Source organism: Xanthomonas sp. PPL134 (assembly GCF_040595915.1).
Classification (GTDB): Bacteria; Pseudomonadota; Gammaproteobacteria; order Xanthomonadales; family Xanthomonadaceae; genus Xanthomonas_A; species Xanthomonas_A indica.
The window spans coordinates 56,038-112,352 of record NZ_JAMDLL010000002.1; the positions used below are offsets into that span (position 1 = coordinate 56,038).

The following is a 56,315-nucleotide window of genomic DNA, read 5'->3' on the forward strand; positions in this document are numbered from 1 at the left end:
CGGCGGCCGCCGCGTGGTCCTCGGCCATCGCCCCGTCGTCGATCGCATCGTCGCTGTGGTGGCGGATCGCCTTGAGCCCGCAGCGGTAGGCGATGCCCATGATCCAGGTCGAGACCTGCGAGTCGCCGCGGAAGTCGCCGGCCTTCTGCCAGACGATCCAGAAGCAGTCGTTGATCGCCTCCTCGATGATGTCCGGGCGACGGGTCAGCCGCGACAGGAACCGGCACAGGCGGCCGTGGTAGGCGCGGTACAGGCGGGCCAGGGCCTCGCGGTCGCTGGCCGCCATGCGCCGGAGCAGCATGCGGTCGGTGGCATCGCCGAGCAGGTCGGTGTCGTTCATGGGGGCAGGTGTGGCAACGGGCACCGGTATGTGCCGGGGCGGCACGGAAAGGTTGCGCTCGACTCAGAAGCTGCGGGAGAGGCTGGCCACCCAGGGCCACAGGCCGCGGTCGGCATAGCCGGTGCGGGCGTTGCTGAACACGCGGTCCACCTCCAGGCTCCAGCGCCCGGCGTTCCAGATCAGCCCGGCGTGGCCGTAGTGATAGTGCGCGGTGTACTCCAGTCCGTACAGGGCCGGCGGCGCCTGGCTGACGCCGGCCCCCACCGACAACGACAGCGGGCCGGCCAGCGGCTGGTGCGCGGTCAGGTCGAGCGCGCCGTACCAGCGCTGCTGCAGGCCGCTGTCGGGCATGCGGAAGGCGGCCAGCGACAGGCTCAGGCGGTCGCGATAGCTCCAGCCCAGGCTGACCTCGTCGCGGTTGAACATGCGGTTGGCGCGCGACCCAGGGTAGCGGTACAGCAGCGCCTCGGCCTGCAGTTGCCAGCTGTCGGACAGGGTCCAGCTGCGCGACAGGCCGACGCTGCCCATCAGCACCTTGCCCGGCGCATCCAGCGCCACGCTGGCCGCGCCGCTCAGCGACCAGCCCGGCGCCGGCAGCCAGAACAGTGCGCCCTGCAGGGTCGGGGTGCTGCGGGTCACGGCGATGCCGCGGTCGACCAGTTGCGAGCTGATCCCGGCGGCGCCGCCGACATCGCCGGCTGTGGCGACCGGCGCGTGCAGCGCAGCGAGCGCCAGGGCCACCGCCAGTGCCGCGTCGGCGCCTGCGCGCCATGACCGCCGGCCCGCGCCGACAGCCCCGCCGATGCGGGCGCTCAGCATGCGCGGCCCGCTCCGCGGCGCAGAGAGGCGGCGGGAGGCAGGAGCGACGCGCCGAGGGCGGCAGGGGGCAAACGCACGGTGGCTCGAGGCTCGCAGGTCAGGAATCGGGGACGGGCGCGGCGCGATGGCCGGCCCGTCGGGCGCCGAATATGACCGGATCGAGCAGCCAGTTCAATGCAGGCTGTGCAGGTAGGCGATCAGGTCCTGCAACTGCTTGGCATCGTCCAGACCGTCGTACTTCATCTTGCCGCCGGGCAGGGCCTTGGACGCCGGCTGCGACAGATAGCTGCGCAACTTGTCGTCGCTCCAGGTCCACTGGCTCTGCTTCATCGCGTCGGAATAGGCGTAGTCGGGCACGCTGCCGGCGCGGCGTCCGACCACGCCGAACAGGGTCGGGCCTTTCTTGTTCTTGGCCGGTGCGGCGCTGTGGCATTCGGCGCACTCGCTGGCGAACACGCCGGCGCCGGGCGCGCCGCCGGCGGCATGCGCGGACGGCGCCACCGCGGCGGCCAGCGGCAGCAGGCCGGCGAGCAGGGTGCACAGGGGGAAGGCAGTGGCGGGTTTCATGGGGGAAGCTCCGTGTGGGGACATCAGAAAGCGAGGCTCAGGCTCAGCGCGAACTGGTTGAGATCGCGCGGGCGGGTGACCGGGGTGGCGCCGAACACGTTGCCGGTGCTGCCGTTGAACTTGCTGAAACGGAACCAGGTCGCGGACAGGCGCAGGTTGGAGATCGACGAAACGCTGTCGTCCTTGCCGAACGGTGCCCACGAGGCGCTGATCAGGTTGCTGGTGGTGTCCGGCGCGCCGTACGGGCGGTAGCGGAACGGATCGTCCGAACCGGTGTTGATGAAGTGCGCCAACAGCAGGCTGTAGCTCTGCCTGTAGGTGTAGTTGAGGCTGATCGACTGGTCGCGCACGCTGGCCCGGCGCGGGCCGGCCAGGGCCGGGTCGGTGGGGTCGATCAGCGTGCTGCCGTAGCGGCGGCGCTCGTAGATGTTGAGGTAGCCGAGCTTGAGGATGTGCTCGCGGGTGCCCAGGAACTGATAGTTGAGGTCGTAGCCGAGATCGGTGAAGTCGTCGCGCGGGCCGGTGCTGCGCGGCAGCTGCCGGCGCGTGGTCAGCGCGACCACGCCGGCGGAGAAGAACTGCCGCTTGAGGTCCTTCATGTAGCTCAGGCGCAGGTAGCCGGTGTCGCTGAGCTTGCCCGGATCGCCGCCGACGGCGTAGCCCAGATCGTCCTGGGTCGAGAGCGGCAGGGCGGTGTAGGTGCCGAGCTCGCCGTACCAATTGCGGTCGTACAGGCCGTAGACGCTGGTGCCGATCACCCGATTGGACAGCGCCGACTGGTTCAGCAGGGTGGTCGAACTGGCATAGGCCGAGGCCGGACCCAGGCCGGAGGCGTTGGGCAGCATGCCGATCGGATCCTGGCTGCCGGGATTGTTGTTGACGCTGACGCCGAGCAGGGTGTCCTTGCCTCCGACCTGGAAACTCTTGACGACCGCGCGCAGGTCCACGTTGTCCAGGCGCGTGGTGTAGTCGTTCTTGCCGTTGTTGCTGGTGGCGACCTTGACGTAGCCGCCGACGTTGTCGGTGATGCGCCCGGCCAGGTACAGGTCGGCCTCGCTGAAGCGGGTGCGGCTCTCGCCGCGCGCCGGCACGCTGCGGTTGGCGGTGAGCTGGGCGGAGGCCGGGATCTTGGTGCCGTTGCCGTCGCTGTCGGTATAGCCGCCGAGCTTGAAGCGCATGCCGTACGGGGTCAGCGCCGGGCCGTAGGCGCCGATGTGGCAGTCGGCGCAGGACGAGCCGGTCTGCCGTGCGAACGCCGGCACCGCCGCGGCGCGCGGGCTCAGCACCAGCAGCAGCGAGCCCAGCGCCGACCACAGCAGCGCCTGCTCGGCGCCGCGCGTCCTGTCGCTGCGGGAGTAGGTGGAGGGGGACGACGGGGCGCTGTGCATGCGGAGAGTCCTTTGGCGGGTGGGTGCGGCGACGGACGGAAGCGGGGAAGGGCGAATCGACTCAGCGGCGGCGCAGGAACGGCAACATCCGTTGCAGCACGGCGTCGCGGCGCACGAGGTGGTGCCACAGCGCCGCGCCGATGTGCAGCAGGATCAGGGCCAGCAGCAACCAGGCCGCGTCCACGTGCCAGGCGCCCAAGGTGTCGGCGAGATCGGGATCGGGCGCGACCAGTTCCGGCAGGGTCGCGCCGAACAGATGCACCGGCTTGCCCATCGACTGGCTCAGCGCCCAGCCCAGCACTGGCAGGGTCAGCAGCAGTGCGTACATCACCACGTGGGTGGCGCCGGCCAGCAAGCGCAGCAGCGCCGAGCCGGCATCCGGGTCGTGGCGCTTGCCCAGGCGCATCCGCAGCGCGACGCGCAGGCAGAACAGGCCGAGCACGAACAGACCGAAGTGGCGGTGGCCTTCCAGCAGCCATTGCCGCCACATGCGGCCTTCGACTTCCTCGCGCAGCAGGATCAATCCCGCCGCCAGCACCAGGCACAGCACGGTGAGCCAGTGCAGCCAGACCATCGGCCGCGGCAACGCCGCCGACGCGGCAGCGGGGGGAACGGGCGGTGTCGGCGCGGCCGGCGTGGGCGAGGTCATGGCGGTACGCGGTGTCCTTGGAGGCGACGAGGGGGCCCGCGGCGCGATGCGGCTCGGCATCGCGGCAGCGGTGGTCGTCGATGGGTGCCGGTGCTGCGGTGAAAGGTTGCGTCGCGCTGCGCGTCGCCATTGCGCAACCTTTCCGCGGACGCGCGGCACTCAGCCTGGACGCTCCGATGCGGAGCCCGGGTCGGGCACTCTGATGGCAATCGAACGAATCCAGTTGCGAACGCACGGCGACGCGCGCGGCCAGCTCGTGGCGCTGGAACAACAGCGCGACGTGCCCTTCGATATCCGCCGCGTGTACTACCTGTTCGCCACCCGCAACGGCGTGCACCGCGGCCAGCATGCGCACCGCCATCTCAACCAACTGGCGGTGGCGTTGCACGGGTCGGTGTCGTTCCTGCTCGACGACGGCAGCGGCCCGGTGCAGGTGGTGCTGGACGATCCGCGGCAGGGCCTGCTACTGGGCAGCATGGTCTGGCGCGATCTGTACGACTTCAGCGAGGACTGCGTGCTGATGGTGCTCGCCGACCAGGCCTACGACCCGACCGACTACATCTTCGACTACGACGAGTTCTTGCGCGAAGCCGCGGGCGTGCGCCGGCAGGAGGCCTAGGCCATGGCGCGTCCCCTGGTCATCGTTGGCGCCGGCGAACTGGCGCAGATCGCCTGCGAATACTTCACCCACGACAGCGACTACGAAGTGCTGGCCTTCAGTGTGGAGCGCGACTACCTGTCCACGCCGACGCTGGCCGGTTTGCCGGTGGTGGCCTATGAAGAGCTCGAGCAGCGCTATCCGCCGTCGCAGGTGGACGTGTTCGTGGCGATCCCCGCCAGCGGACTCAACCGGCTGCGCACGCGCTTCTACCTGGATGCCAAGCGTCGCGGCTACCGCATGGCCAGCTACGTCAGCTCGCAGGCGTTCGTGTGGCGCAACGTGGAGCTGGGCGAGCACTGCTTCGTGTTCGAGCACAACGTGCTGCAGCCGTTCACCCGCATCGGCGCCAACTGCATCCTGTGGAGCGGCAACCACGTCGGCCACCGCACGGTGCTCCACGACCACGTGTTCCTGGCTTCGCATGCGGTGATCTCGGGCTATTGCGAGATCGGCGCGAGCAGCTTCATCGGGGTCAATGCCACGCTCAGCGACCGGGTCAAGGTCGCCGCCGACAACGTGATCGGTGCCGGTGCGCTGCTGACTCGCGACACCGAGCCCGGACGCCTCTACGTCGGTGCGCCGGCGCGGGCAGTGGCCGGCAAGTCCAGCTTCGACGTGGAGCTGTGAGACGCATGTTCGCCTGGCACAAACGCGGCCTGGTGTTCGACACCGCACGCGACGGCGTCGGCGGCTGGATGCGGCACTCGGCGCTGACGCCGACGCCGCTGCGCCTGGATGCCGAGCGCCTGCGCATCTACGCTGGCTTCCGCGACGATGCCGGGATCAGCCGCATCGGCTATGTCGACGTGTGCGCCGACGATCCGACCCGGGTGCTCGGCGTCAGCGCCGCACCGGTGCTGGACATCGGCCGCGCCGGCTGTTTCGACGACAACGGCATGATCCTCGGCGATGTGGTGCACGGGCCGGACGGCCTGTTCATGTTCTATGTCGGCTTCCAGCAGGTGGCGCGGGCCAAGTTCCTGGCCTTCACCGGCCTGGCGGTGTCCAGCGACGGCGGCGACACCTTCCAGCGTCGCCAGGACACGCCGCTGCTGGACCGCGCACCCGGCCGCAGCACCATCGCCGCGGTACATTCGGCGCGTTATCGCGATGGCCGTTGGCAGCTGTGGTACGCGGTGGGCGACGACTGGGAATGGATCGGCGGCACGCCGTATCCGCGCTACCACATCCGCTGCGTGGAGACCGACGACCTGCAGGCGATCCCGCGGCAGGACACGGTCTGCCTGCAGCCGCAGGGCGAGGAGTACCGCATTGGCCGCCCGCGGGTGTACCGGCACGATGGCCGCCACGTGATGCTCTTCACCCACGGCAGCCGCGCCGGCGCCTATCTGCCGGGCATGGCACTCAGCGACGACGGCCGCCACTGGCAGCGCTGCGACGCCGCCGCGCTGGGCCTGCCACTCTCGGCCGAGGGTTGGGACGCGCGCACGCTGTGCTACCCGGCGCTGATCCGCCATGGCGGGCGCCTGCTGCTGTTCTACAACGGCAACGACATGGGCCGCGATGGCTTCGGCGTGGCCGAAGCGGTGCTGCCCGCCGGCATGGTCTGGGAGGACGCCGATGCTGTCGGTTAGGCCCTACACCGCGGCCGATGCGTCGACGTGGGATGCCGTGGTGGCGGCGTCGCGCAATGGCAATCTGCTGCACCGACGCGGCTACATGGAGTATCACGCGGCGCGCTTCGTCGACGCCTCCTTGCTGGTCGAGCACGCCGGCACGCCGGTGGCGGTATTCCCGGCCAACCGCGAGGGCGACGCGGTGGCCAGCCACGCCGGCCTCAGCTATGCCGGCTTGGTTTCGACCCACGTGCTGCGCGCGACGGCGACGCTGGAGGCGTTCGAGCGCATCGCGGCGCATTATCGCGGCGCCGGCGTGCGCATGCTGCTGTACAAGGCGGTGCCGCATCTGTTCCATCGCAGCCCGGCGGAGGAGGACCTGTACGCGCTGCACCGGCTCGGCGCGCGCCTGCAGCGCCGCGACCTGTCTTCGGCGGTGCCGCTACGCCAACCGCCGCGCATGGCCGCCGCGCGCAAGCGGTCGGTGGCCAAGGCGCGCCGCGCCGGGCTACGCGTGCAGCGCGTGGACGACCCGGCGCCGCTGCACGCGCTGCTGCGCGAGGTCCTGCAACGCCACGACGCACGTCCGACCCACAGCCTGGAGGAACTGCGCCTGCTGTGCGCGCGCTTCCCGGCGCAGATCGTGCCCTACGAAGTCCGCGACGGCGCGGAGCTGCTGGCCGGCACGCTGGTGTACGACTTCGGCCACGTCGTCCACACCCAGTACCTGGCCTGTTCGGAACAGGGCCGCCGTGCCGATGCGCTGAGCCTGCTGCTGGCCGAGCTGATCGAGCAGGTCTACGCGCAGCGCGAGTTCCTCAGCCTGGGCATTTCCACCGAGCAGCAGGGCCAGGTGCTCAATGCCGGCCTGGTCGAGCAGAAGGAGCGCTTCGGCGCGCGCGCCGTGGTCCACGATTTCTACCGTTGGGAGTTGCAATGAGCCTGCCGTCGGCCAGCGTGCCGTTCCTCGACCTGCGCGCCAGCAATGCGCGCTACGCCGACGAGCTGAAGGCCGCGGCGGCGCGGGTGATCGATTCCGGCTGGTACGTGCTGGGCGAGGAACTGGACGCCTTCGAGCGCGAGTTCGCCGCCTACTGCGGCACCACCCACGCCATCGGCGTCGGCAACGGCATGGACGCGCTGACCCTGATCCTGCGCGGCTACCGTGCGCTTGGCCGGTTGCACGAGGGCGACGAGGTGCTGGTGCCGGGCAATACCTTCATCGCCAGCTTCCTGGCGATCAGCGAGAGCCGGCTGCGGCCGGTGCCGCTGGAACCGGAGGCGGCCAGCTTCAATCTGGATCCGGCGCAGGTGGAGCGGGCGATCGGCCCGCGCACCAGGGCGATCCTGGCGGTGCACCTGTACGGGCAGCTGGCCGACATGGCCGCGCTGCGCGCTATCGCCGAGCAGCATGGCCTGCTGCTGCTCGAGGACGCGGCGCAGGCGCATGGTGCGCGCCGCGATGGCCGCCATGCCGGCAGCTTCGGCGATGCCGCCGGCTTCAGCTTCTTTCCCGGCAAGAACCTGGGCGCGCTCGGCGACGGCGGCGCGGTGACCACCGACGACGACGCGCTCGCGGCGCAGATCCGGGTGCTGCGCAACTATGGCTCGGACATCAAGTACCGGCATCTGCTGCAGGGTGTGAACTCGCGCCTGGACGAGCTGCAGGCGGCGCTGTTGCGGGTCAAGCTGCGGCATCTGGACGCCGACATCGCTGCGCGCCATGCGATCGCCCAGCGCTACCTCGACGGCATCGCGCATCCGCAGATCGCGTTGCCGCAGGTGGCCGACCCGCCCGCGCATGCCTGGCACCTGTTCGTGGTGCGCTGTGCGCAGCGCGATGCGCTGCAACAGCACCTGCAGGCGCAAGGCGTGCACTGCCTGGTGCATTATCCGACGCCGCCGCACCGGCAGCCGGCCTATCCGGAACTGGCCACGCTGCAGCTGCCGCTGTGCGAGCAGTTGGCGGCCGAAGTGCTCAGCCTGCCGATCGGTCCCACCCTGGACGATGCGGCGGTGGCGCAGGTGATCGACGCCTGCCAGTGTTTCGGCGGCGTGGCGGCATGAACGTGCTGCGCAGCGGCGCGTACAGCGGCATGGCCACCGCGGCCAAGCTGCTGGCCGCCTTGCTGGTGCTCAAGCTGGTGGCGGTGTACGCAGGCCCGGCCGGGGTCGCCCGGCTCGGCCAGTTCACCAGCCTGATGTCGCTGCTGGCGGTGCTGGCCGGCGGCGGCATCGGCGCCGGCGTGGTCAAGTACGTGGCCGAGTACCGCGACGATGCGCCGGCGCTGGCCCGGCTGCTCGGCAGCGCGCTGGGCTATGCCTGCGTCGCGGCCTGCGCGATGGGCGTGGCCGCGCTGCTGTGCAGCCGCCTGATCGCCGAGCGCCTGCTTGGCGACGCGCAGTACCAGCCGCTGATCTGCGTGCTGGCGGTGGCGCAGCTCGGCATCGCCCTGGCCAACTACATCCTGGCGGTGGTCAACGGCTTCATGGACGTGCGCCGGCTGGCCTTCATCCAGGTGGCGGGCGCGGTGCTGAGCGTGCTGCTGGTGGCCGCGCTGGCGTACGGCATGGGCCTGTCTGGGGCGTTGCTCGGTCTGGTGCTGGGGCAGGTGGCCTGGCTGTGCACCGGGTTGCCCGCACTGCGGCGCAGCCCGTACTTCCGCCGCGAGATGCTGCGCATCCGCTTCGACCCGGCCATGGTGCGGCGGCTGGCCGCCTTTTCGGCCATGACCCTGGCCTCGGCGCTGCTGCCGCTGCTGGTCAACATCGGCGTGCGCGACCACCTGGCCGGCCAGTTCGGCTGGCAGCAGGTCGGCTATTGGCAGGCGGTGAGTCGTGTCTCCGATGCCTATCTGTTGTTCTTCACCACCGCCATCAACGTCTACTACCTGCCCAAGCTGGCGGCGCTGCAGACGCGTGGCGCGCTGCTGCAGGAACTGCGCGGTGCCTACCGCTACGTGCTGCCGGCGGTGATCGTGGCTGCGGCGGCGGTGTACCTGTGCCGCGGCTGGATCACCCGGTTGCTGTTCTCGCCCGATTTCGCCGCCGCGCTGCCGCTGTACGCGCCGCAACTGCTCGGCGACGTGCTCAAGATCGCCTCCTTCGTGCTGTCCTACCTGATGCTGGCCAAGGCGATGACCCGGCTGTTCGTGCTCTCCGAATGCCTGTTCGCGGCCAGCTACCTGGGCCTGGTGGTGCTGTTCACCGCGCACATGGGCCTGATCGGCGCGGCCTACGCGTTCGCCTGCAACTACGCGCTGTACCTGGCGTTCAACGTGCTGGTGGTGCGCCGCTACCTGCGAGGACTGGGCTGATGCACGTACCGCACACGCCGCCGGCGCTCCCGCTGGTCTCGATCCTGATCCCGGCCTACAACCATGCGCCGTTCGTACAGCGCTGCCTGGACAGCGTGCTGGAGGATCCGTACCCGAACAAGGAGTTGGTGATTGTCGACGACGGCTCCCGGGACGGCACCGCCGACTGCATCGCCGCGTGGATCGCACAGAACGGCGACACGCTGCACGTGCGCTTCTGGCCGCGCGAGAACCTCGGCATCGCCGCCACCCTCAACCACCTGGTGGCGATGGCCCGCGGCGAGTTCCTGCGCCTGGGCGCCAGCGACGACTATCTGCTGCCGGGCGGATTGGGTGTGCAGGTGGCGTACCTGGGCGCGCATCCGCACAAGGCCGCGGTGATCGGCGATGCCATCGTGGTCGACGCGCAGGATCGCACCGTGCACCAGAGCAGCATGCGCGACCTACATGGCGTGGACAAACGCCTGTACCTGAGCGAGGCCGGCATCCGCCGCGCGGTGATCCGCCACTGGGCGGTGAGCGGGGCCGTGGCGCTGGTCCGGCGCAGCGCGCTGCAGCCGGGCGCGGCCTGGGACGAAGGCCTGCGCATCGAGGACTGGGATTTCTTCCTGCGCCTGGTCGCGCGCGACGCGCTGGGCTTCCTGGACGTGGCGGTGTGCGCCTACCGCGTGCACGACCGCAACGCCAGCCGCACCCGGCACCTGCCCAGTCGCCTGGCCAACCTGGCCGAGTCGCGGCAGGTGGCGCTGCGCCGCGCGCGCTTGTTCGATCCGGCCTGCCGTACCTTGCTGCACGCGCAGGCGCACTACATCGCCGCCAAGATCGCGTTCCTGCGGCGCAGCCCGCTGGCGCTGGGCGGGCACCTGCTGGCGCATGCGTGGCTGTCGCTGTTGGCGCGGGTGCGCCAGGGCGGCCAGCCGGCGCTGGCCGAACGCGCATGAAGCGGCTGCTGCGCCTGCCGTCGGCGTATTTCGGCCTGCCGCTGCTGCTGAGCTGCGCGCTGACCCTGCTCACCTTCGACCTGCCGCCGGGCTATCTCGCCGGCATCGCGCTGCTGGCCGCCGTGGCGCTGGCGACGCTGGGCCTGGATGCAGTGCTCGGCATCCGCCTGCCGCCGCTGGCGGCGTTCCGAGCGCACGAGTATGCCGGCACCCGCGAGGCCTTCGTCGCGCTCGGCCTGGCTGCCGCAGTCGGGCTGTTCTGCCTGATGGACCTGTTGCTGTTCCCGATCCCGTTGCTGCACGACCCCTCGGCGTACGCCGACCTGAGCCCGCTGCAGGCCCACGTGCGGCATGTGTCGAACATGTGCTGGATCCTGCCGCCGATCGGCATGCTGTGCGTGCGCGCGCGCAGCGTGCGCAACGCGCTGCTGCTGGCCGGCTTCGCCTTCCCGGTGCTGGTGATCGACCGCAACCGGCTGTTCGCGGCGGTGTTCAGTGTCGGCCTGTTGCTGTTGCTGCGCCGCGACCCGACGCGGCCGCTGCCGTGGAAGCGGGTGCTGGCGCTGCTGTGTGCCGGCGCTGCGGCGTTCTCGCTGCTGGGCACGCTGCGCTCCGGCTCGCTGGATTCGGTGGCGCTGCCGTTCGGCGCGCTGTACCGGTCCGCGCCGCAGGGCATCAAGTGGTTGCTGCTGTACATCGGCGCCGGCCCGTACAACTTCGGCGCGCTGCTCGGCAAGGGCTACGCCAACGCCAGTTTCCTGGTCAATCAGCTGGTGCCGCTGAGCGGTTCCATCGCCACCGCCGGCACCGGCATCCCGCTGGATGCGCCGAACATCAATGTCGGCACCGAGTTCCTGCCGTTCCTGCTGGCCGGCGGTCCGGGCGCCGCGCTGGCGGCGATGCTGGCGCTGTACGCGGCGCTGCTGTGGAGCGTGCGCCTGCTCGGCCGCGGCGTGGCGCTGTTCAACCTGCTGGTGTTCCTGCGCATCGCCTACGCCTGCGTGATGTCGCCGTTCGCGCCGCAGGCCTTCACCTGGACCAATGCCGGCTTCGTCGCGCTGTGCCTGCTGCTGCATGCCTGCAGCGCCTTGCTGCCGAACCGCCGCTGCGCGGTACCGGCCGCGGGCCTGCCTTCCGTTTCCCCGAGATCCCCGCTGCCATGACCGATACCGCCATGCCCCAAGACGAAATCTACCTGATCGACCTGTGGCGGATCCTGCGGCGCGAATGGCGCTGGTGCCTGCTGCCACTGCTGCTGGCATTGGCGCTGGCGGCACTGTTCCTGCACGGCACAACCCGCCAGTGGCAGGCCACCGCCTGGGTGCAGGTCGGCGAGTTCGGCCCGACCCCGGCCGGACGCGACCCCAAGCTGGAACCGTTCCAGCGGGTGATCGACCGGATCAAGACGCGGCTGTTCCAGGACCAGGTGCTGCACAGCGCCGGCGTCGCGCCGGACAGCCGCCAGGCCGCGCTGTACCGCGACAGCCTCAAGCTGGACCCGGACCCGTACGCCAATTTGATCCAGTTGACCCTGCGCGCCGAATCGCCGCAGCAGGCGCGGCAACTCGCCGCGGCCACCATCGCACAGCTGCAGGCGTTGCACCGGCGCATCCAGGCCGGGCCGCTGCAGCAGGCCACTGCGCGGTTGCAGGAACTGGCCGCGGACATTGCCGCCACCCAGGCCGAGCGCGAGCGCCTGCTGCAGCAGCAGCGCGACGGCCGCGGCAGCGTCGAGCAGCAATTGCTCGGCAACATGCTGCTGTCGGAGAAGACCACCACGCTGCGCGGCCTCAAGGCCGAACGCGAGGATCTGCTCGGCCGGCTCGGCGCCCGCTACACCTACGACACCTCGGCGCCCTGGCAGACCTACGTGCCGCCGCGCGCGGCGTTCCCCAATCCGGTGTTGGTGCTGGCGGCGGCCCTGTTGGCCGGGCTCGGCAGTGGCGTGCTGGCCGCGGTGGCGCGCAACGCACTGCGCCGGCGCCAGGCGCGGACGGTACGGGCGCACGCCATCGCCTGACGGCACCTCGCCGATTCAACCAAACGGCGCTGCCGCCGCACCTACCTGCAGTACCGCGCGATCGATGCGCGTGGATTTCGACAAGGGCAGGGCAGTGGAGAGGTGCAGGTGACAGCGAACGGCAAGGCGGGCGCGACGGCGCACACGACCACTCTGGACCCGGTGCGGTTGCTGGACACGCAGCGCGCCTTCGACAGCGTGGCTGCCGACTACGATGGCCCGCGCGGCAACAACGCGCTGATCCAGCGCATGCGCAAGACCCTGTGGGACACGGTGGGCACGCAGTTGCCGGTTGGCTCGCGCCTGGTCGACCTGGGTTGCGGCACCGGTCTGGACGCGCATGCCTTCGCCCAGCGCGGCTACCGCGTGCTGGCCACCGACTGGTCGCCGCAGATGGTGGAACGCACCCGTGGCCGCGCCCAGGATCCGAGCCTGCATGGGCGGCTCAGCGTGGCCCATGTCGGCATCCAGCAGCTGGATCTGCTCGACGGCGAGTTCGACGGCATGTACTCCAACTTCGGCCCGCTCAACTGCGCGCCGGATCTGCCCGAGGTCGCCGGCCACTGCGCTCGGCTGCTGCGCCGCGACGGCCGCCTGGTGTTTTCGGTGATCGGCCGGCTGTGTCCGTGGGAGCTGGGCCACTATCTGCTGCGCGGGCGGCTGCGCCGTGCCGCCGTCCGCGCGGCGCGCGGCGCCACCGCGGTGGGCATGAACGGGCACACGATCTGGACCTGGTACTACCTGCCACGCGAGTTCTACCGCGTGTTCGCACCGCATTTCGCGCTGGAGTCGTACCGCGCGCTCAGCCTGTGCCTGCCGCCGCCGTACCTGGTCGACCACTACCAGCGCCACCCGCGCCTGGGCGAGGCGCTGGGCCGCCTCGACGACCGTATCGGCGGCTGGCCGTTGCTGCGCGACATGGGCGATCACTTCCTGATCGTGATGCGCAAGCGCTGAGCATGGCCGTGCCTGCCGCCCCCGTCGACGTCTGCCTGGACGGTGTGCGCGTCGCGCATGCCGCCGCCGGCGCGGTGCACGCGCCGCTGGCGCTGCGCGCCGGCCGCATCGCCGCGGCGGCCACGCCGACCGCGCTGCGCATCGCCTTGCCTGGGCACCTGGTGCTGCCCGGCCTGATCAACGCGCACGACCATCTGCACGTCAATGCAGTGCCGCCGCTGCCGCAGACCGCGCCATTCGCCAACAGCTACGCCTGGATCGACGCCTTCGCCGCGCATTTCCGCACCCCGGCGGTCGCCGCCGCGCTGGCGCTGCCCAAGCCGCTGCGGCTGCGCCATGGCGGGTTGAAGAACCTGCTGGCGGGGGTGACCTGCGTCGCCCACCACGATCCCTGGCATGCGGCGCTGGACGCGGCCGACTTCCCGGTGGCGCTGCTGCGCGAGTTCGGCTGGAGCTATACCTTGCGGGGCCCCGATTACGGCCCGCCGCTGGCGCAGAGCTTCGCCGCGGCGTCCGAATGCAGCTGGCCGTGGATGATCCACCTGGCCGAAGGCACCGACACGGCGGCCGCCGGCGAACTCGCCGAGCTGGAGCGGCGCGGCTACCTGGCCGGCAACACGGTGCTGATCCACGGCGTCGGCCTGAGCGCGGACGACGTCACGCGCGTGCTCGCCCGCCGCGCTGCCGTGGTGTGGTGCCCGAGCAGCAACCTGACCCTGCTCGGACGTACCCTGGACCCGCAGCGCCTGAACGCCGCCGGGCGCCTGGCGCTGGGCAGCGATGCGCGCGTCAGCAGCGGCCGCGACCTGCTCGACGACCTGGGCCTGGCCGTCACGCACGGCCTGGACGCGACCCAGGCCCTGCGCCTGGCCACCACCGCCGCGGCCGACATCCTGCGCTTGCCGGATCGCGGCCATCTGGGGCCGGGCGCGCATGCCGATCTGGTGATCGTCGCCGACCGTGGCGGCGCGCCGGCCCGGAGCCTGGTCGGGCTGCCGCGCAGCGCACTGCGTGCAGTGGTGCGCGACGGGCGGCCGCGGATCGCCGATCCCGATTTCGCCGCGTGGTTCGCCGCGTCCGGCGTGGCCACGGTGCCGGTGACGCTGGACGGCGTGCCGAAGTTGCTCGCCGCAGAACTTGCCGACCCGGCGCTGCTGGCGCTGGAGCCGGGCCTGGAAGTCCGGGTTGCACCGCCGCGCTCACGCCTGACCCAGTTGTCGCAGAAATGCCTGGCATGAGCGCGATCCCGACCCTTGATCCGCTGGCTGCCTATGCGCTGTGGGCGGACAGCTACCCGGCGCAGGCGCACAACCCGGTGATGCAGGCCGAGCAGCGCGCCATGCTGGCCTTGCTGCCGCCGTCGTTGCGCGGGCAGCACGTGCTCGATGCCGGCTGCGGCAGCGGCCGCTATCTGCTGCATGCGCTGCAGCGCGGCGCCGACCACGTCACCGGCGTGGACCTGTCGCCGCAGATGCTGGCGCGCGCCGCGCAGGAGCTGGCCGACGTCGATGGCGGCCGCTGCACCTTGCGCGAGGGCAGCCTGGAGGCCCTGCCGCTGGCCGACGCCAGCGTCGACCTGAGTCTCTGCGCGCTGGCGTTGGGGCATCTGCCGCAGTTGCCGCCGGCCCTGGCGGAACTGCGCCGCGTCACCCGGCCGGGCGGCTGGGTGCTGTGCAGCGACGTGCACCCGATCGGCCCGGCGCTGGGATGGCGCCGCGACTTCAAGGCCGGCGGCCAGCGCTACGCCATGCGTCATACCCAGCATCTGTACAGCCACTGGCATGCCGCCTGCGCCGCGCTCGGGCTGGCCATCGACGCCGTCAGCGAACCGATGCTCGACCCGGCGGACATTCCCGCCGGCGCCCATTTCGATCCCGCTGCATTGCAGGTGCCGGTGGCCCTGGTGCTGCGCCTGCGGCGCCTGCCGTGACCCCTCCTGCGTTCGCCCGCCATGTCCTCCACACCCAACACGCTGCTGGTCAATCCCACCATCACCAAGCCGTCCAGCGCCCGCTTCCCGCTGTCGCTGCTGAACCTGGCGGCGGCGCTGGATCGCCACGGCGACAGCCGCATCATCGACGGCAACGTCGACCGCGATTTCATCGACCGCAGCCTGCAGGCGCTGCAGGAGCAGCACTATGACGCGGTCGGCATCAGCGTGATGGGCGGGCCGCAACTGGCGCCGTCGATCGCGCTGTCGCAGGCCATCCGCGCGCGCTTCCCGGCGCTGCCGATCGTCTGGGGCGGCTACTTCCCCACGCTGTACCCGGACACCGCGCTGGCCGCGCCGTACGTGGATTACGCGATCCGCGCGCAGGGCGAGGACACCTTGCCGGAACTGCTGGCCGCCTTGCGCGGCGAGGGGCCGACGCTGGCGCAGGTCGATGGGCTGTCCTGGAAGCAGGATGGCGCCGTGGTGCACAACCGCAACCGCGCCTTCCAGCGCGGCGACGCGCTGCCGTCGCTGCCGTACGAGAAGCTCGGCGAGCCGCGCCGCTATCTCGGCCGCACCTTCCTCGGCCGCCGCACCGCCTCGCACCAGGCCGTGCTGGGCTGTCGCTTCCGCTGCACCTTCTGCGGGGTGGCGGCGATGTTCGGCGGCGCCACCGCCTTGCCGACCGCGGCGCGCCTGGACCGCGAGCTTGGGTATCTGAAGTACGGCCTGGGCGCCGACTCGATCCAGTTCTTCGACCACAACTTCTTCGACCGCGAAGCCGACATGATCGCGCTGCTGGAGGTGATGGCGAAGCTGGAACTGCCGTGGTGGTGCTATGCACGCGCCGACGCGCTGCTCAACCTGTCCGAGAGCACCTGGAAGCTGGTGCGCAAGAGCCGCCTGCGCATGGCCTACATCGGCGCCGAGTCGCCGAGCGGGGCGATGCTCAAGGAGATCCGCAAGGGCACCCGGCCGGACCAGACCCTGGCAGTGGCCGAGCTGTGCCGGCGCAACGGGGTGATCCCCGAACTGTCGTTCATGGTCGCGCCACCGCAGGACAGCGAGCGCGAGACCGAGCAGACCTTCGAGTTCATCCGCGAGCTGAAGCGGATCAACCCGCGGTCGGAAATCATCGTCTACGTCTACACCCCGCTGCCCGAGAGCAGTCGCCACGAGAAGGACCGCGGCCGGCGCGCCGGCATGCCCTTGCTCGACCGCGACGGCGTGCCGGTGCAGTTCCCACGCACGCCGGAGGAATGGGCGCAGCCGCAATGGGTGGACTACGCCTGCCACGCCGATGCGCCCTGGCTCACCGATGCGCTGCGCCAGCGCATCCGCGATTTCGTCACCGTGCTCGGCTGCCGCTATCCCACTGCGCAGGACCAGCGCTCGCCGGGCTGGGCCAAGCGCGGGCTCAGCGCCCTGGCCGCCTGGCGCTACCGCTACCGGCGCTACGACCGGCCGTGGGAGCTGAACCTGGCCAACCGGCTGGTGCGCCTGCACCGGCCGCAGGTGTCCGGGATCTGAGCATGGCCGCCAACGCCGCAAATGTCGCCCGCGCCGTGCACGCGGTGCAACTCAACTTCGTGCCGCTGCCGGATGGGGTAACGCCGGAGCAGGCGTTCGCGCTGTGGCCGTCGCTGGCCGACATCGCCGACGCGGTGGCCAGCGCCGGCACCCGCGTGTCGGTGATCCAGACCGCCGCGGTCGATGCGCAGTTGTGGCGCAACGGCGTCGACTATCACTTCCTGCGCCGTGCCGATGCCGGGCGCCGGCGCCATCTGCAGCGCATCGCCGCATTGCTGGCCGAACTCGACGCCGACGTGGTGCACGTGCACGGCCTGCAGTTCGCGCGCGAGGCGGCGACGCTGGCGCGCTGGCAGCCATCGCGGCCGATCCTGCTGCAGGACCACGCCAATCGCCCGCCGCGCTGGTGGCGGCGACCGCAGTGGCGGCGCTGGTACGCGGCGGCGGCCGGCATCGCCTTCACCTCGCTGGACCTGGCGCGCGGCTTCGTCGGTGCCGGGTTGTTCACCGGCTCCACGCGCCTGTTCGCCATTCCCGAATCCAGTTGTCGTTTCACTCCCGGCGAGCGCGACCAGGCACGCCGCGACAGCGGACTGCACGGCGCGCCCTGCGTGCTGTGGGTCGGCCATCTGAGCGAGGGCAAGGATCCGCTCACCGTGCTCGAAGGGGTGGCCCGGGCCAGCGAGCAATTGCCCGGACTGCAGTTGTTCTGCGCGTTCGGCACTGCGCCGCTGCTGCCGATGGTGCAACAGCGCATCCAGGCCGATCCGCGGCTGACCGGCCGCGTGCACCTGCTGGGCAGGGTGGCGCATGCGCAGATCCAGACCCTGATGCGTGCGGCCGACCTTTTCGTATCCGCCAGCCTGGCCGAGAGCTGCGGCTACGCCGCGCTGGAGGCCTATGCCTGCGGCGCGGTGCCGGTGCTGACCGACATCCCGGCGTTCCGTGCGCTCAGCGATGGCGGCCGGATCGGAGCGCTGTGGCCCTGCGGCGATGCCGAACGCCTGGCCACCGCGCTGCTGCAGGCATCGCGCGACGGCCCGTCGCGGGCATTGGTGCGGGCGCATTTCGACGCGCAACTGTCGTTCGCGGCGGTGGGGCGGCGCTGGGCGCGCGCCTATGCGCAGCTGCTCGGCGCCGCGCCGCGGAGCGTGCCATGAAGCTGGCGCTGGTGGTGCCGGGCGGCGTCGACCGCAGCGGCGAATACCGGGTGATTCCGGCCTTCCTGAGCCTGATCGAACGCCTGGCGCGCGTGCACGACCTGCACGTATTCGTGCTGCACCAGGAACCGCTGCCGGCGCAGTGGGAGCTGCTGGGCGCACGCATCCACAACATCGGCGCGGTGCGCACCCGCTGGCGCGCGATCGCGGCGATCCGCGCCGAGCACCGCCGCGCACCGTTCGACCTGGTGCAGTCGCTGTTTTCCGGCCACTGCAGCCTGATCGCAGTGGCGGCGGCGGGCTGGCTGCGACGGCCGAGCCTGGTGCACATCGCCGGCGGCGAGCTGGTCGCGCTGCACGCGATCGGCTACGGCGGCCGGCGCAAATGGCAGGGGCGGCTGCGCGAGGCGCTGGTGTTGCGCCTGGCGAGTGCCGTGACCGCGGCCAGCGCGCCCATCCTCGACAGCCTGCGGGCGCTGGGCATCGCCGCCGAACGCGTGCCGCTGGGCGTGGACCTGCGCGCCTGGCCGCCACGCGCGCCGCGTGCGCGCGGGGACGGGCCGGCGCGGCTGCTGCACGTGGCCAGCCTCAATCCAGTCAAGGACCAGCCGACCTTGCTGCAAGCACTCGCCGCGCTGGCGCGTTCCGGCGTGGACTTCCGCATCGACCTGGTCGGCGTGGACACGCTCGACGGCGCGATGCAGCGCCTGGCCGACAGCTTGGGCCTGAGCGAGCGCGTGCGTTTCCTCGGCTTCAAGACCCAGCGCGACCTGCGGCCGCTGGTGGAGGCGGCGGATCTGCTGGTGCTGTCGTCGCGGCACGAGGCCGGGCCGCTGGTGCTGCTGGAAGCGGCGGTGGCCGGGGTGCCGACGGTGGGGACTTCGGTCGGGCATCTGCAGGAGTGGGCGCCATCGGCGGCGCTGGCGGTGCCGGTGGGGGACTGGGCCGGGCTGGCCGATGCGCTGCGGCAGGTGCTCGGCGACGACGAACTGCGCCTGCGGCTGGCCTGGGCGGCGCAATGCCGGGCCGTGCGGGAAGACGCCGACTGCAGCATGCGTGGCTTCACCGCGTTGTACCAGCGTCTATGTGCACCGCGCAGCGCCGACGGCCGGCGCGTGGCGCAGGATGGCTGATGCGCAGCGCGGCGTTGGGACAACGCGCTTTCGCGACAATCGTGTTGTATCGGCTCGTCTTGTAGGAGCGGCTTCAGCCGCGACAGCCACCAGCGGTGACGCCTGTCGCGGCTGAAGCCGCTCCCACAACGGCAATTCACCGCGCTCTCCAGTGACAGCGAGCGTCAATCCGGCGATGGCACATAGTCCTGCAGCGCGGTCCGCACTGCATACAGCGTGTCCATCCGCGGCACCGGATGCAGCAGCCGCTGCAGCACGCGGCGCCGCTGCGGCAGGCGCACCCAGTCCTGGCCCTGCAGCCACAGTTGGGTGCGGATCATCTCGGCACGTTCCTGCCGGCTTTCCGTCGAGGGCTGCAGGCGCTGACGCAGATAGCCCAGCACTTCGTGGCCAGAGCGTGCCCATTCGATGCCCGGCAGTGCCGGCAGCCACAGTTGCGAACAGGACGCCGCGGTCAGGTCCAGCCCGCGCGCACGCAGCCGCAGCAGCGGCGGACATTGCGCACGCAGTTGCTTCAGGACCGCCGGCGGAATCGCCGCACGGTAGTAACGCAACATCAGCCGCAGCGGCGGCCACGCCCACCAGGCATCGGCTCCGGCCACGAGTTGCCAGTCGCTGGCGCGCATGTGCGGGGCGAGCAGGGCCAGGTCGTGCAGGTGCATCAGCCGCAGGCTGCGGCTGCACAGCCCGCCGGCCGCGTGCAGCAGCAGATGGCGCATCAGCGCGCCGTTGCTCGGGTAGGGATGCAAGCCGGGCTTGCCGTCGCGCGGCAGGAGTTGCGTGCCGAGGTCGACGGTGCGCAGCGGCAGGCGCTCCTGGATGCGTACATGCAGTTCGATGTTGATCGGCGTATCGCGGTGCTCGCCCAGCGCGGCCACGGCCTGCGCCTGTGCCGGGCGGAAGGTCTGGTGCTTCCATTGCGTGAACTCGGCCACGTAGCCCAGTGCGCCGAGCAGCGTCGCTGCGCGCTCGGCGTCCTGCGGACGCACCAGCAGGTCGATGTCGGCCATCGGCCGGTCGCCCGGCCGATACAGACCTTGCGCATGCAGCGCCGCGCCCTTCAGCGGCACGATCGCCAGACCGGCGGTCTGCGCCAGGGCGTCGATCCGCTGCAGCAGTGCGGCGATGCGCTGGTAGCGATGCGCCACATGTTCGCGCTGCCCGTCCAGGAACGCGCGCCACGGCCGGTCCGGCCATTGCGAGCGCCGGCTCAGCAGCGGCGCCACGCCATGCGCCACCGCCGCCGCCGCGGCCAGTTGCCAGTGCAGGCCGTTCCAGGTCAGCATCGGCCCGCCGGGGCGCGCCAGTTCGTGCGCCAGGGTCTCGGTGGCCAGGCGCAGGCCGCGGCCGATGCGCCGCAGCGGCAGTGACGCGGGCGCCGCCGCCGGTGCGGCTGTCGGCAGCTCGGCCGCCACGGCCGGATTCGATGGCGTCGCCACGTCGGTCATGCGCGCTGCACCAGCGGGATGCGGCGGCGGCCGCCCACGGCGAGCGCCTTTTCCGCCTGGGCGGGTGGCGCCTCGGTCCGATGCTGCGCCTCGCGCGCGATCAGCGCCGCCCAGTCGGCCTCCAGCAGTGCCCAGTCCTGCGCGTGCGCCGGGGCCGCGTCTTCGCGGCATTGCAGGTCCACCTGCCGGTGCAGCAGGTCGCGCACCTGGCGGTAGAACGCCGAGTCGTAGGCGCCGCGAAACATCATCGCCAGGTCGTCGCTATCCTGCCAATGCGTCTTGCGCCCGAGCTGATCCTTGACCTGCTGGTAGAACACGGTGCCGGGCAGGGGATAGGACACGCTGACGCCGATGTCGTCCGGGCGCGCCTGCGCCACCAGCCGGCGCGTGGCGAGGATGTCCTCCAGCTGTTCGTCCAGGTAGCCCAGCTGCAGGAAGAAGCCGACGCGAATCCCTTGCGCCCCCAAGCGCTGGCGTGCGGCGATCACACCCTCCACGTCGGTGCCCTTGGTCATCTTGTCGAGGATGCGCTGGCTGCCACTCTCGGCGCCGATCCAGGCCTCGCGGCAACCGGCCCGCGCCAGGGCCGCGGTCATGCGCTCGCTGCACAGATCGGCGCGGGTCTGGATGGTGAACGGCACCGCGCCATCGGCGGCGGCCAGCGCGTCGGCGAAGTCCTCCACCCAGTCGACGTGGAAGCCGAAGATGTCGTCGGCCATCCACACATGATCGGGCGCGACGTTGCGCTTCAGCTGGGTCATCTCCGCGGCCACGTCCTGCGCCTCGCGGCGCTTGTAGTGATTGCCCCAGATCGGCTTGGCGCACCAGTTGCAGCGGAACGGGCAGCCACGCGAGGCGGCCATGTTCAGGCTGAAATGGCCGTGCCGCTGCTGCCAGAACGCACGGTACCGTGCGATGTCCAGCAAGTCCCACGCCGCGGTCACCGACAGCCGCGGATCCGGTGGCCGCGCGCCGATCTGCGCGCGCTTGAGCTTCGGCAGCACCGCACTGGCCACCTCGGCCAGGCCGGCCACCCAGCGCGCCGGGGCGATGTCCGGTTCCGCCTGCAGGCGTGCCACCAGTTCCAGCAAGGCCGCGATGCCTTCGCCGATCAGCACCGCGTCGGCACCGGCGGCAAGGAATGCCTCCGGATGGTCCGATGCGTCGGAGCCGGCGACGATCACCCGGCTGCCGCCGCCGCGCGCCTCGGCGATCATCCGGCACGCGGCCTCGCGCATCCGGCTCAGGCACATCTTGGTGAGGAAGTTGAAGTTGTCCTCGTAGACCACCACCAGGTCCGGCCGCTGCGTGCGGACGGCGTCGTCGTAGTCCTCCACGCCCTCGGCCAGCATCGCGTCGAACAGCGTCACCGCGTGCCCGTGCTGGCGCAGCAGCGCCGCCACCTGCAGCGTGGCCAGCGGCGGGTACGGTTTTCCGCGTTCCCATTGCTTGGGGTCGTAGCGCAGGAAGTAGGAGTGGCTGACCTGGATCTTGAGCATCGGCGGAAGGTCTCGTTCGGCGCCGCGGGGGAAGGGCGCATGCAGCGATGGCCGCGCGCAGGTGGCCGTGGCGGTAGGTGCCGGGGCTGCGTCGTTTGGTTGCGCGCCGCGTGGTTGCCGCCGGCGCAACCTTTGGCTGCGGCAAGCGCACCCACGCTGCATCCCCCCAGGCGACTCTTCTCCGATGCCGCGATCGACCCTGCGTGTTCTGGACGTGGCGGCCAGCGACCACGCCACGCCCGTCGTCGCTGCCGGCGGCGCCTGCGACCCGTTCCACACCCGACTGCGGCGCCCGCACACGCTCAGCAAGCAACTGCTCGGCGGCCGCTTCCACTTCGAAAGCAACAGTCCGGCGCTGCTGGCCTTGGTGGAAGCGGCCTTCGGCGCGGTACCGGCGCATCGCCTGCCGGAGAGCGCTTCGTTCCGCATCGAGCTGACCCTGGTGGACCGCGGCGACGCACCCTACGCGCTGGCGGTGGAGCCGCCGCCGGTGCAGACCCATTCCGGCGCCGGCGTGCTGAGCGGGGTGATCGATGCGCACAACTACGTGGTGCTGGTGCCCGAGCAGGGCAGGGCGCTGGTGGTGGTGTCCGAGGACATGCTCGCCCACGCCTACCATGTGCGTTACGAACTGATCGAATTCGCGGTGTTCGTCCTGGCCGCGCGCGGCATGCACCTGGTGCCGCTGCACGGCGCCTGCGTCGGCCGCGATGGCCGCGGCGTGCTGCTGCTCGGCGGCAGCGGCGCCGGCAAGTCCACGCTGGCCCTGCACAGTCTGCTGCGCGGACTGGAGTTCCTCGCCGAGGACGCCCTGTTCGTCGCACCGCAGTACCTGCTCGCCACCGGCATCGGCAACTTCCTGCACCTGCGGCCGGAGCTGTTGCGTCTGCTCGATCCGCAGACCCGCGCCTGGATCGCCGCGGCGCCGCTGATCCGCCGCCGCAGCGGTGCGCTCAAGCATGAGGTGGACATCCGCCAGGGCGACGGACGCCTGGCCCAGGCACCGTTGCGGCTGGTCGCGGCGGTGTTCGTCTCAGCCACTTTGGCGGCAGATCCGCAGCGTCTGCTGCAGCCTGTGCCTGACGCGGATGTGGCCGCGCGTCTGGCCGCGGACCAGCCCTATGCCGCCGGCCAGCCGCATTGGCCATTGTTCGCGCGCCAGTTGCAGCGGCTGGGCGTGTACGAGCTGCAGCGCGGCACGCATCCGGAGGCTTCGGTCGATGCACTGCAGACGCTGTTGGCTTGAGCCCCCGCGCGCCACGAGGAAACCGGCAATGCATGATGCCGGCGCGCATGCTTGCCGACTGGGCGCGGCGTCGATCGCCAATCACGCAGACACCAGCCGATGAGCGCGCACCCGGACCCCGCATCGCACTTGCTGCGTGCCTTCGTCGCCGTGCTCGGCCGCGGCGAACGCCTGCGCATCGCCGGGTACGTGCTGCTGTCGCTGCTCGGCGCGCTGGCCGGCGCATTGGCCGCGGTCGCATTGGTGCCGCTGGTGCAACCCGGCCATGTGCTGACGCTGGCCGGCCACGCCTTGCCGCTGCCGACCGGCTTCTTCGCGCAGACCCTGCTGTTCGTCGCCGCCAGCAGCGGCTTCGCGCTGCTGCGCTGGTGGGGGACGCGACTGGCCGCGGATCTGGCCAGCCGCCACGCGCTGGGTCTGCGCAGGCACGTGCACGCGCGCTTGCTGCAGGCGCCATTGCCGGCACTGGCCGATGCCAGTTCGGCGGAAATCGCCAACCTGCTCACCTACAACGTCGAGATCGTGGTGCAGGGCTTCAGCGCGCTGCTGCAACTGCTGGTGGCAGCGATCACCGCGGCAGTAAGCCTGGCCGCCGCGTTCCTGGTCTCGCCCATCCTGGTGCTGGCGCTGCCGCCGCTGCTGGCGCTGGGCCTGCTTGCCTTCCGCACCGCCGGCCACGAACAGGCCCAGGTCAGCCGCCAGTACGTCGCCGACATGACCCGGCTGTTCTGGCTCAGCGAGGATTTCCCGCGGCGCCTGCGCCACGTGCGCTCGTTCGCCCGCGAGGCGCGCGAGCAGGAAGCCTACGACGCGATCGCCGGCCGGCTCGCCGATGGCTACGCACGGCAGCAGGCGCTGGTCGCCTCCGGCCGCCTGCTGCTGGAACTGGCGGCGGTAGCGGCCATCGCCGCGATCATGCTGTTGGCCGGGGTGTGGCATGGCATCGACCGCGGCGCGCTGATCACCGTCGGCCTGCTGCTGGGGCGGCTGCTGCCGTACCTGGTCTCGACCCGGCAGAGCGTGCAGCAACTGCGCTCGGCCGCACCGGCATTGGACCTGTGGCAGCGCTACGTCGCACTTGGCACGCCGGGGCCGGCATTGCAGGCTCCGGCGGCGGCACAGCCCGCTGCAGCGGCCGCGCTAGCACCATCGCCACCGATCCAGATCGAACGCATCGGCCTGGCACCGCCGCTGGCCGCGGTCACCTTGAACGATCTGGTTCTGGCACCAGGCACCCTGACCCTGATCAGCGGCCCGTCCGGGGTCGGCAAAAGCAGTCTGATGGACGTCCTGGCCGGCATGGTCGCGCCCCCGCAGTTCGCCGCCCACTGCGACGGCCGCACGCTCGACTTCGCCGGCTATCGCGCGGCACTGCAGCCCCTGGCCTACGTTGCCCAGGGCGTGCGGCCCTGGCAGCACACGGTGCGGCAGTGCCTGGCCTGGGCGGCGCCGACCGTGAGCGAGGCAGCGATGTGGGACGCGCTGCGCGATGTGGGCCTCGCCGCGCACCTGCAGTGCGGCGGCGGTCTGGACACCGCCGCACACGGCGTCGGTGCACGCCTTTCCGGCGGCGAGCTGCAGCGGCTGCTGCTCGCCCAGGTGCTGTTGCGCCGACCACGCGTGGCCTTGCTCGACGAAGCCACCAGCGCCCTCGACGCCGCCGCCGAGCAGCAAGTCTTGGGCGCGCTGCGGCGCCGCTTGCCGCACACCGCGCTGGTGGCGGTCTCGCACCGCCTGGGCCTGTCCGCCATCGCCGACCAGTGCGTGATGGTGCAACGCGCGACTGCCGCGCCACTGCTGTTGGCCGATCGCGCGTCCTGAGCGAGCGCGGCTGTGCCTTGCGGGCCCAGGTGCCGTTGTCTCCGCACCTGCGCGCCCGATGCGCTGGGCGTCGACGGGTGCTACGCGCGGTTTTGTCTAAGCGCCATGGAGTGGACCTCGCTAAGCTCTCCGCACAGAAGGGGAGATCATGGACGTCATGCAACGGGCGGCCGCAGGGCTGCTGCTCATCGCCGTCTCGGCGAGCACATTCGCGCAAACGCGCGCCGCGAGCGGGCGGGGCATCGAGCGTGTGAATCCGCAGCGTAACGTCGCGCCGATTCCACGCCTGGATTGCCGCAAGCTGCTGGCAAACGATCCGCGTCCCTGGACCCATGCTTATTGCGAACACGTGGACTTCTCCATGCAGGACAGCCTGGCCCATACCTTCGGCCGGCCACGGCCGTCGCAGATCCAGCTCGACATTCCCGCGCTGGGCACTGCCGAAGCGCGGGCCGCTGGTGTTTCCTGTTCGGAGGGACGCGTGATCCGCAAAGTCGGCAACGGCTGGGAACAGGCGCTGGACCGCGATCGCAATTATTTGCGGTGCAGACCGTCGGTGGAGCTGCCGTCGGGATTCATCGGCAGGTGACGGAGCAGATGTGCGCGGCGCATCCGGAGAAGCAGGGCCCCGCAAGCAGGGCCTTGTTCGTATTCAGGCGCATGTGCGGGCTGAATCCACCTGACATCCAGCTCAGCCCTGCGGGATGTCGCACTTCATCTTCCCATCCACGTAGTATGGCTTGGGCACGTCCGGATTCTGGCTGGTCTTCTCGAACACCACCTCGAACGAGTTGGGGTCCGGCTTGCCCTTGCGTTCGGTGCAGGCGTCCTGCAACTTCTTCTTGACCGCGGCAATACCGGCGTCGCGGTTGGCGCCGTCGGCGCTGTTGGTCAGATTGGCGAGCTCGGCGAAGGCCGGCGAGGCGAGTCCCAGCAAGCTCCCTGCGAACACGAATGCGTGCAACTTCTTCATGACGTCTCCTTGTTTGGATGTCCGTACGCAGTTGGAGGCGCACGTCGCAGCGCATGCGGCAAGGCCTGGTGCAGCGTCGCCCTCCAGCGCGGGGCCAGGATAGGGAGCGTGGGTTAAGGCCTCGTGGGGACGGCTGTTGCACGCCGTCGCAGCGCCCCCGGCGCATCGACGATGCATATCCATCTCGGCTGCGTTCTCTGTCCGATGACGCGACAAAGCGCGCATCGGCCCAGGAGTGCTCAACCCCGAATGCCGCATGCCGCCAGCACGAACGCTGAGCCTATTCGGTACGCGGCGCTTCGTAGTTCTGGCCAGGCTGCAGCGCGGTCACGTAGGGCCCGTTCCAGTCGCGGTCGAAGATGCGCGTCAGCGTCTCGGCCGGCCCCTTGCCCTTGACGAACACCGAGGCGTCCACCGCGGTGTTGAAGTAGCTCCATTCCCAATTGCCGGTGCCGATGACGCTGCTGCGGTCGTCGGCCACCGCGTACTTGGCGTGCTCCACCCGCGCATACGCAATGAAGCCTTGCGGCGCCGGCGGCAGGCGGCTGAACTTCACCGCGATGTTCGGCAGCGCGGCAAGGCTTTTCAGATACGCCTGCATCGGTTCGCGCAGCGCCCAGTCGGCGACGATGATGTGCACTTGCACGCCGCGTGCGGCGGCATCGCGGATGGCGCTGTCGACCGGCGCCCACCAGCCCTTGGGTCCGAAGCTGCGAATCGCCGAGAGCGTCATCACCTGGATGCGCAGCGCATGCTGGCTGGCGCGGATCATGTCGACCAACGCCGGCTCCTCGGCGGTGACCCAGGCCGGCTGCAGCGCTGGCGGGCTGAACGCGGGGAAGGCGATCAGTGGCGCGTCGCTGCCGGCATCGAGCAGCACCGGATCGGTGGCGGTGACCGGCGCGAAGTCCGGCGGCTGCACGCCGCGCACGTGCGCCTTGGCCAGATCGCCTTCGTCGGCCAGGCGCCAGCTGTAATCGAAACTGGCCGCGAAGGTCTTGGCGAACCGCGCATCGTCGATGCGCGCGCCGATCTCGTGGATCTGCTCCAGCGCCCGCCAGTCCCAGTTCTGGCTGCCGACGAACACGCTGGCGTCGTCGACGATCATGTACTTGGCGTGCAGCACGCCGCCGGTCAGGGTGTCGACCGGCAGCACCCGCACCGTGATGCCCGGTACCTTGCGCAACCAGGCGACGCTGTCGGGATTCTTGGCCAGGAAGGTGTGGTCGACCAGCAGATGCACCGCCACGCCGGCGCGGGCGCGGGCGGCCAGCGCGTCCAGCACCGGGGTCAGGCCGGTGCCGGGCTTCTCGGAAATGTAGAACGCGGCGATGTCGATGCGCTGCTTGGCGCCATTGATCATGGCCAGCCAGGTCTGCTGGGTGCGCGGCACCCCAGGCTCGCCGTAGACGCTGGCCTCGGGCACGCTTTCGACGATCTGGAACTGCGACGCCTGCGGCCGGGCCTCAAGCCCAGTCGCTGCCGAAAGCAGCAGGCAAGCCAGCGTGGCGGACAGGAGGCGACGCGCGCGATGCGCACTGGCGAGGGAAGAAAGACGCACGTTGAGGGTCCTTGCGGAAGCTGGGAAAGTGGATGCCGGACGGCTGTGCGCGTGCATGCTACCGGCAGCAGCCGTGGCTGGGCAGCCCGCGGCGGTCGCGTACCTGTCATAGAGAGGCGCGTGTAGCGAACGAGATCCGGAAGGGGAGGCCAGCGCTGTGCGCGCCGACAGCGCGCCAGGGTTCGGTATGCCGCCGGTGCGCGTCAGTTGCAGCGGCCGCCACTGGCCTGATGACCTTGGGCGAGCAGGGGATCAGGACATCGCCTCCCATCCGTACGAGCACGCCGCGGCCAGCGGCACTTGCGATGCGGCCTTCGGCAGCAGACAGCCGCCGACGTTGCACCCCACATCCCACCACCGCGGCAGCCGAGGACGACGGCTCAGCCGCGACCGTCGGCGAATGCCGCCTGTGCCTGCGCAAACCACTGCAGCACCTGCTGGCGATGCGGCTCGCCCCAGCAGCGCACGAACTGCTGGGTGTGATGGTCGGCGAGGTCGTTCAGCGCGGCAATGCGTTGCGCGATGTAGGCAGGCTCCAGGCGCAAGCCGCAGTCGACCTCGATGCAGTGGCGCCAGGCGGTGTAGCTGTCGGGAACGATGGAAGACGACATGGAGGTTCCTTGAAGTTCGGCGCCGTGCATCGCAGGCCCGGCCTGCGAAGCGAGGCGGCGATGGCCGGATGCGAACCGCGGCTGACTGACTGCAGCGCCAGGCTTGCGCCCACGTTCGATTGTTCAATAATGTTATAGTATAACTCAACCGATGCGCTGCATATGCGACCTGGCATTCCCCTGATCCTGTTGTGTCTCTTCGCCAGTTCGCCGGCCGCCGCAGCGGTTCGCCACCATGGCCCGCACGTGCACGGCCAGGCCAACCTGGAGGTCGCGGTCGATGGCACTGCCGTGGACGTGCAACTCAGTGCGCCCGGCATCGGCATCCTCGACTTCGAACATCCGGCACGCGATGCGGGCGAACGCCAGCGCCTGGCGGCCGCGGTCGCCACCCTGCGCAGTGCCGGCTGGTTGCAGTTCCCGGTCGCCGCGACCTGTTCGCTGCGCAGCGCGCAGGTCACCACCGAGGGCTACGACGTGGCGATGGCCGATCCGGACGAACCCGGCCACACCCACGCCGAGTTTCACGCCCACTACGCGTTCGACTGCGCGCAGCCGGCGCGACTCGACCACCTGCAGGTGTTGCTGCCGCAGCGTTTCCCGGGGCTGCACACGGTGCTGGTGGACGTCGCCACCCCGGCCGGCCAGGGCCGCACCGAGGTGGTGGCCGGGCAGACCCGGGTGAAGTTGCCGGAATGAACCAGCCGCATGTCGTCGAACTGAACGAGGTGCGCTTCGGCTATCCCGGCGCCACCGCGCCGGTGCTGGACATCGCATCGTTTGAACTGCCGCGTGGGCAACAGGTGTTGCTGCGCGGCGCCAGCGGCTCGGGCAAGAGCACCTTGCTGGCGTTGATCGCCGGCGTACTGCAGCCCACGGCCGGCCGCGTGCGCGTGGCCGGCCAGGACCTGGCGGCCTTGCGCAAGGCCGCACGCGACCGCTTCCGCGCCGACCACTGCGGCGTGGTGTTCCAGCAGTTCAACCTGCTGCCGTTCCTCAGCACCCGCGACAACATCGCGCTGGGCCTGCAGTTCTCGGCGCGCCGCAGTCGATTGGCGGCGGGCACGCAGGCGCTGGACACTGAGATCGAGCGGCTGATGGTCGCGCTGGGCCTGGACGTGGCGGCGCTGTGGTCGCGCCCGGCCGCGCGCCTCAGCGTCGGCCAGCAGCAACGCGTGGCCGCGGCGCGTGCGTTGATCGCGCGGCCGCCGCTGCTGCTCGCCGACGAACCCACCTCCGCGCTCGACCCGGTCGCGGCGCAGGCCTTCCTGCAGTTGCTGTTCGCCGAGTGCCGGCAGGGCGGCACCAGTTCGATCGTGGTCAGCCATGATCCGTCGATCGCACCGCTGTTCGACGCCCAGGCCGACCTGGCCACGCTCAACCGCGCCGGCGCCGGAGGTGCACGATGAGCCTGTTGAAGCTGGCCCTGGCCAGCCTGCGCAGCCGGCGCCTGGGCGTGGCCTTGACCGTGCTGGTGATTACGTTGAGCGTGACCCTGCTGCTGGGCGTGGAGCGGATCCGCACCCAGGCGCATGAAGGCTTCGCCAGCACCGTCTCGGGCACCGACCTGATCGTCGGCGCGCGCTCGGGCCCGGTGAACCTGCTGCTGTATTCGGTGTTCCACATCGGCGACGCCACCAACAACGTCTCCTGGAAGAGCTACCAGGACCTGAGCGCGATGCCCGAGGTGAAGTGGGCGGTGCCGCTGTCGCTGGGCGATTCCTACCGCGGCTACCGGGTGGTCGGCACCAGCACCGGATTCTTCGAACACTACCACTACGGCGCCAAGCACCCGCTGGCGTTCGCGCAGGGCAGGGCGTTCGACGACCTCTACGATGCGGTGATCGGCGCCGACGTCGCCGCCGCGCTCGGCCGCCACCTCGGCGACGAGATCGTGCTGACCCATGGCACCGGCCGGATCAGCCTGGCCACCCATGCCGACAAGCCATTCCGGATCGTCGGGATCCTGCGCCGCACCGGCACGCCGGTGGATTCCAGCGTGCTGGTGTCGCTGCAGGCGATCGAGGCCATCCATATCGACTGGCATTCCGGCGTGCGCCTGCCTGGCCAGCACATCAGCGCCGCGCAGGCGCGGGCGATGGACCTGACCCCGGACACCATCACCGCCTTCATGCTCGGCCTGAAGACCCGTATCGCCACCTTCTCGGTGCAGCGGCGGATCAACGAGTACCCGGAGGAAGCGATGCTGGCGATCATGCCGGGCGTCACCTTGCAGCAGCTCTGGGGCACGCTGGGCACCGCGGAAGGCGCGCTGCGCATGATCGCCTCGCTGGTGGTACTGCTCGGCCTGGTGTCGATGGTGGCGCTGCTGGTGGCCACGCTGCAGGAGCGCCGGCGCGAGATGGCGATCCTGCGCGCGGTCGGCGCACGGCCGCGCGACATTGCCTGGTTGCTGCTGTTCGAAGCCGGCCTGGTCACGGTGGTGTCGTGCGCGCTTGCGTTGTCGATGGTGACGGCGGCCAGCTGGCTGGCGCGCGGTTGGGTGCTCGATCATTTCGGCCTGGCGATCAACCGCATTGCGCCCAGCGCCGCGGAGTGGGGCTGGCTTGGCTGCGTGCTGCTGGCCGGCGTGCTTGCCGGTATCGTGCCGGCGCTGCTGGCCTATCGCCGCACCCTGGCCGATGGCCTGTCGCCGGAGTTGTGAGCATGGCGCGCTGGATCGCTTTCTTGCTGCCGCTCGCACTGCTATGCGGTTGCGACCGGCAGCAACCCGCCGCCCCAACAAAAGCGTCACAGACGGCGGCCGCGCAACCGGCGCCGGCCAACGATGCGGCGATCAACCCGCCGCTGGGCGAGCCCGATGCCGACGGCTATCGCGAACTGGACTGGAGCGCGATGCTGCCGCCGGCCGAATTGAAGGCGCTGGAAAACAGCGACGAAGCGCCAGTCAACCACACGGGCAAGCAGGCGATGCCGCAGACCGGCACCTACAACACCGTGCCGGCAGTACTGGCGCGCAAGGTACGCCTGCCGGGCTACGTGGTGCCGCTGGACAGCGACGACGCCGGCCGCGTGCGCGAGTTCCTGTTCGTGCCGTACTACGGCGCCTGCATCCACGTGCCGCCCCCGCCGCCGAACCAGATCGTGCATGTGCGCCTGGACACTCCGATCGACCCGCCCGACATGTACAGTCCGTTCTACCTGAGCGGCCAACTGCGCGCGGAAACCCTCCACGGCGAACTCGCCGGCACCGCCTACACGATGGAGCAGGCCCACCTGCATCCCTATGAAAAAGGCTGAGCGCTATCTCCCGCTGGCAATGATGCTGTGCCTGCTGGCGGCTTGCCACGGCGATGGCGGGCAGGCCGGCACCACGTCGGCACCAGCACGTGCTGCGGCGCATGCGCCCGTCCACGCGACCGCAGCCGCCGACGCTGTTCCGGACACGGTCGAACGCTGGGAACAACTGGCACCGGCCAACGACATCTACCAACGCCCGCCGCCGCGGATCAGCACGGCCTGGCGCGGCGACGCCGCGGTGATGGACCAGCCGGCGCCCGCCGACGATGGCCCGTCCGTGGTCAACGGCATGCCGATCGACCATTCCGGCACCCAGCGCGCCGCGCAGTTCGGTTCGTCGCAAGTGGTGAAGGGCCTGGAAGGCAAACGCTTCGCCCTGGACGGCTACGTGGTACCGCTGGAAAGCGACGACCAGGGCAAGGTCAGCGAACTGCTGTTCGTGCCGTTCTATGGCGCCTGCATCCACGTGCCGCCACCGCCACCGAACCAGATCCTGCACGTGGTGCTGCGCACCCCGATCGACGTGCCGGAGCTGTGGGACCCGTTCCACCTGCAAGGGCGGCTGCATCTGGCCGACTTCAAGGCCGATATCGCCAATGCCACCTACGAGGCAGAAGACGCCACGATCACCCCGGTGCAGGGCTGAGGGCGCGGCGATGCGCCTGAAGTCGCCGATACGTTTGGCGATCGCGATCGCCGCCTGTGCGGTCGTCGTTGCCGGCGGCGTGCTGTTGGCGTTGCGCACGCACGGGCACGTGGCACCGACACCGCGTGCTGCTGCGACCACGGCGGCCCACACGCCATCTGTGCCCGCATTTCATGTCGGGCCATTGTCCGAAGATGCAGCCGACAAGCGCATCACTGCACTGCTGCACAGCGATCCGGCATTCGTGCGCGACGCCACATTCCTGATCGCCGCCAGCGTCCGCGAACGCTGCGCACCGGCCCATGCCGGCGAACTGGCAAAGATGGCCAACCGCGCACGCCTGCCGGTGCTGGTCGCAACGTCCGAGGTGACGGCACGCGAACCCAACCTGGACCATCCGATCTACCAGGCGATCCAGCGTATCGCCGCCGCCGCACCATGCGGCCGCGCGCTCGACCTGACGGCGACCGGCCTGCCGCTGCAACTGGACCCGGAACGCTACGCGGCCGCGTTCCCCGACAGCTACTACCAACCGGCGCTGGACACCGTGCCGCACGAGTACGCCGGCCAACCGCTGGGCACCCGCGCCGCGCAGGAATGCCAATCGATCGCCTACGCCGTGCTGCCGCTGGGCCTGGACGGTTGGCAGTGCAGGGCACTCTGGTCCGGCATGCGCCCGCGGATCGTCAAGGCCTGCGAGCAGGCACGCAGTGAAGGCGGGCAGGGGACTGGTGACGCGATTCCGCCGGAGGTCGCGAACCGGCTGACGCCGGTGGTGGCGGGCTTGCTGGAGAAGTTGCCGGAGTCCTGTCGCTGAAGGCTGTTGCTCAGTTGCAGCGCCTGGTGGAATCGCGCCAGCGCTGCAGCGAATGCACGAACTGCGGTAGCGTGTGCTATGGCTAACGACCACTCAACTGGTACCGCTTCGCTACGCGGCTAAATTCAGGATGACTCGCCTATGCAAGGTTCAGCGTTTCTAGTGGCAGCGCTTTCCGGCGTCTCGGCGCTTTGGGGCGTCGCATTAGGTCACATATTTGCCGCAAAGCGCGCACGCCAAGATGAACTAGCAGCGATCAGGATGACCGCCTACGTGGACTTCCTAAAGTCGACTTCACTTCTATTCACAGCGCGTCGCGCAGGACGCACCAAGGATGAAGTCGAAGAATTGGCTCACCTCAACGACGCCAAGGCGCGCATCTTGTTGACGGCCGATCTTCCTGTAGCCCAAAGCTTACAAAAATTCTGGTTGCAAGGTGGAACTTTGGAGAAAGAGCAAGAGATCCTTGCCTTCCGTACCCTCTGTGATGACATGCGCGAAAGCCTCGGCAAGGAGCGTCTTTCAATGAGAACGGATCTTGCTGGGGTTTTGTTTAAGCTTGAACCGTCAACTTATTCGTACAAGGCTGGTGGTGGATAGGCATTACTCATCTCAGTCGACGCTGTTTCGCGACGTGACTTAGTGCCGCATTAGGGAGCTGCTATTCCTTTCCGGACGCGGGTTGCATCCGTAACGGAAATTAGTGATGTTTTCCCAGGCGACGTTGTTAAGTTGGTCTTACGCTCACTTGCCCCCGAACCCCTGCAACCGCACCTGGATGAACTCCAGCAACGCCCGAACTCGCGCAGTGACTGAATGACGGTGACTGTAGGCACCAAGCAATTGCAGTGGTGCAGGGCTTAGATCCAGTGGCACTTCCTGCAATCGACCCGCGGCAAGATCTTCCTGGCATGGGTAGGCCGCAACGATCGCGAAGCCAAGTCCCTGACGGGCACCTGCCACCGCAAGTTCCCCACTGTTGACGCGATACCGGCTGCGCACAGGCACCTTCACGATCTCGCCCGCAGGATCGAGAAACTGCCAGGGCTGCCCCTTCAGTGCGCTCACGGTGGTGATGCACGGCAAGGACTTGAGGTCGCGCACGTGGCGCGGCGTCCCGGTTTGGGCCAATAGCGCGGGGGACGCGACCACGATGCTGGGCAATGTCGCCAGTTCGCGGGTGATGAACGCACTGTCGTCCTGACGCCCACGGTGGAAGACGATGGAGAGATCCATGTCCTCACGCAACACTTCCAGGCCGGTCAGGCGCGTGTCGCATTCCAACTCGATGCCCGGATGCAGGCTGCAGAATTCGGCAAGGATAGGCGCGAGCAGCCTGGGCGCTTCGTTGGGCATGCACATCCTGAGAGGTCCCTTCAATTCGCCCTGTACCGCGCCAAGCTCCTCCTCCGTGGACAACAAGGCGTCGAGGACAGGTTTGGCGCGCTCGTACACCAGCCTGCCGGCTTCTGTCATGCGCAGATGGCGCGTGCTGCGTTCCAGCAAGCGCACGCCCAGCCTGCGCTCCAGCGCCGCGACGTGACGGCTGACGTTCGACGACGGCAGGGCCAGCAGGCGCCCCGCGCCGGAAAAGCTCTGCTCGTCGACGACGGCCACATAGACGCGGACTGCATTCAGGTCGAGCTTGCTGCGCACTGTTATCCCACCTGAGGTATGAACGCCCGCCATTTTTGCATGCTAGTTTGCGCAATTGATGGGGACCAAGATGCACTCCCGTCCAACGGCAGCCCTGTAACGGCACGCCTGGACCCATTGAATCGGGATGCATCAGCATGGAGATCGGAATACTGGGGGGCGGCATCGCAGGCTTGAGCGTGGCCCTCGCGTTGCACAAGCAGGGGCACACCCTCCGCGTCTATGAACGTCGGAACGGGCCGGCCACCATGGGCGCTGGCGTAACGCTTTGGCCCAACGCTGGCTTTGTGCTGCAAGAACTCGGGTTGTTGGAGGATGTCGGGGCGGTGGGCGGTCGGCCATTGTCGGTCCACCGCAAAGACGCAGCAGGCAACGCGCTGGGAGGCCTGGACATCACGTTGCTGGACCGACTCATGGGTTACCCAACCCATACCATCCTGCGTCGGGACTTGCAGGGGGTATTGCTGGACCACGTGGCACGCGCTGGTATCCAGGTGGAGTTCGGGCATCGGGCGGTCGCGATTGATCTGGATACCGGCGACAAGGCCGTGGCGCGGTTCGAGAACGGGAAGAGCATCTGTCCAGATCTGCTCATTGGTGCCGATGGCCGCATGGACTCGGTCGCGCGCAAGTTCGTCGCAGGAGACAACACCCCCATCTACCAAGGGTTCGTGAACTGGATCGGCGTTGCACAGGGGAATGGCCCGTTGCTGAGCGACAGGGCGATTCACGACTACTGGGGGTCCGGCGATCGTTTCGGTTGCGTGCCGATCCGGACGGATCTGGTGTACTGGGCCGCCGCGCAGGCGCGTCCATTGCCCGAGGCGGCGCCCGCAGCGGAGATGCGCAAGGAGGTGATGGATCTGTTTGCAGGATGGCCCGAGCCGGTCACCCGCCTCATCGAAGCCACGCCGGCGCACTCCATCCAACGGATCGCCGTGCATGACGTGGAGCCGCTGCACACCTGGAGCCGAGCAAATGTGCTGCTCGTCGGCGATGCGGCGCACGCGCCACTGCCGACCTCGGGCCAGGGCGCCTGTCAGGCCTTGGAAGATGCCTGGCATCTGGCGCGGTGCCTCGAAGCGGCCGACGGCGCGCTGGATCAAGCACTGCCGCGTTTTGCCGCAATCCGCGGACCAAAGACCACGAAGCTGGCAGAGCAGGGCAGACTGTTCGCGCGCGGCCTGTTCGCCCAAGACCCCGAAACCTGCCGTCTTCGCAATGAGCGCGCCAAGGCGTCCGATCCATTGCACGATGCGCAGGCCATGGCGGCGGGCTGGTCGCAGGGCTTGCCGATGGCCGAATGCACTGACGGGACGCCGGCGAGCGGTGTCGGCAGTCTATATCGGCTGTAAAAGATCGTCTTGCCCCAAGCGTCGAGTGGCATCTACGCTGCAGGATGCATTTCCACCGGATCCGGGGATCCATTTCATTGGGTTGCTACGTCATGCTGATCAAAGACCTTCCACTGCGCTGCCCCTGCTGTGGCTACAAGACGCTGTCCGAGCGAGGGGAGTTTGAGATTTGCGCCGTTTGTTTCTGGGAGGATGATGGCCAAGACGACAATGATGCTGATGAGGTAGTAGGTGGCCCGAATGGCGACCTCAGCCTCACACAAGCCCGAGCCAACTATCAGCAATTTGGCGCGTCCCGCAGGCAGGATCTCCCATATGTTCGTCCGCCCTTAGCGGAAGAGACGTAAAGTGGGGCCAGCCGACCCGACCTCTAGGCTCGGCTTATGCCGATATCGTGAAAGGCTTTCTTATGATCAAGAGCAAGCGTATCCGGGGAGCTATTAGGAAGATTTATCAGCGGTAGCGGGGCCCGGGTGTAGGCACATTGGGCAGGCTAGGCGTTGCCACAAGCGCAGTGCTGCCAGTACCGGCAGGTAGGGATCAGGATCAATGCAGTGGTACATTCAAGCGCCAGAACCGCCAAAGCCACCTGACCGGGAAGTTCCGATGGGACGCTGCTACCCGACAGGGCAATGCTACGCCGGGTGCCAGCATCTGGTGTCGGGAGTCTCCTCTCGGTATCGTGATTAGCCACGTCACATCCGCAGGGGACGGGCTATGCCGCGTCGGCCAACCATTTCGTACAACACTGGCCTCGGGGCTGATGGGAAACCCAAGGCAATCACTGCCGATTACTACCTGGCCACGACTCAGGACGTGATGCAGTTCTATTGCTTCGATGAGCCGGCACAACAGGGCGGCGAAGGCAAGTGGGAACTCATCGACCATTTGGATCGTACGCGTCTACTCGGCGCCGGTGACAAGGCGACGGCCAAGACTTGGGCTAAGCGCCTGGGCCTCAAATCTTGGACCTATGTCCGCGTCTGACCTCTTAGGCGGACTGCCTGAGTGGGAGCATGGGCCGAACTATCTGGCCAAGCGCTTCGCGGTCCTGACGGGTCTGCATACTTGTTACAAGTGCGATCAAGCAACAAGGGTCAGCGCCATTGGACTTGCCGGGTACGACGAGCGGGACAGTGAAGATGATCTGACGATACCCGTCGATGGCGGCATTCTGCTGACCCAAGTCACGGCTCTAAACAAGGGAGCCGCTGGTGCGTTAACAGCCCATTCGCCTTGGCTGCGCTTGGGGTATTCCCACACTGCTGATGCTTCCTATCTAACCAACCACTGCGAGCACTGCGATGCCCTCATCGGCGCATGGTTCATCAGTACGCCAGGTGAGGCTTTCTTCCCGTTATCAGACGAGGAGGCCGCGCAGCTGAAAATTACGTGGATAGAACAGACCATCGAATTGGAGGACTTGGGTGGGGCTCAGGCGTCTTGGGTGGATCGACTTCTGGGTTGCGATCGACCATACAAGCGCGGCGGCGCAAGACGTACTAATCGTTGCTGACGGACGAGCTGCTGGAACAGCTGCGCTACAAGGGCTAAGGATCTGACATCCAACAGCCCGATCGGGTAGCCTGCTTGGTAGCGCGCGAAGTGCTCGGGGATAGCCATCAGTACGTACGTCCACTTGTCGCTAAGCGTGCCTTGATCAAGCGGGGCACTTCTTCGATACGCTGTGTCGCCGTCGTGCCCCATCGCCTGACGATCGGACTCACGTCAGGTGTTGTGCGCTTATCTGCGCGAAAAATCGAGACATATGGCGCGTAGATCGTGTGCAGACAGTCGGCAAAATCCGATGGTACAAGGGGCCCCCTTCCGCCTTGGATCGCCTTCTTGACCTGCAAGAAGAGCATGTGCATCGCGGTCGATATACCCGGGCAGAACGTCTCAAGCTCCTCGGTTGAACACGCGAGGAATGCGTTGCTCTGCACAACCTGTTTGCCGACAAAATCGTGTAGAAGATTGGTGCGCACCGCGTCCCAATCTATCTGCCGATCGAGCTGCGGGTTCAGTGCAAGCGCGGCGCGCCTGGCCAGTGCAGTGCGCTCGAGACCTGCCTGCGCCCTGGTAGTGAAATCGGCGGCGGGCTTCCTAAGGATAGGGGCGAGTCTTAGGCTCACGTCGTTGCCATTGCGTATCCAGTTCGCAAGCGTCGGCAGGTCAGCGAGACTGCTTAAAAGTGCACGCTCCGCGACGTCGCGCGTTGCTTTGCCGGCCATATAGCACTGAATGGTTGCAGCGTCCTTCTGGCGTAGCGGAAGGCCGGCTAGCTCCGCCTCGCTCGCTCCCGCGAGGCCGACCAGCGCTGAGGCCCGAAGCACGCCCTTGCGACTTGTCTTTGCTGCAGCGGCTCGGCGTTGCGCGCGGTTGAGCTACATCGTGTCGAGCTGACCCTGCATCATGCTCTTCATCTGCGCGCGCAGCTCACTCGCCGGCCTCAAGAGGTCGGAAACATAAGGAAACCAATGACCATCAGTCCGGTGAATGCTCTTTTCGACTCGGGCGAGGTTCTGAACCTGCTCAGCTTCAATCTCGAAGACGCGATCAACGGAAGCAAGAGAATTTGACCCGCAAAGCTCGCCAGCCAACGCAATGCGGGCGGCGGCGAACCCACTGTCTTGGGCCTGCACAGGCGATGATTCAAACAACGCGATTGACGAGAAGCAGAACGCAACTCTTCCGTCGCGGGAGAGCTCCCGTAGCTCGTCGCGAACGCGAGCAAGATCCGGGGTGATCGTGGCCCGGGAGAGATTGGAGTAGTCCGCGCTATCAAGGTAAACCGTGAGCCGGCTCGGATCTAGCGAGTTGAGCGGACTGCGTGACACCATGGCGCTATGGTCGCTTGCTTCCACTGAGAGCGGCATATTTTACGCCGTGCTGGAACCGGATTTACGCCGATGGCGCAGTTTGCGCATCCACTCAGGAGGTGCGGGAAAGCTCCCGCGCTGATCAAGATTGTACACCAGTCCGAGCACATATAAATGCAAAAGCTCAAACTGTGAGAGGTGCTGGATCTCATCAAAATCGGGGCGGCTTTGCATTGCCTTGAGCAGTTCTTGCTTCGACATCGCCTCCATTGAAGACACAAAGAAGTCGTAGGCGTCCAGTGGTCCGCGCATTGAGCCCGAAGGGGGAGCGAGTTGCCAAAAAAAAGTCCGAGGATCACTTTTCCAAGCATGCATCTCAGCGTCAGATAGCGGCGTGTCATAGATCATGCGCTCGCCGCTCGTCAGGCGGTAAATTCCGCTAGCGCTACGCGTATCTTCGTTCACTATCGCGCTTTCCAAGATGCCGACGGCGTCATCATCTAGTTGATAAGCGCACCCGATCGATAGTCGAGTCGCCTCATCAACCCCTGGAAAAGACGCGTCGAAGGTTGGCGGAATGTGACCGTGGACCTCTATTGATGACCAAAGCGCTTCGAGCTCCGGATGGCTACGCCGCCGCTCGACTGCGCTTTGAAGGCTGATGACTTGGCCAAATCCATACATGTCCGTTCGGAAGCCTTCAAGAATGATCCCCGTGCCTTCGCCTAGCCCCTCCAAGCTACGATGGTAGGGGTAGTTGGAGAGCACCACGTGGGCGGGGGGAAGAGCGGGATCTGCACTGTTCTCGAGCCTGCGTAGCGTCGAGGCCGCCCAGACCGGCCAGCCTTCGCCGTCCTGAGAGATGTGCTTTTGGGGCAGGTCCAATTCAATAAATAAGAGGCGCTCATGCTCTGCATGCTTGCGAAGCGCCTTGGTGATCAAGTGCGTGAAGCGCTCGGTGCTGCGAACGCTGCCTTGGCGGCACTTACACTCGACCCAAAACCGCTTCCCGGTCGCAGGGTGGCTTGCAGTGAACTCCCCATGCCCGCCGCGTCGACGGCCGGCGCCCTCTTGCCAAGACACGTCAAAACCTGCGCGCAGCAAAAGCCCGGCAGCTCGCACTTCATGCCGCGCGCCGTAGAACTCGGAAGACATACGCAAGCGCGAGATCAAAGCGTCAATCGCGGCGCCATCTTCCGGGCACGCGTGGTGGTGAACCAAATAAAGGTCGTATGCAAGCTCAAACCAAGCCGTTGCCGCGCCCGAGGCAGGCATCGAGAAGAGCTCGTCAGGTGAGGCCTTATGTGGCTTCGCGCGCTCCATCTGCCGCTGGAGGTGCTCAGCCCAGCGCATGACCGGATGCTGCGCGTCGATGGGCTTGCGCTGCTCATTCTCGCCCCAGTCTCGCCCGAATACGTCCTTGATGTAGTCGGTCAGGAAATCAAAGAACAGCGTCCAGCGCCCTTTGTAGAAGCGTTTTCCGACTATCACTACTCGGGCGCCGCGCAGCTCAAATGAAATGATAGGTCTGCCAAGGCCCTGCTGGCGCTGTTGGCGGAAAATCTCCACTTGACGCGCGGCAATGAGCGCATCCAGCTTAGCATCGCTGGGGCCTAAGATGGCTGGCTCGGCGCCTGGTTCGCCAAGCCGGCCGCAGCATTGCTTAAAGCGTAGTCCGCTTTCGCAAGGACAAGAAGAGTTGCGCGTTGGCATCACCGTACGTTTCCTATTCTGCGGTCGGCGCCGTAGCGCCGCTGATCATACTATCGTGGCCGTATGGACTAAATTCTGGGTCTACCGTGATTCGGGGGCGCGTGACACCTGGAGCAAGGCAAATGATGGCTTGAATGTCCATTTCATTATTCATGAGGTGCCATGCTAAGCACGCAGGCCGATTATCTCTGCAATCAGGCGCTATAGGATTGAGCTTGGCGTAGCGGTTCGAACCAAGCTGCCCCAGCTGCCCCAGAAGCACCCACGCAGTCCAAGCGCATCAGTCATTGCTCCCGAACGGGTGCTTTTTCAGCGGCTACTTATCCGTTCCATTCCATTCTCTTCGCCACTCCTAGTCCTCCAAAAGGCGAAAGGCGGGGTTCGACGTGACGCTGCCTGCCTGGAAGTACCTAATGACACTCGACGCTGATCGCTGTTCGGTCAACTGCATGATAGCCAGCAGTGCCACATCCTGGCGGCTGGCTTCAGTGATAAACCCGGAGCGCAGACTGTGCCCGCTGAGTCCCCCTCTAGCCCGGCCAAACATGCTCGCCGCTGCACGATCTCACCGACGGCGGCCGGCGAGATGGCAGGGCCTACACGAGTCTTCCATAGCCGGCGAAAGACCGCCCCTTCGCCGATCCCTGCCAACTCAAGCCATTCCTCCAACGCCAGGGCAGCCCTATCAAGCACCGGCTTGTCCGGCATGGAGGAGGCCGTGACGCCGGCCTGCTGGGTCTTGCTGTGCTCGAGTCGGTAGATGTAGCCCGCCTCGCCGATGCGGCGCAGGTCGCGCAGGTCGGCCACGGCGATCTCGCTGCGCCGACGGCCACCGCTGGCAAACCCGAAGCAGAGCAGGGCACGGTCACGGATTCCTTCCAGGCTGTCGTCGCAGGTGGCCAGCATGGCGTCCAGCTTGGCCAGGGTAATAGCCGTCTTCTTGCGTGGTCGCTCGCCGCGCTTGACCGCAGCCCGTGCGGCGCGGCTGAGCGCGGTGCGGATCGCCAGCTGCTCGCAAAGGTTGGCTAGGTGCTTGAGCTGATGTGCGGTGGACAGCACGGCGACCTGATTCCGCACGGTGGCCAGCGTCCACGGCCCGGGCTTGGCCTTCAAGCCGGCCACCACCAGCGCCTGATCGACGGCCGGCTGCAGCTCCCACACAAGTTCGCCCTCATCCGAACGTCGTTGCACATGGTCAACTCAGCCGCGTAATGCTGCACAGCCGCAATGACGCCGACGCAGACAACGACCCACGATATAGCCAATTTCGCATAATGTATCTCGGTTCATTATACGTCGCATTAGTTAATCCTTTGGCAGGGCGGATCTTAAATGAAAGTGTCGACACATGCAAAAATTTCTCTATTTAATTCGTGACGCATCACTAAATAGATAGTTTAGTGACGAGTCACCGAATTAGAAGCAGTCAACGGGTCGCGAGATTTTTGCCAATGCATGGGCAACAAAAAGCCCGCGCCAATGACGGCCGCAGGCTGATAGATCTACAACGGTTTGCGCGGGGTGCCCCCGCACCCGCACATCATATTCCGTGATGCGTCACAGAACTATTCCAAGCCGACGATCACCCTGATGGTTCAGAGCAGCAATGATGGTCGAAAAATGCGTCGGCCAGATGCGCCCAAATTTGAACGCGAGATCCAAACGCCCTGATCTGTAGAGCAGAAAGAAAACTCCGAAGTACCTAAACATCAGCCATGCGCCTGGCTTCCTCACGGGAAAGGTGAGCCAGCGATACAGGCCCAAACAAGCAAAGCGGAAGTTACGTAGGCGGCGCTCACAACGAGCGCGAAATCGGGTGCGCGGATGCATGGTTCCCCCTGTTTTAGTGACGCATCACGGAAATCAAAGACCCTGCGGAAGCTGGATATAAGTCCGCCAGAACCACTCAGCGTACTCTTCGCAACGCTGATACTCCTGCAAGAAGCCGCTGCCAACCAAGCCCGAAGGAACAGCTCGAGCAGGGCAGGTAAGGAAGGAATGCAGCTCATCACCCTGACGAAGCCGGAAACCGGCAAAAGGCGGCCCCGGCGGACCGTACGGCTTACGCGCCCCGACCGACAAGCGCGCACCACGCCCGAGGGCACGGGCCGCGACCGAGGCTCCCGCCACGTTCGCCGCCCGCGCCCGTGGGCGTGAAGAAGGCTGATGACCGATCGAAGACGGGAATGCCTGATCAGTTCCACCGAGGGCCAGCAGATGAGCAGAGTCCGGCTTCGACGGCTGATGCTGAACATCCAGATATTGACGAACCGCGATGGCAACCAAGGCATTGAGCGAGATGCCCAGTTGCTTGGCCCTGGCTGCCGCCTGGGTCTTGAGCGGATCGACCAGTCGCACATTAGGGGCGGTCTTGCGAGACGGAGGCGGGGAGACGCTCATGCGCCCACCCGCAAAATCTGGTCATGAGATTTTTGGCCCGTGTTACTCCCCGGGCCAAGGTGCAGGGCATTTTTAACCGGTCCGACCGGTGAAAAACCCCCCAAAGTGTCGACACTCTGACGACAATACGTAGACGCCGAAGGCTTGAAGACCCAAGCCGGCGCGCGGCAGTGACTGACCATAGCAGTGGCCACATGGGTGGGCAACGCACCGCGGCGCTTGGCCATGATGTTTCGGAACTCCTGCGCCTGCAGGATCAGTAGCGACCACCAGACCAGGTCGCTGGAGCGAAGCTCCCGGCCCTCAGGCGTGGCCAGGACGTTGCCGCGCACCTGGAAGCCGGTCCAGTCGGGACCGAGCAGCTTGCCGCCCCTGAGGACGCGCATGAGCTTGTAGGCGGTATAGGGGATCCGAGCGCGAGCGGCCTCCCAGTTGGAGACCGTGCGGACGCTGACGCGCAACAGCTTGGCGCAGTCGGGGATGCTCAGGCCGAGGGTGATGCGGGCGGTGCGGAACTGCTCAGCGTGGCGGCGGATCTGCAACGGGGATGGCCGGCCGCGCCCCCGTCGGGGGACACGGCCAATTTCGCATAATGTATCTTATGTAAAATTCAGATGCCGCAACGCAGCTCACGTCCGCGTCTGTCAGCGTTCCTAATTGATGTCCTTTGTTCCTAGATCGCGCCCCTTCTTGATTTTTAAGGAAATTTTGGAAGGCTCAGGACCGCGCAGTGACAACAATTAGGAACAGAATCGCCGCGAATCTGTCCCTAATTCGTGTCACTAGCTCTCATCGTTTCGAGCGCCTTCGCTGCATCGGAACCTAGTCAGCTCTCTTTGCGGTGCTGCGCACCCGGGCCGTCTTGGCGGCCGTTTCCGGCTTTGTTTTCTGCTCACGCTTGCGCCATGCGGCCTCAAATGCAGCTGGCAGATCCCGCAGATGTCCCAGTTGAGTCTCAAGCGCCTCCGCTCGCGCTTGTTGAGCTGCCAGCTGCTGGCGCAGATCCGTGACTACTGAAGCTGCTTGTTCTAGAGCTGTGGCCTGTTTGCGCGCATTGGCTTCAGCCTCCATCTGAAGAGCTCTTAGCTGCTGTCGCGCGTCCTTCGCGTCTTGGCGGGCTCGGTCGACTTCGGCATGGGCTCGATCCTCGATCGCTCGCACATGGTGGGTGGACGTGTCGCGCTCAATGCGCGCCGCCTCCTGCATCTGCTGAAGTTGGCGCTGCAGAATTTCGTAAGCACGCTCGACCTCGGCAATACGCGTTGTGGATGCATTTCGCTGCTGGACGAGTTCGTTCCCCTGGTGCTGAAGTTGTTCGACAAGACGTTCCAGTTCTGTAGCGCGGGTGAAAGCGAGACGTTCGGCCTGACGCGAGGCATCCGCCTGCTTACGCAGGTCGTTAAGCTCGTCCTCCATGTCGCGACGATCCCGCTCCAAGGCGTCTTGCGCGTCCGCTAGAGCAGCGCGTTCATCGGAAAGCGTCTTTTTGGCGTGACTACGTGCTTGATCAAGCGCCAAAGTCCACCATTGCGCTGCCAGGACGGCTACGGGATCGGGAACGTTAGCTGTGAGCACCTGCATTCGGTCGTGCTGCGTCAAGCGTGAGCCTAATCCTTGCCACCAGGTATCTAGCCAACGCACGACCGTATTTGGAGATCCGGTGCCCAAATGAGCCCGGATACGTTCTACTGTGGGACGTTCGCCAAGCGCTACGATTGCGTCGGCAGCGACGTGGACGTCTGATTCTGTGATGCCTCTGGCCATTGAAGCGACTCCGGATTGGCGCCCTGCCCCGCAGTTGACGTATTTGCGATAATTGATAGTTATCGTGGTTACGCCTACTTATTCGTAGCGCACATTACATACTATGGATACTAATTCCACTAGTGCCGCCCTCATCCATACCGTCCACCAACTGGTACTGCCCGAACAGCTGGCGCAACAGGCGGCAGACGCGGTGCGCGAGCTGCTAGCCGAAGCAGCGGCCAAGAACACCACCCGCAGCTACGCCAGTGCCCTGCGCTACTGGGCCGGCTGGCATGCGGCGCGCTACGGCATCGAGCTTACCTTGCCTGTGCCCGAAGCCACCGTGCTGCAGTTTGTGGTCGACCACGTGCAGCGCCGCTCGGCTGAGGGCGAGCTGGCGTGGGAGCTGCCGCCGATGGTGGATCAGACCTTGGTGGCCGCCGGCCTGAAGGCCAAGCTAGGGCCCTGGACCTTGGCCACCATGCGGCATCGGGTCGCCGTGCTGTCGACCGCGCATCGGCTCAAACAGGTGGCCAACCCCTGCGAGCAGCCGGCGATCCGCACGGTGCTGAGCCGGGCCGCCCGGGCCGCGGTCAAGCGCGGTGAGCGACCGCGCAAGAAGACCGCGATCACCCTACCCGAGCTAGAGGCGATGCTGGCCACCTGTGACGACAGCCTGGAAGGGATCCGCGATCGCGCGCTGCTCTGCTTTGGGTTTGCCAGCGGTGGGCGCCGGCGCAGTGAGATCGCCGCCGCCGACCTTCGCGACCTGCGCCGGATCGCCGAGGCGGGCTACATCTACCGCCTGGAGCACAGCAAGACCCAGCAGGCCGGCGTCACCGCGAGCTCGACCCCGGACAAACCGGTGCTCGATCGGGCCGCCCTCGCGCTGCAGGATTGGCTGGACGCAGCCGGGGTCACCGAAGGGGCGATCTTCCGACGGCTGTGGAAGCAGCGCGTCGGCCCTGCCCTGTCTCCGGCCGCGGTAGCCGAGATCGTACAGCGGCGGGCGCGACTGGCTGGACTGGAGGGAGATTTTGGCGGGCACAGCCTGCGCTCGGGGTTCGTGACCGAGGCTAGCCGCCAAGGCGTGTCACTCCCGGCGATCATGCAGCTAACCGAGCATCGCTCAGTGTCAAGTGTCGTGGGGTATTTCCAGACGGGTGGTGCCACGGAGAATCCTGCCGCACGCCTTCTGGAAGACTGATCAATCCCAGGTAATGGAATTCGCCACGTAGAAGTGTTCGATCTCGCCCCGAACCTCCAATGACTACTATCACTGCATGGTCATTGAGCGACGCAGTCACTCGTCATCAAATTTGCGAACAGGTCTTCCGACTAAGCGACTTCGTTCGGGATGCTCATGTGTTTGGATCGTCGCCTCGGATATGCAGCTTTGCGACTAGAGGAAAAGGCAGCCATTGTGCTGGGGGGTCACGATCGTCGTGCGTCGGATGGCCCGCGTAACCGCTACTCGCAGCGCCAGCCGCGACTGCGCGATGCGCCTAGGGTCTGCGTTAGCAGACACGATGCGTCCGGAGAACGTGCCCTCGTAGATGACGACCTCATCGAATTCCTTTCCCTTGGCCTTGTGAATCGTCATCACGTGCAGCCCGCGCCACTCCTTCTGCGCGGCGACGAAATGCTCTTGGAGCAGTGCATCGCGAAGTGCTGACTCTGCACCTACATAGTCGCCCCGCGTCCGCCACATCTCACTGAGCGCCGTGCGCAGCGCGGAGCCCCTGTGCAGCAGGCGAAGAAAACGCGCGTCCTCGGCTACCCGAGCCACTTGGGGCGCAGCAGACATGGCGATCAAGTCTCGCATGGTAGCCCAGTCTTCCTCGGGGCTTCCTGAGAGCCTGAGAGCCACGCGTTCGGCCGCGATCCTCTGGCACTCCTTGATGATGAGCTCCCTGTTCTTGCCGCGGATCTTTCCTGTCGACATGTAAGTGCCGATAGCACCAGCGAGGTCCATCTCCGTCTGCGCAGGAGCCTTGTTGCCACCACGGCCACGGATGTGAGTGTGCAGCGTGGCTATCAGGCGTGACGTTAGCGCTGCCGTGGAGCCTCCTCCTAGCAGAACGGCGATGACATTTGCAGCCAACGACGGCGATTCCGCGTCCATAGCCACATCGTGCCGAAGTGCGGGCAGGCCATCCAGGTCCGAAGACAGGTACTGCGAGAACTGCAGCATGAATGCCTTTGATGGCACTAGGACGGACACAGAGGTGTTCAGCTGGCCCTGCAGGCGCCGGAGTGCGGCCAGCACCTCCACCTTCGCCCGGAAGTGCGGGCTCTGGTTCCTGCGGAAGCCGTAGCGCACGATCTTCACGTGCGTGTACTCCTTGCCGCGGTTCCGACCAGTCAACAAATCGTTACCGAAGATGCTGATATCTGTCCCGCCGCTTCGGTGGTTCTCGCCCGAGAAATCGAAGCTCCCTGGCTGGAATACCTCGACGAATTCCCCCAAGCGACGGGGATCGGCACCCCGGAATTCGTAGATGCGTTGGTCGGGGTCGCCGAGCGCGATCAGTCGACTATGTCGACCCAACTGGCGGATCAACGCCCACTCATCAGCATTGGTGTCCTGGAACTCGTCGAGGATCACCGTGGGATATGCGTTGCAGTAGATGTTCGCCAACCGGTCACTGCGTTGGAAAATCTGTGCGACCAGCCGCGCGAATAAGTCAAAGTGCAGCCGCCCCTCCTCTTCGAACAGCCGAAGCATCTCCTGCTCGCGGGCGCTGGCGTCCACATCAGCAAAGTGGGCCGCAGCCTCCGGTGGCGGCAGGAGGGTGATGGCCCTCGCGGTGTTCAATAGGTAGCCGTGGCTACGCAGGACGCCCCAGGCGAACCCGTGGTACGTGTTAATTTCGAGATGATTGAGCTCCTCCGGCGAGATGAGCTCCGCAGCCTTTTCGAGGATGCGCGCGACTGTCGGCCTCGCAAAGCTCAGGAACAGCACCTTCTGGCCCGGCTTCAACGTTCCGCTGGCAACCTGCCACTGGGCTTTGATGAGCGCCACGTGGGTCTTACCGGCGCCCGGGCCAGCGAGGGCCAATGCGTGTCCTGTGTGGGCCAGGAACGCAAGCTTCTGCGGGCTAAAAACCATAGTCTTCAGGCCGCAGTGGGTTCGACGGAAAGTGTAGGTGGTTCTGGGGGCGGAGGCTCAATGACACGGAATATGCCGTACAAGCATTGAGCGATGTATTCAGGCATCTCTTGCCAACCCGTGCAACACGCCAGCAGATCAGCCGCCTGGCCGCTACCTTTGCCCCAGGAGAAGTATTCCGACAGCGCATTCGTCAGCGTGGCCATATCGGACTCTGCACTCGGCCTCACGTGAATCAGGTGCTGTGGCCAGTCACCGTCTGCCACCACCCTCAGCGCATAGCGCCTGATCGCGTTCTCGTTGGTCCCCTGCAGCACCAGCGACTCGAATCCCTTCATGAGCGATTCGTACGGGTAGTCGACGGCAGCGCGTATGAGGGCAAGCTGTACATCGTCCTGCTTGTCGAAAACCGCGAAGACGGTCTTGCCAAGAGCCCTAAAAAAGTTGCCAAGCGGCGCGACCTGGGAGTCCGTCTTGGCATCGATGACCGCCACACCAAGCGCCTCAAGCGACTTGAAATATTGTGGGTCGGTCTGGCTGAGCGTGCGCGCGGCCGCCCGCAGCGCGTCGAACTCAGTGCGTCCCTCGACAATGAGAACGTACTTGGCGAGCAGTGCCTCGCAGAAGCGCGCCCGGAACTCCGCCTTGTAGGCCTTCGGCTTGATCGTTGGCGGCAGGCTCGCGGAAACGGACGTCAGCACGCCGCTCGCGCGCTTGAGCACCTTGATCTGTTCTGGCTCGAACTCCTCGAGTACGTACGGGGAGTGCGATGTGAAGAGGGCCTGCGCCGACTTCTCGCGCACGCTGTTGACGATGCGCTTCTGAGTGTGCGGAGGCAGTGCTGTCTCGGGCTCTTCCATAGCGAAGATGACGTTCTGCTTGAGCTCGGCGATGATGGACAGCAGCGCGAGCACCAGCGTATTTATGGTGCCCGTGCCCTGGTGGTGATACGGAGCCGCGTAGGTGCTGCCATCTGGCCGCTTCGCGCCTGTGCCCATGAAGACCGTCAGCGTGCGGCGCAGGGTTTCGCGCGTGAGGTCCGAGACGCGCATGTGCGGATCCTCTGCCCAGTCAGACGGGACAAACTTCTTGATCGAGGCCTGCACTGCTGCCAGCAGCGCGGTGACGCCGAGCTCGGGCTTCTCGGCGACAGGCAGGATGCGTAGCGAACGCAACAGCTCCTCCCACATTTTTAGGCGCGATTCCTGAAGGCGCAGGATCACATCGAGTAATGAGCCACGCTCCAGGCTGAGCGCGCGCGAGCCGGTGCGCACAGTTCGTAGGTAGAGGAAGCCGCACTTGCGCTTGTCGGAGGCGCGAAACGTCTGGTATTCACCAGAGCCAATTGGGGCGGGTAGAGCGAAGAAAGTGTTGCCCAGGAAGTCGTCTTCCTCCGCGTCGTAGGCGCCACGGAAGAAGACGCGAAGTGCGGGCTCGACGCCGACGGCGTCGGTGCCCTCTACCGGCGGGCCGGCCAACAGCGTCTTCGCATTCTTCTCCCACCATTCAAGATGTTCGCGGAAGTGCCGGAGTTGCTCATCGTTGAGGTCGGCGACGATGACTTCGACTGACAGCGGGATCGGCAGTTCTTCGACACTGAGGTACTGGCCCGCATAGAAGTCGTGCTCGTCCACAACGGGCCGACGGGAAAGCCGCTCTGGGCCCAACACCAGGTCAATCGCCTCAAGTAGCGTAGATTTGCCCGCGTTGTTGTCGCCAACGAGCACGCTGTGTCCATCGAAGTGAACTGTGCCCTCCGCAATCCCTCGGAAGTTCGAGATATTGACCTGAACGATCTTCATGGAGCCTCCCCGTGTGGCTCGTTAGTGCGGCCACTTACATAAATACGTTCTGCCGCAATGGAGCAAGAGGTCGGCCGCCTCCTTCATCAGGACTGTACCGGAATGGTGATCTTGCAGTAGCTAGCGTCAGCTGCAAAAAATATCTTCGCTAGCGCATTACAATGGCCGCTTCGGGTCGAGGGCTGCCCCTCCCCACCGCCAATAAGCCATCGAACCGTTCTGCAGCTACCCCATTCTCCTTGCGCAACTTCCGCTTCCAGCCAGAATTTAACATCTCGCTCCGGCGTGCCCGTACTAGATCTACACAAATTGCGGGGACGCGGTTTGACCAATCATTACAGCCCAGCCTGGACCCGAACTACCTCGAAGCCGCCATCACAAAAATCATCGTTGCTCGCCAATGCGCGATAGAGCTTGGCGAGCCAGTAGTTCGGGCCTGATACCTCCTCCAAGTCGACTGCCCCCTCGATCAGTTTCTCTGCGACGCGCTCCGCATTTTCACCGGAACCATAAGCTCGACGAAGCGCTGGGTACTGCCCGCCCAAATGCTCGAGGCCCATCCGCCTGTAACGATCGGCGAGGTCGAGCACGCTGAAGTGCGATCGCAGATGCCTAAAGGTTCGGAGTGTCATCCCGGCCGGTCGCTTCAGCCCGTAGGAGAGGATCAGGGCGTCCGCTTCCATGCGCGCGCGCACCGTCAGAAACTCTGCATTCGGGATCACGTCGTAACAAGGGTGCAGAAACATCCTCACATTCGTCCCCTCGACCAGGATGCGGTCACGTTTGCGCGTGTTGCAGACCGCACAGCTCGGCACAAGATTCTTCGGGAACACCGAGAACTCGGGGTATTTCTCCTTCGGCAGATAGTGGTCGAGCGTCGAGGACTCGCTGATCCCGCAGAACGGGCATCGCGCGACGCTAATCCGCTTCAGGAGATCGCCGCGGAGTTCCGTCATCGGCTCGGTCTCCACGGTGAATGCGTGCCGCATTGCCTCCTTCTGCAGCTCGGTTAAAGCAGCCATGTACAGCCCGCCAACCTCAGGTACCGCATCCTCGTAGCCCTGATAGGCGACAAGCACCTTCGCGCGCGCCGTCTGCATCTGCCCCCGTCGCGGTTGGTGCTTGGCTGCGGCGATCTCATCGAACACATCCGTCGCATCGACGGCGAGCAGGGGGATCGAGCGCATTCGCTATTCCTCATTCTCATCGCGAATACTCAGAACGTAGGAGCGCGCCGCGAAGCCGAGCTTCCGACCGAACGCCTCTTCTATTTCCTCAAGCGAGTCCCGACGCGCCAGCGTGCTCAGTGTCTCGTGCCAATCCGTTGAGCCGTCGCCAAGATTGAAGACCTCCTGCGTGATAACGCCGATATTTTCCGCGAAGGTCTCGACACTTGGCGCCACGACGCGGCTCTGGTCAGCCGCGCGGCGCAGCACTTGGACGTATCTCGCGGGAGTCTCCTGCAAGACCACCGGCGAGTGGGTGGCGATGATCGCATAGCCGTCGAACGTATCCAGGCATGCTCGCACGCTCTTGAGAAATGCAGCGAGCAGCGGTGGATGGAGGTGCGTTTCGGGTTCATCGATGAGAACTAGGGTCGGCTCCGACCCCGAGATGTGTGCAGTGAGTTCGGTGACAATCTTGAGGACGACCTTGTGACCGCTGCTCAGTCCGCGGAAAAGCTCGCCCAACTCGTCGTCATCATGATTTGCGTAGAGTTGTGTCAATCCGATGCGCTGGAACGACGGGTCGCGCAGGAGCGGCTTCAAGATTTCTAGCAGGTTCTCCAGGCGGTCGGCTTGGCGGACGCGCTCCAGCGCCGACAAAAACTCTGCTTCGATCTCAGCCGGCGTGCGCAGCCGATAGGCCTGCTCACCATTCGGTGCTTCATCGTCCGATCGCTCTCGAAGGCCGCAATAGACGTATCCGAAGATTTCTCCGCGCTCTTGAAGCCTCTCCTTCTCCTCCTCGGTGCGCCCCGGAATGACGAAGGTGTCGAACGCACTGTAGGACAACACGACCACGGTCTTGAACGGTGGCGCGGTGCCGACAAACCGACCAGCCGCTTTGTCCAGCACGTCCTCCTTGCTGCCATAACCGTAGCCGCTCGCCACAATCGCGAGGTTCGAAAGTAGCCGAGTCTTGCCAGTGCCGTTGTACCCGATCAGGGCGTTGATACGGTTCGGAAGCCGACTGCGGCGCCGAAAATCAAAGTCGATTGTGAAGGCGTTCGACCGTTGCGCCACGCGCGTCTTGAACTTGACTCTGAACCCCGCGCTTCGCCGTTTCGTCGGGAAGGTAGGCGCACGCAGCAATCGTGCGGCGTCACCGATCGTCCGCTCGGCGCCGCCAAAACGCAACAACGAAACCCGATAGGCCTCGCAATCTTCGACGCTGGCCTTGATCTCGTCGTCGAACGCGACATCTCGAAGACCTCTGAAGTACGGCTCGAAGACGTCGCGCCCGAGTTTATAGACTGTCTCATAATAATCGAGGTCGGCACCTAGCGAGGCGTGGCCGGCGGGTAATTTCTGAAAAGGCCGCTTGGGCATTTCGGTGTAGCCACTCGTTCTCCCGGCCTCGATGATCTTGATGCTGCCGAGATCATAGCTCTCATCAGCCGACACGTGCAGGGTGACGTGGAAGGTAGTCTTATAGCCATAGTCATCCCAATTGTCTTGCACGAGCACAGCATGGGGGAAACGATTGGTCGTGGGCGAGTTGCCTGACCTGAACTTGACGACAAACCTCATTCCAATCTCCCCTTGCGGCTAGCGCATTCATTGGTACCACACACAAGGTCATCGCTCCAGCTTCACTCACAGGGGCCTTGCCCGCTCGCAAAATGCCGCCTCGCCACCTTCCAAGATGTAGTACGCTTTTGGTCCACCTGCGGCATCGGTTCATCCGGCCGCAGCGGCTATCCTCTCCCGATAAATCTCCCTAATCCCCTAACCCAGCCGATGTACGCTGTCGGCCAGAAGCGCCCCCCCTAATCCTACCGCAACTGTCCACGAAGCCCCAGGCATCCAGAACAGCCATTGCTCCGTGCTGATCAGCAAACGCTATGGTCGAGTAGAAAGGTTGGAGAAGTTAAGGATAGAGCTGAAGTCGACGTAATCCATGCCAAGCCGCCATTCAGACATGGCCTTCCTCCATGGTCCCGTGCTAGCCAAGAACGCATCCTTTGACTCCGCGCCAATCAACGGCAAGATCCGAGAAAAGTATGTGGAAGATGCACTACGAGCGAATATTTCAAGAGGTGCATACTTGGACGCGTACACTGGGGTGACGGCAAGCCACCAGGCGGAGCGATCAAGGATGCCAACGGTTCTGAGCCAGATGATTACATCTGCTTGAGCAAGTGAGTCGAACTTCACCCCGGAGTCCTTACTGCGCGAGTTGAGAAGATACGCTCGAGCTGACGCCTTATGGAGATGCTGAGAAAGCCGACGTTCCGACTCCATATGTCCATATAGCTGCCAATAGCCTTCAAGCGGCTGACGATCCAAGCCCGATGCGTGAGCAAAGAAAACTGGGCTAATGAACTCCCACACGGCTTCGATCCTGCCGCGATCCAGCAATGCGGCGACGAAGTATAGAAAGAGCTCGCCTACTAGAAAACGAACTGGATCACGCCTGTCGTCCAAGCGTCCCTGAGATACACTTTGGCGCACAGCGGGCTCCATGCAAGACTCGAAGAAGCGCCTCACGCAAGCGATCATCTCGTCGCCAGCATTATACTGCGCGATGAGGTGGAACATTCTGATTAACTCATTTCGAGCTGGCACCGTTTTCTCGATGGCACCAAGGAGACCGGGCATATCCAGATCTACATCTTCCGCCACCTCGAACTTCTCCACAGCGGCAGCGTACTTTTCAAAGTACTCCTCCGTAGCCGCGATAGAAAAAACTTTTCCATTTCGAATCGCTTCTTCCGCACGATGTCTCTGTACTTCCGTACCCAGCGAAGATTCTGCATCTTCAGTGAGAAATGCCGGCCGGTCACCCAGAGGGGGCTTTGGGTTCAACGGCTTGCCGAAAACCCAGCGCAGAAGCCGCTCGAACTCACCACCGCTTGTCGCCTCATCGCTAAGGTCGATATAAATTCTTCCAGCGTAGTACGCAGGTATGTACGGACTTCCGCTTTCATCGCGAGTAGGCACCACTAATACGAACTTGCTTTGGCTCTGCGATTGATAGACCCTTTGCGAAATGATGGTGGTCTCAGTGCCTACTCCACCTTCTCGCCCATCGGCCTTCTTGGCGTATGTCTCGTCTGAGATCATTGCGACATGGGTAACTTCTGGGTCGGTTACCATCTGCTCCATGAAGGCAATCGAGTCCTGTCCCTCCATCAGATCCCATTTGTCTAGGATCACATCAACACCATTGCCGCGAAGTCTCTCTGCCAAATCGAGCACCCATGCCTGATGGTCCATTGAGGACCAGCTGTAGGATATGAAAAGCTTAGGAGCACCCTGAGACATTATTCGCTTCCTTGTGATTATCACCAGACGAAATGTTGATTCGATCATACCGCTAACGGGGCCACGAGTCTCTCCCCCTGCAACATGGTGTAGCCTAGCCACGAACGCACTGGAGTCAGAGCGAGACTCGCCAACGCCTTAGTGCAAGCCATCCTGAAATGTCAGCAAGGCAGACTTGCCGCTGAAGCGACGGCGGACCTTTCCCGACTCATCACGCTCCTGAGGCAGTTCAGCAAGCCAAAAACTGACCCTACCCCCTTGATAAACATCCCTAATCTCCTACTCTACCAATGTCCGATCACGGCCAGAAGCGGACATGACGGTTGACCAAGAGCTGATCCAGGAGTTCCGAGAGAGCGGCACCAGCACCAGCCACAAACGCGTGGATCTGCCACAATATCCAACCGAACTCGATCGGCAGGAGGCCATTTTTTGACTATGCGAAAGTCCACGGCATCACCGACCAAGCGCATCAACTTCAAGACCAGTGTCGCGAAAATCATCCGCGAGCGCGTCGACGGCAAGTGCTCGGTGCCTCGGTGTAAGAACGCGATTCGAGGTCCCGCCGCCAAAGGGACAGGATCCATCAACTTGGGAATGGCGTGTCACATCTACAGCGCCGCACTTGGCGGGCCGCGGGGTCAGGGTGGAAAGGACAAGGCTTTCATTGCCAGCGCCGAGAATGGGCTGTGGTGCTGCCAAATCCACGGCACCGCAATCGATAAGAACAGTGGAGAAGGATACTCGCCTGACCAGTTGTTTACTTGGAAGGCGCTAGCCGAAGCCCGCGCCGCCAAACTAATCACAGACACGCCGTCGCCGTTGGGTTGGATCGATGCGATCGAAGTGCGCCGCTTCCCTAATGCGACAAGCCTTCCAAAGCTCGAGCTGTCGCGGTACACCCTCGTCGCCGGCGTCCCCGAGTGCGGACAATCCTCACTATTGGATCTCGCGGGGGCGGTGACACAAAGTGCGTACGCCCAACGCTTCATTCCCGCGACGCCGGCCATTTCTCTCGTTCCCATCGTCGAGGCCCGGCTGACCTATACCACAGTCGATGCCTTAGACAGATCTGTCGACGTTCAGGTGCTCGGTGATGACATCCATCGAGCCCTGGAGGGCAAACCGTGCCTGCTTCCTCCTGGCGATATTCAAGTGATATACGCGACGCTCAACGATCTCCAAGCCATGCCGCATGAAGATGACGTCGCCTTCTTATTGCGGCTTTTGGGCGTTGATCGAAGTGCCCTGAAGGCCATCGCCAAGGCGATCGATTTGGAAGTCGCACCCGGGCGACTTCAGTTTCGCGATGGCGTAGAAGAGGACGACCACGGCGTTTCGCATCCGCGCTGCACGCCGAGTGGAGAGAGCTACGTTGAAGCCGTTTGCGAAATTCCGACCGGCGAAGTGACCTTGAAGGGCCTGTCAACCAGCGAACAGCGCGGACTCATCCTGGCCTTGCTGATCGCGAAAGCAGAGCAGATCAGCCGGGAACGCTTGACACTGTTAATCGTGGAAGATTTGATCGTGAATTTTGATTCGAGCAAGTTCAAGAGGCTGCTCGCGGTTCTGGGCCAAATGCCATTCCAGGTATTGGTAGCCGTTCCTCCAGCGCGTTATTCCGAATTAATGGAGATCCGCGATGACGTAGCAACGCTAAAACCGAATCCTGAATTGTCTTCCTGGCGCCTCCGCTGGCTGAAAGCGCCGATACAGAATCTTTCACCCTGAGCACGGAGGAGCCGGGACGAGGTTTTGGGGTACACAGCTTCGACTCTTGCAAGTGCGACGCCAGTCACGTCCAGTGTGTTGGATTGAGTAATCGGTCCGCCTACATCGATAAGTCGGCTTCGGGTCGAAAGCCCGCCTTCCCTAGCTACGATAAACATCCCTGCCCCGCCCCCCGGCCCTGCCCCCGTTCAGCCTGCCTCACAGCAAAAAGCTGACTCTCAGCGGTTACCGCAACTTCTGTTTCGTGACATGTCCTTCTGTCAAGCCGCCCACTCACTTTTCGCTTCAGCACTTGCATAAATGTCGTCACGCTATAATCGACTAAAAATGCATGCCTCAAGTTCTTGAAAAACAGGCATGTCAGAAGTCAAATATTCTGACAAAGCCACCTTAAATACCTCGGCACTGATGCTTCCTTTGATCCCGCAGAAGTTCTTGATGTGCTGCGTTGCATCTTTAAGATTCTGATCATTAATGTTGGTGACAAATGCGTCGTAGGATTTTTCGTCAAAAGAAAGCACATTCGCATCACAATATGCTTTCAGTACATCTTTGTCATAGAGATAGTTCTCAATTTCCCACCGTTTCAGTATCCGGTGATTTATGGGATTTGTCT

General features: G+C 66.0%; 54 protein-coding genes and 1 pseudogene (2 of these 55 only partly in view). 31 read left to right on the plus strand and 24 right to left on the minus strand.

The annotated features are described in order from the left end of the window. From M3U25_RS05815 to M3U25_RS05835, 5 genes are all read right to left on the minus strand, one after another. A protein-coding gene (locus tag M3U25_RS05815; protein ID WP_242083424.1) for a sigma-70 family RNA polymerase sigma factor crosses the window boundary here: on the minus strand, positions 1-340 show its 5' portion. Its footprint begins 242 nt before the window's first position; the window shows 340 of its 582 coding nt (coding positions 1-340); its start codon is at positions 338-340; its stop codon lies off the left edge, out of view. 63 nt (positions 341-403) lie between these two features. Next, a complete protein-coding gene (locus M3U25_RS05820; protein ID WP_355497575.1) occupies positions 404-1,159 on the minus strand; it encodes a hypothetical protein in 756 nt (251 codons plus the stop codon). Between the two features lie 171 nt (positions 1,160-1,330). Next, on the minus strand, positions 1,331-1,726 hold the full coding sequence (locus M3U25_RS05825) for a c-type cytochrome (RefSeq protein WP_355497572.1): 396 nt from the start codon (positions 1,724-1,726) through the stop codon (positions 1,331-1,333). Positions 1,727-1,749: 23 nt separating this feature from the next. Continuing rightward, on the minus strand, positions 1,750-3,114 hold the full coding sequence (locus M3U25_RS05830; protein WP_355497569.1) for a cytochrome C: 1,365 nt from the start codon (positions 3,112-3,114) through the stop codon (positions 1,750-1,752). A gap of 61 nt (positions 3,115-3,175) precedes the next feature. Next, the gene (locus tag M3U25_RS05835; protein ID WP_311195490.1) at positions 3,176-3,688 is read right to left on the minus strand and encodes a cytochrome b/b6 domain-containing protein; all 513 of its coding nucleotides are present in this window, start codon (positions 3,686-3,688) and stop codon (positions 3,176-3,178) included. A gap of 277 nt (positions 3,689-3,965) precedes the next feature. Between M3U25_RS05835 and M3U25_RS05840 the strand changes: the two genes are divergently transcribed. From M3U25_RS05840 to M3U25_RS05910, 15 genes are all read left to right on the plus strand, one after another. Beyond that, positions 3,966-4,382 (plus strand): FdtA/QdtA family cupin domain-containing protein, encoded by a 417-nt coding sequence (locus tag M3U25_RS05840; protein WP_209248598.1) that lies wholly within the window; start codon positions 3,966-3,968, stop codon positions 4,380-4,382. A 3-nt stretch (positions 4,383-4,385) separates the two neighbouring features. Then, the gene (locus M3U25_RS05845; RefSeq protein WP_355497565.1) at positions 4,386-5,051 is read left to right on the plus strand and encodes an acetyltransferase; all 666 of its coding nucleotides are present in this window, start codon (positions 4,386-4,388) and stop codon (positions 5,049-5,051) included. A 5-nt stretch (positions 5,052-5,056) separates the two neighbouring features. Next, complete coding sequence (locus tag M3U25_RS05850) at positions 5,057-6,019, plus strand: hypothetical protein (protein ID WP_355497562.1); 963 nt, start codon at positions 5,057-5,059, stop codon at positions 6,017-6,019. Then, positions 6,006-6,941 (plus strand): GNAT family N-acetyltransferase, encoded by a 936-nt coding sequence (locus M3U25_RS05855; protein ID WP_355497559.1) that lies wholly within the window; start codon positions 6,006-6,008, stop codon positions 6,939-6,941. The genes M3U25_RS05850 and M3U25_RS05855 overlap by 14 nt, the downstream gene beginning before the upstream one ends. Further along, complete coding sequence (locus M3U25_RS05860) at positions 6,938-8,068, plus strand: DegT/DnrJ/EryC1/StrS family aminotransferase (RefSeq protein ID WP_355497556.1); 1,131 nt, start codon at positions 6,938-6,940, stop codon at positions 8,066-8,068. Before M3U25_RS05855 ends, M3U25_RS05860 begins: the two co-directional genes overlap by 4 nt. Beyond that, the gene (locus tag M3U25_RS05865) at positions 8,065-9,318 is read left to right on the plus strand and encodes an O-antigen translocase (RefSeq protein WP_355497553.1); all 1,254 of its coding nucleotides are present in this window, start codon (positions 8,065-8,067) and stop codon (positions 9,316-9,318) included. Before M3U25_RS05860 ends, M3U25_RS05865 begins: the two co-directional genes overlap by 4 nt. Further along, positions 9,318-10,259: a glycosyltransferase gene (locus M3U25_RS05870; RefSeq protein WP_355497550.1), complete on the plus strand. Its 942-nt coding sequence runs from the start codon at positions 9,318-9,320 to the stop codon at positions 10,257-10,259. The genes M3U25_RS05865 and M3U25_RS05870 overlap by 1 nt, the downstream gene beginning before the upstream one ends. Then, positions 10,256-11,422 (plus strand): hypothetical protein, encoded by a 1,167-nt coding sequence (locus M3U25_RS05875; protein WP_355497547.1) that lies wholly within the window; start codon positions 10,256-10,258, stop codon positions 11,420-11,422. Before M3U25_RS05870 ends, M3U25_RS05875 begins: the two co-directional genes overlap by 4 nt. 11 nt (positions 11,423-11,433) lie before the next feature. After that, entirely contained in the window at positions 11,434-12,279 is an 846-nt protein-coding gene (locus tag M3U25_RS05880; RefSeq protein ID WP_355497544.1) for a Wzz/FepE/Etk N-terminal domain-containing protein, read from the plus strand. Positions 12,280-12,387: 108 nt separating this feature from the next. Beyond that, positions 12,388-13,236 carry a class I SAM-dependent methyltransferase gene (locus tag M3U25_RS05885; RefSeq protein ID WP_355497541.1) on the plus strand — a complete coding sequence of 283 codons (849 nt, stop codon included), beginning with the start codon at positions 12,388-12,390 and terminating at the stop codon, positions 13,234-13,236. A gap of 2 nt (positions 13,237-13,238) precedes the next feature. Beyond that, complete coding sequence (locus M3U25_RS05890; protein ID WP_355497538.1) at positions 13,239-14,474, plus strand: amidohydrolase family protein; 1,236 nt, start codon at positions 13,239-13,241, stop codon at positions 14,472-14,474. Continuing rightward, positions 14,471-15,166, plus strand: a complete 696-nt coding sequence (locus tag M3U25_RS05895) for a class I SAM-dependent methyltransferase (protein ID WP_355497535.1) — start codon at positions 14,471-14,473, stop codon at positions 15,164-15,166. Before M3U25_RS05890 ends, M3U25_RS05895 begins: the two co-directional genes overlap by 4 nt. Positions 15,167-15,187: 21 nt before the next feature. Next, positions 15,188-16,699 carry a radical SAM protein gene (locus M3U25_RS05900; protein WP_355497532.1) on the plus strand — a complete coding sequence of 504 codons (1,512 nt, stop codon included), beginning with the start codon at positions 15,188-15,190 and terminating at the stop codon, positions 16,697-16,699. A gap of 2 nt (positions 16,700-16,701) precedes the next feature. Continuing rightward, positions 16,702-17,859 carry a glycosyltransferase family 4 protein gene (locus M3U25_RS05905; RefSeq protein ID WP_355497528.1) on the plus strand — a complete coding sequence of 386 codons (1,158 nt, stop codon included), beginning with the start codon at positions 16,702-16,704 and terminating at the stop codon, positions 17,857-17,859. Further along, complete coding sequence (locus M3U25_RS05910; protein WP_355497525.1) at positions 17,856-18,992, plus strand: glycosyltransferase family 4 protein; 1,137 nt, start codon at positions 17,856-17,858, stop codon at positions 18,990-18,992. Before M3U25_RS05905 ends, M3U25_RS05910 begins: the two co-directional genes overlap by 4 nt. A gap of 164 nt (positions 18,993-19,156) precedes the next feature. On the opposite strand, the gene M3U25_RS05915 is transcribed toward M3U25_RS05910, so the two are convergent. After that, positions 19,157-20,440 carry a nucleotidyltransferase family protein gene (locus M3U25_RS05915; RefSeq protein ID WP_355497522.1) on the minus strand — a complete coding sequence of 428 codons (1,284 nt, stop codon included), beginning with the start codon at positions 20,438-20,440 and terminating at the stop codon, positions 19,157-19,159. Then, positions 20,437-21,939, minus strand: a complete 1,503-nt coding sequence (locus tag M3U25_RS05920; protein WP_355497519.1) for a radical SAM protein — start codon at positions 21,937-21,939, stop codon at positions 20,437-20,439. Before M3U25_RS05920 ends, M3U25_RS05915 begins: the two co-directional genes overlap by 4 nt. A gap of 184 nt (positions 21,940-22,123) precedes the next feature. On the opposite strand from M3U25_RS05920, the gene M3U25_RS05925 reads away from it, so the two are divergent. The 3 genes from M3U25_RS05925 to M3U25_RS05935 all read left to right on the plus strand — a co-directional run bounded on the left by M3U25_RS05925 (position 22,124) and on the right by M3U25_RS05935 (position 25,595). After that, positions 22,124-23,185, plus strand: a complete 1,062-nt coding sequence (locus M3U25_RS05925; RefSeq protein ID WP_355497516.1) for a serine kinase — start codon at positions 22,124-22,126, stop codon at positions 23,183-23,185. A gap of 99 nt (positions 23,186-23,284) precedes the next feature. Beyond that, positions 23,285-25,006 carry an ABC transporter ATP-binding protein gene (locus M3U25_RS05930; protein WP_355497513.1) on the plus strand — a complete coding sequence of 574 codons (1,722 nt, stop codon included), beginning with the start codon at positions 23,285-23,287 and terminating at the stop codon, positions 25,004-25,006. A gap of 148 nt (positions 25,007-25,154) precedes the next feature. Further along, on the plus strand, positions 25,155-25,595 hold the full coding sequence (locus M3U25_RS05935) for a hypothetical protein (RefSeq protein WP_355497510.1): 441 nt from the start codon (positions 25,155-25,157) through the stop codon (positions 25,593-25,595). A 102-nt stretch (positions 25,596-25,697) separates the two neighbouring features. On the opposite strand, the gene M3U25_RS05940 is transcribed toward M3U25_RS05935, so the two are convergent. The 3 genes from M3U25_RS05940 to M3U25_RS05950 form a co-directional block, all read right to left on the minus strand. Beyond that, positions 25,698-25,979, minus strand: a complete 282-nt coding sequence (locus tag M3U25_RS05940) for a hypothetical protein (RefSeq protein ID WP_355497508.1) — start codon at positions 25,977-25,979, stop codon at positions 25,698-25,700. Positions 25,980-26,259: 280 nt separating this feature from the next. After that, positions 26,260-27,540 carry a phospholipase D-like domain-containing protein gene (locus M3U25_RS05945; protein WP_355497505.1) on the minus strand — a complete coding sequence of 427 codons (1,281 nt, stop codon included), beginning with the start codon at positions 27,538-27,540 and terminating at the stop codon, positions 26,260-26,262. A 380-nt stretch (positions 27,541-27,920) separates the two neighbouring features. Continuing rightward, a complete protein-coding gene (locus M3U25_RS05950; RefSeq protein WP_355497501.1) occupies positions 27,921-28,151 on the minus strand; it encodes a hypothetical protein in 231 nt (76 codons plus the stop codon). A gap of 162 nt (positions 28,152-28,313) precedes the next feature. On the opposite strand from M3U25_RS05950, the gene M3U25_RS05955 reads away from it, so the two are divergent. The 7 genes from M3U25_RS05955 (at position 28,314) to M3U25_RS05985 (ending at position 33,475) form a co-directional block, all read left to right on the plus strand. After that, positions 28,314-28,850, plus strand: coding sequence for a DUF2796 domain-containing protein (locus M3U25_RS05955; RefSeq protein WP_355497498.1), 537 nt, complete (start codon positions 28,314-28,316; stop codon positions 28,848-28,850). Next, positions 28,847-29,560: an ABC transporter ATP-binding protein gene (locus M3U25_RS05960; protein WP_355497494.1), complete on the plus strand. Its 714-nt coding sequence runs from the start codon at positions 28,847-28,849 to the stop codon at positions 29,558-29,560. The genes M3U25_RS05955 and M3U25_RS05960 overlap by 4 nt, the downstream gene beginning before the upstream one ends. 2 nt (positions 29,561-29,562) lie before the next feature. Next, complete coding sequence (locus tag M3U25_RS05965; RefSeq protein WP_355497751.1) at positions 29,563-30,816, plus strand: ABC transporter permease; 1,254 nt, start codon at positions 29,563-29,565, stop codon at positions 30,814-30,816. A gap of 2 nt (positions 30,817-30,818) precedes the next feature. Next, positions 30,819-31,412: a DUF3299 domain-containing protein gene (locus tag M3U25_RS05970; protein ID WP_355497491.1), complete on the plus strand. Its 594-nt coding sequence runs from the start codon at positions 30,819-30,821 to the stop codon at positions 31,410-31,412. Further along, the gene (locus M3U25_RS05975) at positions 31,399-32,058 is read left to right on the plus strand and encodes a DUF3299 domain-containing protein (RefSeq protein WP_355497488.1); all 660 of its coding nucleotides are present in this window, start codon (positions 31,399-31,401) and stop codon (positions 32,056-32,058) included. The genes M3U25_RS05970 and M3U25_RS05975 overlap by 14 nt, the downstream gene beginning before the upstream one ends. A gap of 184 nt (positions 32,059-32,242) precedes the next feature. Continuing rightward, positions 32,243-32,875, plus strand: a complete 633-nt coding sequence (locus M3U25_RS05980; RefSeq protein ID WP_355497485.1) for a hypothetical protein — start codon at positions 32,243-32,245, stop codon at positions 32,873-32,875. Between the two features lie 141 nt (positions 32,876-33,016). After that, positions 33,017-33,475, plus strand: coding sequence for a hypothetical protein (locus tag M3U25_RS05985; protein ID WP_355497482.1), 459 nt, complete (start codon positions 33,017-33,019; stop codon positions 33,473-33,475). A gap of 144 nt (positions 33,476-33,619) precedes the next feature. Here M3U25_RS05985 and M3U25_RS05990 read toward each other — a convergent pair whose 3' ends face one another. Continuing rightward, positions 33,620-34,531 (minus strand): LysR family transcriptional regulator, encoded by a 912-nt coding sequence (locus M3U25_RS05990; RefSeq protein WP_355497479.1) that lies wholly within the window; start codon positions 34,529-34,531, stop codon positions 33,620-33,622. A gap of 137 nt (positions 34,532-34,668) precedes the next feature. On the opposite strand from M3U25_RS05990, the gene M3U25_RS05995 reads away from it, so the two are divergent. The 4 genes from M3U25_RS05995 to M3U25_RS06010 all read left to right on the plus strand — a co-directional run bounded on the left by M3U25_RS05995 (position 34,669) and on the right by M3U25_RS06010 (position 37,402). Then, positions 34,669-35,886 carry an FAD-dependent monooxygenase gene (locus M3U25_RS05995; protein WP_355497476.1) on the plus strand — a complete coding sequence of 406 codons (1,218 nt, stop codon included), beginning with the start codon at positions 34,669-34,671 and terminating at the stop codon, positions 35,884-35,886. A 92-nt stretch (positions 35,887-35,978) separates the two neighbouring features. Beyond that, complete coding sequence (locus tag M3U25_RS06000) at positions 35,979-36,233, plus strand: CPCC family cysteine-rich protein (protein WP_355588536.1); 255 nt, start codon at positions 35,979-35,981, stop codon at positions 36,231-36,233. 469 nt (positions 36,234-36,702) lie between these two features. Next, a complete protein-coding gene (locus M3U25_RS06005) occupies positions 36,703-36,873 on the plus strand; it encodes a hypothetical protein (protein ID WP_355497471.1) in 171 nt (56 codons plus the stop codon). Next, positions 36,860-37,402 (plus strand): hypothetical protein, encoded by a 543-nt coding sequence (locus tag M3U25_RS06010; protein ID WP_355497468.1) that lies wholly within the window; start codon positions 36,860-36,862, stop codon positions 37,400-37,402. Before M3U25_RS06005 ends, M3U25_RS06010 begins: the two co-directional genes overlap by 14 nt. A 106-nt stretch (positions 37,403-37,508) precedes the next feature. Here the strand turns inward: M3U25_RS06010 and M3U25_RS06015 are convergent, their stop codons facing one another. The 7 genes and pseudogenes from M3U25_RS06015 to M3U25_RS06045 form a co-directional block, all read right to left on the minus strand. Next, the gene (locus M3U25_RS06015; protein WP_355497465.1) at positions 37,509-38,117 is read right to left on the minus strand and encodes a hypothetical protein; all 609 of its coding nucleotides are present in this window, start codon (positions 38,115-38,117) and stop codon (positions 37,509-37,511) included. 153 nt (positions 38,118-38,270) lie between these two features. Continuing rightward, positions 38,271-38,762: a hypothetical protein gene (locus tag M3U25_RS06020; RefSeq protein ID WP_355497462.1), complete on the minus strand. Its 492-nt coding sequence runs from the start codon at positions 38,760-38,762 to the stop codon at positions 38,271-38,273. A gap of 3 nt (positions 38,763-38,765) precedes the next feature. Then, positions 38,766-40,418, minus strand: a complete 1,653-nt coding sequence (locus M3U25_RS06025) for an SEC-C domain-containing protein (RefSeq protein WP_355497459.1) — start codon at positions 40,416-40,418, stop codon at positions 38,766-38,768. A 352-nt stretch (positions 40,419-40,770) separates the two neighbouring features. Then, positions 40,771-41,630 (minus strand): annotated as a pseudogene (locus M3U25_RS06030) (site-specific integrase); the annotation flags it as partial. A 651-nt stretch (positions 41,631-42,281) separates the two neighbouring features. Beyond that, positions 42,282-42,818, minus strand: coding sequence for a hypothetical protein (locus tag M3U25_RS06035; protein ID WP_355497456.1), 537 nt, complete (start codon positions 42,816-42,818; stop codon positions 42,282-42,284). Next, positions 42,815-43,360, minus strand: a complete 546-nt coding sequence (locus M3U25_RS06040) for a VC1465 family Xer recombination activation factor (protein ID WP_355497453.1) — start codon at positions 43,358-43,360, stop codon at positions 42,815-42,817. Before M3U25_RS06040 ends, M3U25_RS06035 begins: the two co-directional genes overlap by 4 nt. Before the next feature lie 280 nt (positions 43,361-43,640). Next, positions 43,641-44,582 (minus strand): DNA-binding protein, encoded by a 942-nt coding sequence (locus tag M3U25_RS06045; RefSeq protein WP_355497450.1) that lies wholly within the window; start codon positions 44,580-44,582, stop codon positions 43,641-43,643. Positions 44,583-44,685: 103 nt separating this feature from the next. Between M3U25_RS06045 and M3U25_RS06050 the strand changes: the two genes are divergently transcribed. Next, positions 44,686-45,771 carry a site-specific integrase gene (locus M3U25_RS06050; RefSeq protein ID WP_355497447.1) on the plus strand — a complete coding sequence of 362 codons (1,086 nt, stop codon included), beginning with the start codon at positions 44,686-44,688 and terminating at the stop codon, positions 45,769-45,771. A 195-nt stretch (positions 45,772-45,966) separates the two neighbouring features. Here the strand turns inward: M3U25_RS06050 and M3U25_RS06055 are convergent, their stop codons facing one another. The 5 genes from M3U25_RS06055 to M3U25_RS06075 all read right to left on the minus strand — a co-directional run bounded on the left by M3U25_RS06055 (position 45,967) and on the right by M3U25_RS06075 (position 53,968). Then, entirely contained in the window at positions 45,967-47,676 is a 1,710-nt protein-coding gene (locus M3U25_RS06055) for an ATP-dependent helicase (RefSeq protein ID WP_355497443.1), read from the minus strand. A gap of 5 nt (positions 47,677-47,681) precedes the next feature. Further along, positions 47,682-49,478, minus strand: coding sequence for an AAA family ATPase (locus tag M3U25_RS06060; RefSeq protein ID WP_355497440.1), 1,797 nt, complete (start codon positions 49,476-49,478; stop codon positions 47,682-47,684). 335 nt (positions 49,479-49,813) lie between these two features. Then, entirely contained in the window at positions 49,814-50,665 is an 852-nt protein-coding gene (locus M3U25_RS06065; RefSeq protein WP_355497437.1) for an HNH endonuclease signature motif containing protein, read from the minus strand. A 3-nt stretch (positions 50,666-50,668) separates the two neighbouring features. After that, a complete protein-coding gene (locus tag M3U25_RS06070) occupies positions 50,669-52,231 on the minus strand; it encodes an AAA family ATPase (protein ID WP_355497434.1) in 1,563 nt (520 codons plus the stop codon). A 312-nt stretch (positions 52,232-52,543) separates the two neighbouring features. After that, positions 52,544-53,968 (minus strand): TIR domain-containing protein, encoded by a 1,425-nt coding sequence (locus M3U25_RS06075; protein ID WP_355497431.1) that lies wholly within the window; start codon positions 53,966-53,968, stop codon positions 52,544-52,546. Between the two features lie 432 nt (positions 53,969-54,400). Here M3U25_RS06075 and M3U25_RS06080 point away from each other — a divergent pair, with 432 nt between their 5' ends. Further along, positions 54,401-55,699 carry a hypothetical protein gene (locus tag M3U25_RS06080; RefSeq protein ID WP_355497428.1) on the plus strand — a complete coding sequence of 433 codons (1,299 nt, stop codon included), beginning with the start codon at positions 54,401-54,403 and terminating at the stop codon, positions 55,697-55,699. A gap of 311 nt (positions 55,700-56,010) precedes the next feature. Here M3U25_RS06080 and M3U25_RS06085 read toward each other — a convergent pair whose 3' ends face one another. After that, positions 56,011-56,315, minus strand: partial view of an AAA family ATPase gene (locus tag M3U25_RS06085; protein WP_355497425.1) — the final stretch only. It continues 1,306 nt past the right edge of the window; the window shows 305 of its 1,611 coding nt (coding positions 1,307-1,611); the start codon falls outside the window, past its right edge; its stop codon occupies positions 56,011-56,013.

Coding starts and splice junctions, on each gene's coding strand:
- M3U25_RS06050 (WP_355497447.1), top strand. CDS start 44,686: ATGGATACTAATTCCACTAGTGCCGCCCTCATCCATACCGTCCACCAA.
- M3U25_RS05910 (WP_355497525.1), top strand. CDS start 17,856: ATGAAGCTGGCGCTGGTGGTGCCGGGCGGCGTCGACCGCAGCGGCGAA.
- M3U25_RS06000 (WP_355588536.1), top strand. CDS start 35,979: ATGCTGATCAAAGACCTTCCACTGCGCTGCCCCTGCTGTGGCTACAAG.
- M3U25_RS05830 (WP_355497569.1), bottom strand. CDS start 3,114: ATGCACAGCGCCCCGTCGTCCCCCTCCACCTACTCCCGCAGCGACAGG.
- M3U25_RS06035 (WP_355497456.1), bottom strand. CDS start 42,818: ATGAGCGTCTCCCCGCCTCCGTCTCGCAAGACCGCCCCTAATGTGCGA.
- M3U25_RS05930 (WP_355497513.1), top strand. CDS start 23,285: ATGAGCGCGCACCCGGACCCCGCATCGCACTTGCTGCGTGCCTTCGTC.
- M3U25_RS06020 (WP_355497462.1), bottom strand. CDS start 38,762: ATGCCGCTCTCAGTGGAAGCAAGCGACCATAGCGCCATGGTGTCACGC.
- M3U25_RS05860 (WP_355497556.1), top strand. CDS start 6,938: ATGAGCCTGCCGTCGGCCAGCGTGCCGTTCCTCGACCTGCGCGCCAGC.
- M3U25_RS06070 (WP_355497434.1), bottom strand. CDS start 52,231: ATGAGGTTTGTCGTCAAGTTCAGGTCAGGCAACTCGCCCACGACCAAT.
- M3U25_RS05825 (WP_355497572.1), bottom strand. CDS start 1,726: ATGAAACCCGCCACTGCCTTCCCCCTGTGCACCCTGCTCGCCGGCCTG.
- M3U25_RS05870 (WP_355497550.1), top strand. CDS start 9,318: ATGCACGTACCGCACACGCCGCCGGCGCTCCCGCTGGTCTCGATCCTG.
- M3U25_RS06065 (WP_355497437.1), bottom strand. CDS start 50,665: ATGCGCTCGATCCCCCTGCTCGCCGTCGATGCGACGGATGTGTTCGAT.
- M3U25_RS06025 (WP_355497459.1), bottom strand. CDS start 40,418: ATGCCAACGCGCAACTCTTCTTGTCCTTGCGAAAGCGGACTACGCTTT.
- M3U25_RS05950 (WP_355497501.1), bottom strand. CDS start 28,151: ATGTCGTCTTCCATCGTTCCCGACAGCTACACCGCCTGGCGCCACTGC.
- M3U25_RS05845 (WP_355497565.1), top strand. CDS start 4,386: ATGGCGCGTCCCCTGGTCATCGTTGGCGCCGGCGAACTGGCGCAGATC.
- M3U25_RS05875 (WP_355497547.1), top strand. CDS start 10,256: ATGAAGCGGCTGCTGCGCCTGCCGTCGGCGTATTTCGGCCTGCCGCTG.
- M3U25_RS05920 (WP_355497519.1), bottom strand. CDS start 21,939: ATGCTCAAGATCCAGGTCAGCCACTCCTACTTCCTGCGCTACGACCCC.
- M3U25_RS05855 (WP_355497559.1), top strand. CDS start 6,006: ATGCTGTCGGTTAGGCCCTACACCGCGGCCGATGCGTCGACGTGGGAT.
- M3U25_RS05840 (WP_209248598.1), top strand. CDS start 3,966: ATGGCAATCGAACGAATCCAGTTGCGAACGCACGGCGACGCGCGCGGC.
- M3U25_RS05970 (WP_355497491.1), top strand. CDS start 30,819: ATGGCGCGCTGGATCGCTTTCTTGCTGCCGCTCGCACTGCTATGCGGT.
- M3U25_RS05955 (WP_355497498.1), top strand. CDS start 28,314: ATGCGACCTGGCATTCCCCTGATCCTGTTGTGTCTCTTCGCCAGTTCG.
- M3U25_RS05890 (WP_355497538.1), top strand. CDS start 13,239: ATGGCCGTGCCTGCCGCCCCCGTCGACGTCTGCCTGGACGGTGTGCGC.
- M3U25_RS05935 (WP_355497510.1), top strand. CDS start 25,155: ATGGACGTCATGCAACGGGCGGCCGCAGGGCTGCTGCTCATCGCCGTC.
- M3U25_RS05985 (WP_355497482.1), top strand. CDS start 33,017: ATGCAAGGTTCAGCGTTTCTAGTGGCAGCGCTTTCCGGCGTCTCGGCG.
- M3U25_RS06075 (WP_355497431.1), bottom strand. CDS start 53,968: ATGTCTCAGGGTGCTCCTAAGCTTTTCATATCCTACAGCTGGTCCTCA.
- M3U25_RS06010 (WP_355497468.1), top strand. CDS start 36,860: ATGTCCGCGTCTGACCTCTTAGGCGGACTGCCTGAGTGGGAGCATGGG.
- M3U25_RS05835 (WP_311195490.1), bottom strand. CDS start 3,688: ATGGTCTGGCTGCACTGGCTCACCGTGCTGTGCCTGGTGCTGGCGGCG.
- M3U25_RS05880 (WP_355497544.1), top strand. CDS start 11,434: ATGCCCCAAGACGAAATCTACCTGATCGACCTGTGGCGGATCCTGCGG.
- M3U25_RS05900 (WP_355497532.1), top strand. CDS start 15,188: ATGTCCTCCACACCCAACACGCTGCTGGTCAATCCCACCATCACCAAG.
- M3U25_RS05915 (WP_355497522.1), bottom strand. CDS start 20,440: ATGACCGACGTGGCGACGCCATCGAATCCGGCCGTGGCGGCCGAGCTG.
- M3U25_RS06055 (WP_355497443.1), bottom strand. CDS start 47,676: ATGGTTTTTAGCCCGCAGAAGCTTGCGTTCCTGGCCCACACAGGACAC.
- M3U25_RS05820 (WP_355497575.1), bottom strand. CDS start 1,159: ATGCTGAGCGCCCGCATCGGCGGGGCTGTCGGCGCGGGCCGGCGGTCA.
- M3U25_RS06045 (WP_355497450.1), bottom strand. CDS start 44,582: ATGGCCAGAGGCATCACAGAATCAGACGTCCACGTCGCTGCCGACGCA.
- M3U25_RS05850 (WP_355497562.1), top strand. CDS start 5,057: ATGTTCGCCTGGCACAAACGCGGCCTGGTGTTCGACACCGCACGCGAC.
- M3U25_RS05865 (WP_355497553.1), top strand. CDS start 8,065: ATGAACGTGCTGCGCAGCGGCGCGTACAGCGGCATGGCCACCGCGGCC.
- M3U25_RS05940 (WP_355497508.1), bottom strand. CDS start 25,979: ATGAAGAAGTTGCACGCATTCGTGTTCGCAGGGAGCTTGCTGGGACTC.
- M3U25_RS05925 (WP_355497516.1), top strand. CDS start 22,124: ATGCCGCGATCGACCCTGCGTGTTCTGGACGTGGCGGCCAGCGACCAC.
- M3U25_RS05995 (WP_355497476.1), top strand. CDS start 34,669: ATGGAGATCGGAATACTGGGGGGCGGCATCGCAGGCTTGAGCGTGGCC.
- M3U25_RS06060 (WP_355497440.1), bottom strand. CDS start 49,478: ATGAAGATCGTTCAGGTCAATATCTCGAACTTCCGAGGGATTGCGGAG.
- M3U25_RS05975 (WP_355497488.1), top strand. CDS start 31,399: ATGAAAAAGGCTGAGCGCTATCTCCCGCTGGCAATGATGCTGTGCCTG.
- M3U25_RS05960 (WP_355497494.1), top strand. CDS start 28,847: ATGAACCAGCCGCATGTCGTCGAACTGAACGAGGTGCGCTTCGGCTAT.
- M3U25_RS06015 (WP_355497465.1), bottom strand. CDS start 38,117: ATGGCCGGCAAAGCAACGCGCGACGTCGCGGAGCGTGCACTTTTAAGC.
- M3U25_RS05905 (WP_355497528.1), top strand. CDS start 16,702: ATGGCCGCCAACGCCGCAAATGTCGCCCGCGCCGTGCACGCGGTGCAA.
- M3U25_RS05895 (WP_355497535.1), top strand. CDS start 14,471: ATGAGCGCGATCCCGACCCTTGATCCGCTGGCTGCCTATGCGCTGTGG.